This is a genomic window from Methylobacterium sp. D53M, assembly GCF_053345625.1.
In genome coordinates this window covers 48743-96640 of record NZ_JBKFAL010000018.1, presented here as the reverse complement: position 1 = coordinate 96640, position 47898 = coordinate 48743, and the positions used below count along the sequence as shown (strand labels likewise).

The window sequence follows — 47898 nt, the reverse complement described above, 5'->3', positions numbered from 1 at the left end:
CGGCACGACGACCAGCCAGCCCGCGGTGTCGATGACCGTGGTGGCCATGAATGGAGACCTCGTTCGGGCGGGATGGCAGGGTGGGGGCGGCGTGCGCCGGCTGTCCGCGGATCAGGCAGCTATGGCGGGGCGATCCCGAAGTTCGTCGAGCCGAGCGTTCAGGTCCGCGATCACGGCTGCGGTCGAAGCCGCAAGCTGCTCGCGCGCCTTCTCTGCGGCCTCGGCTTGGCCCTGCAGGGCCATGACCTGCGCGGCGCTGGCCGCCCGCTCATCGTCCAGCGTCTTCTGCAAGGCGGCTAACGCACCCTGCAGGTTCGCGACCTGCGCCAGCGCCTCGGTGTTGATGGCGGCGAGGATGACCGGTAGCGGGAAGCCCGCCGCCGCTGCCTGCTCCGGCGTCATCGGGTCGCTTACGACGGCCGGGATCGGCGCATTGAAGTCGTCGACACCACCGGTGGCCATCAACCGGATATGCCACGCTGCGGGCTGGTCGCTCCCGGCCGGGCGACCCCGCCACAGGAACTCCTCGATGTGGATCGCGCGCGCCATGGTGCCCTCAGGCCGAGACGGTGATGTTGGTGCCGATGATGCGCCACGCGGAGCCGCTGTCTTCGACGACGCAGCCCGTGCCGGAGCCGGAGGTCTCGACGGTGCCGCCCGACTTCAGCGCGCAGCCGTTGCTTGTTTTCGCGATGCGGCCCGATGTGCCGGGCGTCGGCAGCGTGGCGACCGTGTAGACCCCGACTTTCACCGGCCCGGTGAACGATCCCGCCCCGGCCACGGTGATGCCAGAGGCATCGGCCGTGAGGCGCTGCACGCTCGCCGTTGTCAGATAGACCGTGGTCGGCGCCTGGACCTGGAGGAAGCTCCCCGAGGTCGCCATGATCGTCCGGGAGCCGCCCGCGAGGGCGACGTCGCCGGCGATCGCCGCCCCATAGCCCGCGACCGGCGCCATGCCCACGCCGAGCCGCGCCGAGGCGTCGACTTGGATCCCGACTGCGCCGTTGACCGCCAGGCCGACGCCGCCATCGGCAGGGAACCACAGGCCCGAGCCCTGATGGGCGGCCGACGTGAACGCAGGCTGGCTGACGCTGTTGCTGCCGTCGACGTAGACGCGGCGGATGTTCCCGACCAACCCGGTCGAGGTGATGTACGGGCCGCCGATCGGCAGCGGCTCGCCATCGGAGACGGCGTATTCCGAGTAGACGTTGCCCTGCGTGCCCGGCACGCCGCCATCGCCGTGGATGAAGGCGCCCGAGAAGAAGTTGTCACAGGGGAAGATCGGGTTCGTCGTACACTGGACGTACCAGATCGACTTGCCGCCCGTGTTCGGGTTGGCGCCGTCATGACAGAAGACGTTGTGGAAGCGGTTGTTGTCCGCGAACTCCAGGACGATCGCGCCCCAATTCGGATCACCGCCGATCTCGAAGCGCCCGCCCCAGAAGTTGTTGCGAGAGCAGCCGACGTTGTTGGCCTCGCCGCCGCGCAGATGCACGGCGCACGCGCTGCTCAGCGTGTGTCCGATGGCCTCGAAGCCGTAGAAATTGTTGTCCATGCAGCCCTGCGTCAGGCCGCTGAACAGCGGGCCGTCGATGCAGCGCAGGAACGTGCTCTTGGACCGGCTCCGGATCGGCTTGTAGCCGTACCGGCAGTCGTAGGTGTGGATGATGTCGACGTTGACGTTGGCGAGGTCGTTGCCGTCGACGAGTACCCCCATGAGGATGTCGGAGGAGTGCAGCGGGCCGCGCACCGTGACGTGGTTCTGCCCCTGCGGACCGGTGTACAGCAGGCGGGTGCCGACCCGGGGCGTCCCGAACAGCCCTGCGCTGACCCCGCCGCGTCCGCCCTTGGACCGGATCGTGAAGCAGCTCTTGGTCGAGAGCGTGGTGTTGGTCCCGTCGCCGACCGTCCACCCCACGTTCGGGATGTCGCCCAGGGGCAGGATCAGGGTCCCGCCGATCGGCGTCAGCGAGAACGCGAGGTCCAGGGCATTCGAGTTGATCACACCCGGATGCACCGGGTTGTACGTGGACCGGTTGCCGGCCACGAACGCGCCGGGCCGCGCCGGATCGATCAGTGAGATCCCGTCCGTCGCGACGTTCGGGACGACGCCGCACCAACCGGCGTCGATCTCGCCGCTCGACAGGTCGAACTGAAACCAGTTCCCGGCCTTGTCCTGGACGGCTCCGGGTCCGGAGCCGTTGGCCGCGCGGATGAAGTGGGCGCCCGCCCCGTAATCCCCCGCGGTCTTGTAGCCGGCCACGCGGAAGGACGTGACGAAGATCGTGGTGTTCGGGATGTCGGCGCGGGTGATCCCGACGAGCGAGAGCACCGGTGCGATAGCGTCCGCCAGTTGCTTCGGAACTGCCGTTCCTGCCAGCAGGATGCTGAGCAGTGAGGCGTCGCCACCGTTCTTATCGAGCTTCCCCGAGACGTCCGGCGTGATGCCGTCTCGCCCCGGCGCGCCCGCGGCACCCGGCGTGCCGGGCTGCCCGACCGGACCGGGCGCCCCTGCGGGGTTGATCTGCGTGGGAGCCGCGACAGGAACGGCCGACTGCCCCAGAAACGCGAGGGACGTCATCATGGCAGCGAGATCCCAGGCAGCACGACGACGGAGGCAGGGCCACTGGCGGCCATCAGGTTGATCGGGCCGCCGTCGCTGGCCGTGGCAACGATGTCGGTGACGAAACTCGGCGCGGCGGAGAGCGGAAGCTTCGCGACCGCGTCTTGGCCGACGCTTCCGGATAGGACGCCGCTCGTGCCGCCATTGATCAAGCGACCGTTGGCGGTCGATGCCTCAAGCAGAACGTTGCCGGAGCCAGAACTGTCACGCGGGGCACGCAAGATCTGCATCAGGAAGGCGATGCCGGTGATGTCCAATGGCAGTGGCTGGAACGTCACGCCGACCAGCGCGCCCGACTGGGTCGCTGGCGCTGAAATCTGCACCGACGTCGACGATGGGATCCCAGAGATCGTCGCCCCGGCCGGCACGCCGTAGCCGGCCACGGGCTGGCCCGTGACGAGGCTCGCGACCGTCTGCGTGCTCAAGCCGGCCAAAATGGCGCTACCTGCCGTCATCGCGCAGGCGGCAACTAGCGGCACCTGCGGCCCCGCCGGATACGGGAACGCGATCCCAAATGTGAACACGCTGTTCTTCGTGATCGTGAACGACGTGCGCGACCCGTCGATCTGCGGGAGATTAAGGATCTGGGTCATCGCTCGTCCGAGGCGTGAAGAAGACGCTGTACCGGTTGGGCGATCAGCCGGAGATCACCGCGCTCAGGCGTTGGCCGGCCATGCGGCCGCGTCGATCTGCTCGGTGGACGTGACTGTCGGTGGGTCCGCCGTGATCGCAGCGTCGAGATCTTTCTCGGTCTCGAATGCCGCCTGGACATGCGCGCCGACGGCGAGAGCAAGCGCCTTCACTTGGTCGGCCGAGAGGGTGACCCAACCCGAGGACGCTTTGAACTGGACCGAAGCCGCGCCGGAGGCGGTCACGTAGGCGAAGGCGTTGCCGATCATCGCTTGGCTGTCGCGGTCGGTCGCGACCTTCGCGCCATTCGCGACGATGCCGCCGGTCTCGACCGCGAAGCGCTTGGCCGCCGCGTAGGCGACGAGGCCGGCGGTCGCGAGCGTGGTGACTTTGGCCGCATAGCCGGAGAGGTCGATGTCCGGGAGCGCGTCATAGGCGATGAGTGCGTCCGTTTCAGGATCGCGCACCTCGAAGAGCGATGTGGCGCCGAGTGCCTGAAGCGCGGCCACGTTGCCGTGTTGGGTCGCGTCGATGCGCTGCATCAGGTCGGCTCCACTTCGGCAAAGACCAGGGTCGCGACGGGCACCGATGCGTATCCGCTCTCATCCGTGTTGTTCGGGTTGAACACGGTAGTCCACGCGGTGGCATCGTTGCGATAGAAGTCGAGCGAGCAGTTGTACGTCGCCGCGGCGAGCGGCGATGCTTTCGTGCCGAGCGTGCGCACGATCGTGTTCTTGATCGCCGTGCCGGGGATCGCGTTCGAGGCCGTGATCTCGTAGGCGTTCGCGCCGAAGTTCAGGTGGAACAGCGTCGGGCCGTTTGAACTCGCGGTGCGGCACATGAACTCCGCCCAGACCAGTACGAGGCTGGTCGGGCTCTTCTTGGCGTACGAGAAACCTGTCCATCCGACCGCGACCGCGCCCACGCCGGACTGAGACAGCGGCACCCGGGTCGAGGTGTTGAACTGCTGAACGTTGAAGATGGCCTTGGCCGCCTGAGCGATCGGCGTCGCATTGCTGGTGGACGCGCCGTCGCTCAGCGCAGGTCCCGCCAGTCGATAGGCGGCCCCATCGAAGATGATCCGGAACCGATTTCCGGCCGCGATGTCGCCTGCCGCCGGGGCGCTACCGTCCCGCTTGAGGAGCGCGACCGTACCGAGACCGTCGTTGATCGTCGGCGAGGTCGTCGTCGAGGTGAACTTCGGCAGGACGGTGAGCTCCGTCCCCTCGGGGCGCGCAGCCAGCGCCGGCACGGGCGCGACCACCAGGGCGTTCGCGACGCCCGTGTCCTTCACGTAGGTGTAGCGGTTGGCCTGGACGCCGGCCGGGATGTTCTGGAGGGCATCCGCCACGAAGGGCGCGCCCGTCGCGACGGCGATGTTGCCCGAGATCGCGGTCTGGCCCTGGGTGAGGGTCACGACGAACAGCGGGGCGAAGCCGGGGTCCGCGGTCGGGGTCGTCTGCGAACCTGAGGTCGCCGGGATCCCGTACTTGGTCTGGATCTGGGCGACGCCCTTGATCACGGACGTCTGCGGCAGGTTGTTACCGCCGACGCCGGTCAGGGGAACGTCGGGGTTGGCGGCGTTGTAGTAGTTGAAGACCTGCTGCGTCGTGGACTTGTCGTCGGAATAGGCGACCTCGATCAGCACGTTGACCGCGGTCCCGACCGTAGTCGGCGCGACCAGCGTCAGCGGGGTGATCTCGCGCGACAGTCCCTGCTTGAGCACCTGATGGGTGTCGGCGTTGAGCGCCGAGATCGCCGCGCTCTCAAGAGCGGCCATCTGGTAGACCATGCCGGGCCCGACGTTGACCGTCATGGACGCGGGCGATGTCGGCGTGCAGGTGAAGCCGGCGACCACGGAGTTCTGGCCGAACACCGCCTCCGAGACCTTAGCGAGCCCCTCCATCGCGAAGCGCGCATTGAGGAGAAGGTCGAGGATGTCGGGATTGGCGTCGATGTAGGAGAGGCGGCGATCCATCTCGAGAGCCCGTGGTCGCGAGTAGAGAGAGCCGAGGCGCGCGGCGCGCGTCGGCGGAACCGCGCGCTGGGCAGGCGGCTCAGGCTGTTTCGGAGAAGCGGGGACGTGCGGATGGACGGGCGTGAGAGCCGCGTCAGAGCACCGTCACGGGTCGATGTGCGTCCACGCGATCGTGCCGGCGGCGACGGTCTGCGCGATGGTCGCGTAGATCTCGGCGTCGGTGACGCGTTCCTGGCCTGCGGAGTCGACGTAGAAGCCGCGGCCCGGCGACTTCCCTCCGGATGCGTTCGGGCTGCCGCCCCAGGTCATGCGACCCGTGTTGTAGGCTCCACACGGGCCGACGGTGACGACACCGCCCCCGCCACGTCGCACGCGCACCAAGATCTGGTTGCGCATGTCGAGGGAGCCCCAGTGACCGGCGCCCACCGATCCACCGGACGCCGCCCGCGGCGTCGCGTACGCGAAGGTCCCACGCCCGTAGCGCGAGCGCGCGGCATTGTAGCCGGAGACCCGCACCGCGGCCTGAGCCACGCCCGCGTAGGCCATGCGGCGGTTCCAGGCGCCGTTGTCGCCGGGGTTCCACGGCTCGCGCAGTTCCGGCGCGATACCCGTCAGGTCCGTCACCGCCTGGGTGATGGCGGCGCGCGTGTTGCGAGGGCGGAAGACCTCCTTGCGGACACGAAGCTGGAAGCTCGCGTCGGGTTCGTTCATGCGGCGCCGGAACTGAGCGCCGAACAGGTCGAAGGCGGCGAGATCCAGGAATGCCCCGGTCGCCGACATGACCCGCGTCTGCAGCTTCGCGAAGGCGATCAGCCCGAGCACGAACACGAGCAGCGCCGCGATGCCCGACAGCAGCCCGTCGAGGATCGGATCGTCGTCCGGAAACCACGGAGGCAGGAGCGCTCGGAGCCGCGCGAGCATGTCCGCCTGGGTCATGTCGCCGGGTCCACCACGAGGTTGCCGACCTTGATCGTCTGACCTGCGGTCGGGATCAGATCGCCCGTGCCGCCGTTGAGCAGCAGCCCGGTGACGTTCGTCACGCCAGGCGAGGCGTCGTAGGCGATCTGGTCGAGGCGCGAGTAGCGCAGCTTGTTCGCCTGTCCGAGCCCGTTTACCGCGAGCGAGACTGCGCTCTGAACCGCCGAGACCACCGCGTCCGGCGCGTAGCCGTCGCCGACCTCGACGATCATCTGGATGTTGGCCTGCAGGCGCTCGGCGGGCATCACGACCGTCTGCACCCCGCCCGCCCGCACCGCGTTGACGGCGGCGCGAGCGCCGGCGAGCACGTCGGCCGGCATCGCACCGGACCCATCATCGACGTAGACGGTAACGATGCCGGGCACCTCGGTGATCTGGCAGGTCAGGCCCTGCTGCAGGTTGATCACCGCGGACTGGATCGCGGTCGGGGTCGCCTTGGCGAAGGAGGCGATGTACGGCCGGAACCGCAGACGGAAGGCCGCATCGCTCTCGGCGTCGACGCCTGTAATGAAGGCGGCCGCGTTCGTGACCGTGTCTATACCGACCCCGTCGCTGCTGCGCGCCTGCGTGATCTGGCCGGCGACCACGTTCCACGCCGAGCCGTTGATCGCGCTGAGCGGCATCTGCGCCTGGACGGGGACGTCCACAGAGAGGGTTCCGGCCGGCATGACGTAGCCGCCGAGCGCTGCGCTGTAGGCCGGGTTCGTCGTGTCAGCGTAGACCGCGAAGACGAGGCTGGCGTCGCCGGTCTGGACCTGAAAGCCCACCGGGACGACGAGTTGGACGTTCGCCGAGAACCGCGTGCACGTGACGAGGCCCGTCGCGGCGCGCGCCGGAAGCCGAAGGAAGAACCAGTCGGCGAACCACGTGTCGAGATCGGCGCCGCGTGAGGTCGCCGCACGGGTCAGCGTCAGGACGTAGACGACGATGCTCTGGAGCCAGAGTGCGAGGTCGGCGGTCGCCTCCGCCACGGCGCGGAGCACGGCGCCGACCGAGAAGTCAACGAGTGCCTTGGCGCGGCCCTGCACGCCTGCGGCAAAGTTCTGTGTCAGGACCGCGAACGTCCGGACGGGGATCGCGGCCATGGTCAGGATGCCTCGAAGGAGAGGGTCTGCTGCTTCCCGGTCGCCGCGTCGGCGTAGACGATCCGGACGAAGACGCCGTTGAGGATGGGCGAGACCGTGATGATCGGGTCCGGATCCTTGGCGACCGCGGCCTCCAGGAAGATCTGCGAGCGGATCAGGGCCTCGATCGCGTCCGTGTCGAGATCGTCGCCGACCCGGGTCTGCACGCCCGCCCCGTACTCGGTGTGCTGGATATACGTGCCAGCCACCGTGAGGAGCCGCCGCAGCACGCGCTGCACGCCGCGTTGCGTCCCGTCCACGAGAGCGAGATCACCGGTCGGGGAGACCTTCAGTCCTGCCCCGTACATCAGGTCCAGGTCGGGCATGATCAGCTCTCAGTCGCAGGACCAGCGCTGGGCGCCAGAGATCAGGGTGGCGCCGCAGGCAGTCGTATCGCCATGGCGCGCAATGGGCTGACCCTCGCATTTCCAGCGGCCGGAACCCGCGTTGATGGCGTTGGGCCCGTGGATCGGACAGGCGTAGGTGTCACCCAGCCTAGCGATTGGAAGCCCCTCGCACTTCCAGCGTCCAGAGCCGCTGGTCACGGTTCCGCCGTGTGAGCCAGCATCGCCTTGCCGAACGACCAGGGACATCAGGCGAGGTTCCCGCCACCGGCCGCCGTGATCGTGAGCCCCTGCTCGATGTCGTGCTGGAGCGACTTTGCCTTGAGGTTAACCTTGCCGTCCTTGTCCCAAAATAGCGAGCCGCCGGTCGAGTGATTGAGCGTGATCTGCCCGTCTTTGTCGAACATCAGAGAACATTTCGACTTGTGAAAAATGCCGATCTCGCCGGACTTCACCTTTGGCGGCTTCTGATCATCGGAAAAGATGCGCCCCATCACCACGGGAGCGGAGTGGTCGCCTTCGATGAAGCCAAGTACGACTTGGTCACCCTCGGTCGCGCCGATGGCGAGGCCATGCCCGTCGCCGACGTGGAGAGAACCGAGCGGCATCCATCCGGTCTCTTGTCCCTCTGGCTGGATCTTGACCTTCACGGAATGGGTGTCAGGATCGTAGCTCGTCACTTCGGCGACGCGGATCGGCGCGCGCGCGTTGGCGGGCTGCGCAGCCTCGCGGCGCACCATGTTCCAGAGCCCGTCGTCAGACATCTCACTCGTCACTCATCGCGCGCCCCTTGGACGCGGCTTTGGCGGTCACGAGGCAGCGATAGCCCTCCTCGTTGTTGAGGCGGTGCTCCACGCTCTCGTTGTCGTAGTCCTGATCGAACGACGTGCCCGTGCCCGACAAGCGCGTGCGCATCCGCGCCCGGATCTTCGTGTCACCAGGCAGGTTGAGCGTGATCGCCCGTTCCTGCTTGGTCGCACGACGCAGCCGCTTCTCGGCGATCCGGGAGGCGCGGTCCTGCTTCAGCCCGGGCGCTTGGTACTCGTAGGTGATGCCGTTGCCGTTCTTGCCGACACCAGTCGCGGCCGCGAGGGTCTTCTTTCCCTCGACCTGCTTCTTGGTTCTGTGGTCGTGCGACTTGACCTTGACCGTCGTCTTGCCGGTCAGGTCGAGGTTCCGAACGCCGGCGAGCGTGATGCTCGTCCCGCTTGCGGCCTCGTCCTCTGTCGGTTCGGTGTACTCGACCTCAAGCACGGGCCCAGCGGTGTCGCCATCCTTGTCGAGGTAGAGCGTGTCGCCGTCCAGGACGGCGTCGAGCCCTTCGGCGTCGGCGATGTAGTTGAGCAGATCCCAGTCGGTCAGGTCGCGCGGGTGATGCACCGCATCGATATTGTAGCGTCGGCCGGACACCGCGGTATCGTCACCGCCCTCGACCGTGACGCCGTGCTTTTTGGCGACCTCGGAGGCGACGTCCTTGCCCTTCTTGTTCCTGAAAGTCTGGGAGAGCGCGCGGCTCTCCATCATCTTCTTCGACTTGTCGTGACAGTCTAGGTTGATCCGGCGCTGGAACCAGTCCGGCCGCACCGTTGTGACCGAACCGGTGAAGATCACCTCGGTCTCGTCCGGGTTCGCCCCGATCGCGAACGCGACCTCGATCTGCGGCGTGTCGCACCAGTAGGCGAGATCTCGCCCTTCCGGCAGGCCGGACATCGCCAGAACGGCGTGCGCCGAGTTCGACTTCGCCTCGCGCGTGAGATGGACCTCGATGGAGGTCGCCTCGACGATGGCGCCGCCGACCCTCAGGAAGCCGCGCGGGCTGCGATCCCGACCCGGCATCTCAGGCTCCGACCACGCCAGAGCGCTGCGCTCCAGGCTTCGGCTTGTCGGGGATCACGAGGTCCAGCGCGCCGACGATGAACGGGTCGAGCAGGCCGTTCGCCTGCGCGATCACGCTCCACAGCGTGTGGTCGCCGTATTCCTCGGCCGCGATGGCGAACAGGTTTCCGCCCGACACGGAACGGGTGCGGACCGTGCGACCGACCTGAATGGCCACGACCTAGACCCCGAGCGTATCGATGTTGGCAGAGATGCGGCCGGCGAGGCCGCGCGCCTGAAGCAGCGCGTCCTGCGCGGTCAGCGCATCCACGGCGCCGTCGAGCGCCAAGGCGAGCCCTGGACCAGCGAGAAAGGCTGGGTTCAGGACGTTGGCTGCATCGAGGCGCGCGTCCCCGACAGAGACGGCCGTGTCGATGGCATCGATCGCCGAAGTCGCGATGGTCTGGAGGCCCGAGATCGCGCCGAGCGGCGCCAGCGCGAGCGATCCGACCGCGTCAAGGCTGTCCGACAAGGCGCCAATGGCATCGGCCACGCCACCCAGCCCGATGCCGTCCGCGAGACCGGCCAGCGAGGACATGTCGCCGCCGATCAGCGCACCGGCGTCGCTGCCAAAATCCGGCGCGCCGCCCCCAGAGCCGTCGTCGACGGTGTAGCACTCGATCTCGTACGGGATGTCGTTCGATCGCCGGTAGTCGGGCTCGAACTTCTCGATGATGACCGTGAGCCGGATCCCGCCCCAAGACAGGGGGACCCGGGCGCCCCGCTGCGCGATCCGCTGGACTGCGATGGCCCGGGACTTGGCTTCTGCACCGCGGAAGCGCCCACGCCAGCGCGGGTTCGTCGGCTCCCAGCCCATCGCATCGGGGACGCGCTCGCCGCCGATGAGGACGTTCTTGGCGATGCGCATCCCGCCGCCGAACGGGATCTGCTCCGGGACCTCGTGGCCACGGAACGTGAAGCCGCCCAGCGTGACGGTGCTGCTCGGCATGACGGGATCCGGGAGGCGGGACGGCGCAGGATCGGCGCGCTCAGACGAGACGAGGCGGCGAAACGCAAAAACGGCCCCGGTTGTGCCGGAGCCGTGGAGAAATCGTCATCGTCCGGTATAGGGCAAGCGATAGCCGGAAGCTAGACGCAAAATCGCCCCGCCCGCGCGTTTCCGTGCGGGCGGGGCTAAGTCTCAGGCCGTGACGGGTTCCGAGAACCCGACCGGCGTCTTGGCGCTGGTGCTATCGAAGCGTCCAGTGCCGTTTCGGGTGTCGCCTTGCGCGACCTGATGTTTGGTCACCGCGCGTCCAATCGTCCGTCCGTCGAGCTGCACGGCCGTTGCGACCTGGATCGGCGCAGCGCCGCCGCGGTAGATCACCGAGGAGGTCTTGCCGGGAGCCGTGCCGCCCCCGCCGGCAGGAGCCGAGCCGCCACCCGCGCCCGGAGACGCCGCAGGCCCTCCCCCACCGCCGCCAGGCAGCGCAATGGACGGCATCGCGGAGATCTTGGCTGCGAGCGCCGACAGCGCCCCGCCTGCTGCGCCGGCTGCAGTAGCGACCGCGCTGGCTCCCGTCGCCGAAGAGTTGAACCCGGCGGCAGCACTGGCCGCCGCGTCGCCCGCCTTGGTGATCTCGGGCGCCGCCGTTGCGGCTTGGCTCCCGGCTTGGCCGATGGCCTGCCCCGCCTGCTGGATCGCGGCTCCTGCACCGCCCCCCGTGGCGCCACCCGCCTCTGCGCCGGACTTCCACGTCCCGCCATCTGGCAGGCCGGGCACGGTATCGAACATGGACGGCGCCGCCGGGGCACGCTTCACGCCACCACGGCCGTACGATCCGAACCGCTCCCAGAACGAGGGCGTCGGAGCCGTGGGCAGCGTCGGCATGACCTTGCCGCCAACCGCAGTAGCGTCCGCATCGCCGAGCACGCCGAAGCGGTTGCGGGAGAAGTCCCGCGAACCGATCACTTGGTTCAGAGCCGCCGTACGCCGCATGGAGTCGAGATGCGCGTCTCGACCCGCGCCTTTGCCCGGCTCGATGCCGAAGATCGACTGCTTGATCGCGTCCCACGGGAGCGTCAGCGCACCGATCGTCAGCGCCGCGACCGTGCCTACCGCCAGGGCAGGCAGCGAAAGCGTGCCAACAGCCGCGAGGGTCAGAGCCGCGACGCCGGCCGCGGCCGTGCCGCCGACGACAGCCGCGCCGGCGCTGAACGCCGTCCCGGCCGCGACGGGGTGGTTCGTGAGGGTGTCGGCGGCCTTGCCCAGCGCGGCAGCGATCGCGTTGGCCTGCTTGACGATGTCGTCGATCGCCGGTCCGGCCAAAGCGGCGCCGGCAGCGCCTGCCTGCGTCTTGACCGCCGCTCCGACGACGTAGGGATCCTTTTTCTGGTCGGAGAGCACGTCCGCCGTGCCCTTCGTACCGGCCCAGCGCTTCTTGAACTGCTCGATCTGATCCATGTCCTGGATCATCATTGAGAAGATGTTGGCGCCGCGGCGGTTCGAGAACAGCTTGGACAGGTACTTGCCGGACGAGGCGCGCTGCGAGTCGGTCAGATCCTGGCTGAAGTCGCCGTGTGCATAGCCTTCGGGCAGCATGCCCTTCTTGACCATACGTGGGACAGCTTCCTGCTTGGCCCACTCGTAGGGATCTCGATTGTACAGTTCTTCGCTGACAATGCCACCCTTGTCGTCAATGATCCGCTTGGTCTTCTGCTTGTTCCAGTGCCACTTCATGTCGTGGCGCAGGCCCTCGTCGTACTGCGCGAGGATCGACGCATCCGTGCCGCGACCCACAACGGTGTTCTGGTAGGCGGACGCGATGTCCGTACCGGATCGCGCGCCACCCTGCTGCGAGAACAGCGCAGGCGCGATCTGCGACCAGAACCCGACGCTCAGCGCCTTTCCGGGGGAAGCGGCGGACTTGGCGGCGTTGACGTAGTCGTTCGAGCGGATGGCCTCAGGGTCGAGCTGGCGGGCGCGGACGTAGCCGTCGATCAGCTTGTTCGTGTCGTCGACCGACATGGAGCGGCCGATGATGTCGATGTAGCGGGCGAACGCCTCCATGTCCTTGCCGCCCTCTTCCGGGCCGCCCAGGGTCTGGAGCGCGACTTGTCCCTTCATGTACTCCGGCAGCACCTTCATCGCGGTGTCGTAGTTGCCGACGTTCGGGATGAGCAGGCGGCCCTGTTCGCGCACCCCGAGAGGCGAGAGGCTCGGATAGAGCCGGCTCATCTCGTTGGCCTTGACGCGGAGTGCTGCGTTCTCCTCCGGCGTGAGGCCCGCGTTCTTCGCACGTAGATCCTCGCGGCGGGCGCCGGCACCCTGGTCAACGAGGTATTCGATCGTGTTCAGGCCGCCGTAGACGCCCATGGCGCCGGCGAGGTGCGAGCCCTCGTGCTGGCCGTACTGATGGCCGCCGTGCGAGCGGCGCTGAAGGGCGGTGCCGCCGTGGCCACTTCGCCTGCGGCTGCCTCCGCCGCCAACAGTCCCGCCGCCCACACCGTGCGGCATGCTCGGGAGGTGCACGTTGGCGGCGGCTCGCTGCATCCGCTGCATCGCGGAGGTGGCCTTGTTGATCCGACCGGCCCAGCTATCGAACGAACGCGAGACGCCGCGCGCGGCCGAGCTCACACCCTGGGTCGCGGTCCGCATGTTGCGCATCTCGGCGAGCGGCCGGCCGATGGCCGTCGCCCACTTCTGCATCTCCTTGTCGAGACCGGAGGCCGGCGCCTTCAGCCCCGAGAGGCCCTGACGCATCTTGGCGACTTCGCGGTCGACGGTGCCGAGACCCTTCCGGGCATTCGCCACCTCGCGGGCGAACTTGCCCATGGACGCCGCGGCGCGGTCGATCGGAGAGGCCCAGCGCGAGACTGCCTTCTCGACACCCTTCCCGTCCTTCTCGACCCGGTCCATGGCCTTAAGGATCTTTTGCAACTCAGGCGCTAAGTTCCCACCTAGGTTGATGACGGCCTGGATGCGATACACGTCGGCCATGGCCTATCCTTGGGTGTGCTGATGAGCCGTGCGCTTGGATCTGATGGGCTGAGGATCGACGGAGCGCTCAAGCCATGACCGCCCTGATCGTCCTCGCCGTCGTCTTCATCGGCATCCCGCTGGGGATCATCATCGGCGTCAGCACCCGGATCAGCACCGGCCGGGCCATGCGCAGGGAGGCCGCGAGGATCGCGTCCCTACCCGACATGCCGAAGCCTCGCGCCGGAGCTGCCTGGGAGATCGAGCGGGCGCGCCTGATCGACAACGTGATCGCGCCGAGTTGCGGGTCCATGGGCCCCAGGCTCGTTCGGCAGACGCACATCCGGCGCAGGCTGGCGCGGATCCTCGACGGCACCGAGAACGCCTAGTTCGACCCTGAGGCCACTCTTGACGCACTGTAGTCAAAAGACTACATGCGAGACATGCCGACGATCCGCCGCCTCCCCGGTTTCGACAAGTGGCTCAACGCGCTGCGCGATGACCGGGCGGCGGCGCGCATCACGGCGCGCATCCGTCGTCTCGGCCTCGGGAACCCCGGCGACTGCAAGCCGGTCGGTGGCGATGTGCACGAGATGCGGATCGACTACGGTCCGGGCTACCGGGCCTACTTCACCAACCGCGGAGACGAGTTGGTCGTCCTGCTCTGCGGAGGGGACAAGCGGACCCAGCCCGCCGACATCGCGGAAGCCTTGCGCCTGTCCGCCACGGTGCCGAAGGCGGCTCCGAAGGTCGCAACCAAGCCGGATGACGACACGGACGACACCTCACCGCAACCGGGACGCCACCGATGACCTACGAGCGCCTTGAAGACATTCCCGCCTTTGATGCGGCCGAGTACCTCACCAACCCAAGCCGCGTCGTGGCGTACCTTGAGGCTGTCCTTGAGAAAGACGACCCCGCACTCCTATCCGAGGCCCTCGGCGACATCGCTCGATCACATGGGATGGCGGCGATCGCGAAGGAAACAGGCCGCTCGCGGGAGCAACTCTATCGGACCCTGTCCGCTCGAGGGAACCCGCAACTAGACACGCTGATGGGCGTGCTGCGGGCGCTCGGCCTACGCCTCAGCGTTCAGCCCATCGCCGCGCAGACGGCCGAAGCGGGCTGATCTTCGCCTCAGCACAGGTAGGACCGTCTGAGTAGGTTCAACTCTCGGATCCCCGAACTGCGCTCACACCTCGACAATCGGTCCCGACGTTTCGCGAGCGAGACCAACAAAGCCGTCGGCGGTGAATTGCACCCCGGCGGCTTCGAATGCTTGGCGAAGCGCGAGCAGCGTGGACGTGTTCACGGGCAGATCCGCTTCGACGCGTGTCACCGTGTTGGGCGACACGTTGGCTGCTGCCGCGACATCCCGGACTGACAACCGTAGGGCTGCTCTCGCCATGCGAGCTTGCGACCCAGTCACATAATTCTGTGTCATTGTCCCAATATCGCTCTTGCGCTTCCGTCGCATCGTTGGTACGTCATACCAACATTAAGACGGAAGGCAAAGCCGATGTCTCTCCAGCGCCGCCTCCCCTGGAACTCCGCTCTCCGGAACGTCCGCGATGACCGCGCCGCGATCCCGGTCGGTCTCCTGGCCGCGAAGGCGTCGGTCAATCTGACGGTCCGCCTGAGCCGCCGACCGCTCGTTGCAGCCGGTAAGTTCGACCGCTCTGCCATCATGCAGGCCGCCGCCAAGGCCGCTCGCCTCCATCAGGAGCGCTACGGCTGCACGTGGTCCGAGGCCATGTCGGTGGCGCTCAAGGCCGCCTGGGGCGCCGCCAAGCTCGCCCGCCACATGGCCGCGCACTGAGGTGCGATCAGTGGTTCGTCCGGCCCGCCAGATGCGCAATGACCGCAGCTCCGATCCGACGTGCGGCCTCAGGTCCCTTCTTGATCCCCGCCGCTTGGAGGTTATTGCGCGGCGGGATGCCTCGAGACGTGCCGAGCTCCTGCCAGATCGCCTTGTCGTCGTTGGAGCCGGCGACGGCCTCCTTCGGTCCGACCACCTTGCTCTCGTAGCCCTGAGCCATCGCGCCTGTCTCGCGCAGTGGGCTGTCACCAGTCGCCTTCCGGGCGACGGTCGCGGGCTTGAGCTTGGGCCAGCCGGGCTGGTAGGTGCCTGGCTGCTCGCGCGCAGCGTCACGGATCAGTTCGATCCCGTCGCCGAGGGCGCGCTTCTCGGCTGCGGGCAGCGTTGCGAGGCGCCCGCGCATGTAGGCGGTGAACGCCCCGATACTGCTGAAGGAACGGCTCACCGGGTCAATCCTGCTTGCGCCATTCCCACGAGCCGAAGTCGAAGTCGCCGCCACGGTTCAGACCGTCGGCGATCAGCATCGCCTTGCGGAAGGTCGGATCCATCCCGAAGGCTACGTCGACATCATGGATCCCGAGCCGCAGGAGCGCCACGCACTCCTGCAGGTCGAGATCCTCGGCTAGTTTTTTACGGTGGCCTTGTCGAAGGGATCGGCTTCCTCGACCGAGAAGGCTTCCTTCATGAGTTCGGTCAGGTCGTCGAAATCGTCGCCGAGGCGCTGGATCGTGAACTCGATGGTGCCGTTCGAGGTCGGCATGCCCACCGGGACATCGTCGATGGCGATGACCGAGCAGGCGACCAGGGCGTAGTTTGCGTAGAGCGCGTTGGTCACGAGCTCGGATCCGATCGCCTTGGCGGCCATCATCCGCTGGAGAGCGGACAGGCGCTGCACCGTGACCTGCCGGCCGCTCGCGAGGCGGATTACCGCGGTCTTGCCGGCGCCGGAGCGCGACAGGATCTCGGACGGGCGCGCGGGCGCGTGCGCGACGGGTGCCGCAGCCGGGGCGGAGGCGGCTCCGGCGGAGGCGGCGGGAGCGGCCACGGCCGCGGCGCCAAGCTCGCCGTCGCCGGCCTGCAGGATCTTCACGCTCGACACTATCGACCTCGTGTTTCGTCGGGGGTTGCGGATGGCCTCGACCGCCGGCGTCCGATCACGGATCGTCGCCTCGTCATTTCGACGAGAGCGAGAACACCGATGCGTCGAGGAAAACTTCTGGCTGCGGCCGCGGCCCTAGGGTTCGGGGTGGTCGGCCTTCTCGGGGTCGCGCCTGCGGGGGCGACCCCGGGCATGCTCAACGCGCGTGGGTGTCACGGGCATCCGCGTCACTGCCACTCTCCGCGAGAGTGGAGCACCAACAGCAGCGGGAGGCACTATGTGGCGGGGCATTTCAGTCACGGCCATGGCCGTAAGCATCGTCGCGCTCGTCGTCACCGCTGAGGCGGCAGAGCCGATCACGGGCCGTGCCTCCGTCACGGACGGGGACACGGTCGTGATCCGCGATACGCGGATCCGGCTGCACGGCATCGACGCGCCCGAGAGCGCGCAGCTCTGCCAGGACGCGGATGGGAAGGACTATCGCTGCGGTCAGCGGGCAGCGCTCGCGCTCTCGGACCGGATCGGGGCGTCGCCGATCACCTGCGAGCCGCGAGACACGGACCGCTACGGGCGCACCGTCGCGATCTGCCGGAAGGGCACCGAGGATCTGAACGCCTGGATGGTGGAGCAGGGCCACGCCATCGCGTTCCGCCGCTACGCCAAGGACTACGTGGGTAAGGAGGATGGCGCACGGGAGGCCAAGCGCGGGATCTGGGGCGGCACCTTCCAAGATCCTGGGACGTGGCGGCGCGAACAGCGATCGCCCGTCCGCGAGGCCCCTGCGCGCGCAGACGCGCCATCCAAGGCGGCAGCACCCGGCGAGTGCGCGATCAAGGGCAACATCAACCGGAAGGGCGAGCGGATCTTCCACATGCCCGGCACGCGGGATTACGACCGCACGGCGATCAACACGGCCGAGGGCGAGCGCTGGTTCTGCTCGGAAGCGGAGGCCGAGGGCGCCGGCTGGCGACGCCCCCGTACCTGATCAGACCACCTTGATGCGGCGACCGGCGTTCCAGTCGAGGCGCATGCTCATGGTCTTGCCGCGCTCGGCCTTGCCGCCCTCGGACAGCTTGGCCGCGCAGCCGATGTAGCGCCACTGGGTGTAGCCGCCGCCGACCTCCTGGATCGTCTCCAGGATGGTGAACTGGCGCACGGTGCCGCCGCCGTAGAAGGTCGCCTCGCGCGACGCGACCCAGTTGTCGACGTTGCTGTTCGAGCGGTCGATGTCGAACGTGCCCTCCCAGCCGTCGGGATCCTCCTCGTAGATGGTGTGGCTGTTGAGCGGACGGGAGCGGACGCTCTCGGTCTTCTCCTTCTTGTCCCAGCCGGTCTTGATCGGGATGCTGATGGTCGCGCCGGTGGCCGGATCGACGATCTCGACCTGGACGTCGTGGCCGGTGTTGAACGTGCCGAAGCTGCTCATCTCGAGCCTCAGGGAGCGCCGAGACCGCGAGGGTCGGCGGGGATGTCAGGGAGGGGCGGCAGAGTGGGCTGGCCCGCGCGCGGATGGCGCGGGCTCAGGATCAGGCGGCAGCGGCCGTGGTGGTGAAGGCGTAGCCGGCCGGCGCGTTGGCGGACTTGGTGATCTGGACGGTCTGGCCGCCCTCGACGTCGATCAGGAAGTACTCGACCACCGCGAGGTAGACGACCTTGACCGCGGCCTTCAGGTAGCCGGCGGCGATCCGCTCCACCGGGTTGTTCGACAGGTCGCAGATGACCTGGAAGTCGTCGATCATCCGGATGTCGGGCGCGGCGAGCGTACCCAGGAAGGCGTTGAGCGTTGCGGCCGCGCGGTTGCGGGTCGTGTCGTCGGCGCGGCGGGACTGCAGCTCACCGACGTACAGGCCCATGCCCTGGTTCAGGGTTTGGGCGATGAAGTTCGTCAGGCGGGTGTAGGCGACCTGATGGATGCCGACGTTGGACGAGGTGTTGCGGCCGAAGCGGTTGCCGAACACGTTTCCGCGCGGGATCGGGTTGCAGATCACTGACAGCCCGGAGGTGCCGAGCACCTGCAGTTCCGCGTCCGAGTACTTGGCGCCGGTGGCGGAGCGCTGCGTGCCGATGATGCCCTGCATCGGCTTGTTCAGCGAGGTGCGCTCGGGCGAGAGGTTGACCAGCAGCCCGACCTCAAACGCCTGGGGCGAGACGTAGCGGTTGAGACCGTTGGCCTCGTCGGCGGTGTACACCCAGTCGCCGAGCATCCGCTCCAGGGCGTAGCTGTCGATGCCGCCGGTGGTCCGCGCAGTCGAAGCGCTGGAGATGGTCTCGCCGGCCGCGCCGGTCGCGACCATCAGCACGCCCTCGTTGAGGCCGAAGGCGATCTGCGAGGCGAGCGTGGTGTCGTCGTCGCAGTCGCACAGCGCGGCCACCGAGCAGCCGACGCCGCGCAGCGCGTACATGCCCTTGCGCGGAGTCGTGTCCACACCGAGCAGCACCGTGCCGGTGATCGTGGTCGCGCCGTCCGTGCCGCCGGAGAAGGTCGTCGAACCGAGAACCGGCGTGGTCGTGCCGGCGCCCGCGGCCGCCACCACGAACTGCGAGGCACCGCGCGAGACGCCCTGGCCCGAGTTGATCGCAGCAGCGACGTTCGCCCAGAACGCGGCGCCCGTACCCGTGATGTTGTCGAACACCTCGGACCCGGCGAACGGCAGGTAGACGATGGCGCGGAACGAGTTCGGTGCCGAGCCGGTGGCGATCAGGAACTGGAGCTGGTTGCCGCCCGAGCCGGTGTACTTGGCGGTGAGGCTCAGGCAGTTCGTCTGCACCGAGGCCGTGGCCGCCGCATCCGTGCCGTCGGTGACGCGCAGGCAGGCGTAGACGCCGGCGTTGCCCTGCTTCGCGCCGACCTGGACGAAGGTGCCCATGTCGTACTTGCGGTTGAGCACCGGGCCGAAGTTCGGCTGGTAGTCGGCCGGACCCGAAACGAGAACCGCCTTGCCGACCGGGCCCCAGGAGGCCGTGCCCACGAGGCCGCCGACGTTGGTCGGGACGCCGTTGAGCAGGAGAAGCGCGGGCGGGGTGATTGTAACGTAGAGCCCCGGGACTTGCAGGGCCGCGACGTTCAACTGACCACTGGCGTAGATCCCCATGATGAGGGTCCTTCAAAAGAAAAAGGCCCGCGCGGTGGCGGGCCTTGGGTTCGGTACGGGGCTGCGTGTCTCGGTCGGCCCCAGGCGGGCCGCGGGCCGTCGCTTGGAGCGTCAGGCGTCCTTGGCGGAGGGCTTCGTCGGGGCGGGAGCCTTGGCGACCTTCTGCACGTGGCTCTGGCGCTCGTCGGCGAGGATCGCCTTGATCAGGTCGGCGTCGGTGATGCGCTCGCCGATGCCGTAGCCGGCCACGGGGGAGATCGCGACGAGATCGAAGTCCATGGGTCAGTCCTCAGAGAAAGGTCGTGACGGTGGGGGCCAGAGGGATGCTTGGCGTCGTGCTGACCTCGGCCAGGATTACCTCGCTCGCCTCGGTCGTGACGTACTGGCCGAACTCGAACCAGTGACAGATGTCGCGGCGATACAGGCCCGCGCGCTGGTCCTGATCCCAGTCGTTCGTGTGGTCGTAGACGATCCAAGCCGCCGACCCGTCGCAGAGCGGAAGGAAGCGGTTGTGACAGCCGGGCAGGTCGGCCGTATCCGCCAGACGGGCGCGCACCACCTTGCCGGCGGCAGAGCGCAGCGTAGGGGTCGGCGCCCAGATCGTCGTCATGATCTGGCGCTGGGTCCGCTCGACCTCCTTGGCGAGAGTGCGGACAGAACCGACCCGGGCCGTGATCGCCCCCGTTCCGGGGAAGGTCACGACGTTGCCACTCGCCGTCGCGGCGAGCCCCCGCGCCTGAGCAGCGGAAGCGAGCCGCTGCGCGAGGCTTGCGAGTGTATCGGCGGCCTGAACCGTCGCGAGCACCGCGGTGTCGTTGACGATCAGCGCGAGGTTCTGCGGCACGGCGGGTGCGCCGGTGATCGTGACGGACTGGCCCGAGACGGCGAGCGCCAGCGGGTATGTCGGTGGCCCGACCTCAAGCCACGTGGGCAGCGCCCGGGTCGTGGAGCGCTCAAGGTTCGGCGGCGCGAACACCGAGACGTAGACGCCCCGGTCCATCAGCGAGATCACGTCCTTGACGCCGCCGACCTCCTTGTCGAGGTCGCCCGCGAGCGGCCAGCCCGGCTTGACCTTCACGGCCATGGTGCCGAGCACGCTCGTCGTGCCCTGCCCGCCTGGGTAGAACGCGGACCAGAGCAGCGCGGTCGTCGCATCGATCACGTCGGAGAGATCGGCCACCCTATCCCCTCCGGATCTCGACCTGCCCGTCCATCTGGACGCGCATCAGGCCGTCGGCGTCGAAGCGCCAGTCGCCGGCATCGTCGCGCAGATAGGCGATGATCATCCCGGCCTCGACGTCCGCGGTGATGACGCCCTCGACGGGCGCGCCGTCGAGCAGCACCTTGAACCGCTCGGGCGGGTACGCGAGCAGTCCAGGACGGAAGCCCAGATCGTCGCGGTCGATGGAGATCCGGTTCGGGAGATCGCCGGCCATCACGCCTCCAGCCGCTCGGCGCGGATCGTCCAGCCCATCGGATGGCTGTAGTCGCTCGCGATCTGATAGCGGTTGCCCAGATCGTCGGTGATGATGTCTCGGTTCTGGATCGTGCCCGGCGGAGGCGCGACGCGCCTGGGGATCAGGAACACCCACATCCCAGCCGAGACGGCGCCGGACGGCACGTTGGCCTCCGGAATGCCCGAGCTCGCCTTGTACTGGATGGAACACTGGAGGTTCTTCGGCAGCGGCACCGTGGTCTCGGTCGCCACGTCGAGACCGCCGTAGGCCAGCGGCCCGGAAGAGCCGTCGGTATCGCGATCGCTCGCGGGCCGAGTGATGCTGATCCGGCGGGGGAACAAGAAGCTGCTCAAGGCACTCGCCCTCGCGGCCGATCCGATGCGGCTGTGGATGATCGCCGACGCTGCGGTTGACCATCTCGGCGCGCGGAACAAAGATGGAACATCGAAGTGCGGAGGTCCGCGATGTCCGATGTTGACGAGAGCACCCCGCGCGGCCTGCGCGGCCACCCGCCCGCGACCGACTTCCTGATCGTCGGCCCCGAGCACCTCCTCGGGGATGAGGGCGAGCGCGAGCGACTGACCGAGGCGATGGCCGCGGCGTTCCCCGGTCGAGAGTTCGGCCTGTCGGAGGTCGCGTTCGGCGTGGAGCCGGAACTCGATCTCATTCCGATGTGCGGCTACGTCGGCTCAGGAACGAACGATCAGATGCGCGGCATGCGCAGCCCGTTGCCTCTCGCCGAGATGGACGCGATGCGCGAGGCGCTGCGCCGGTTCAGCCAGGGCGGCCGAGGCCTGAACTGACGCTCAGACCGGCACCACGTTCTTGTACTGCGACAGCACCGCGTAGACGGACGCAGGCATCGGCACCGTGTGGGTGCCGAGTTGGGTGACGGCGCCCGCGCTGGAGTAGCGCTCCTCGTGATCGCCCGCGCGTTGCGAGACGAGATCCGAGGGACGAGACTGTGACAGGTAGCCGGCCTTCATCCATTCCAGGCAGGCCAGTTCCAGATCGGCGGGCGGGGTCTCGTACCCAGCGCGATAGGAAATCGTCACGGCCTGCGCCGCGCGCGGGAAGCGGTCGCCGACTAGGCTGACCGTCCGCCGCCCGTCGTGGACGTAGCCGGCCCCGAGCGCGTTCACGCTCTCATGGATCTGAGAGCCGAAGACCGCCAGGGCCGAGATCGCGATCACAGGGTAGTTGCGCAGTACGATGTCGGGAGTGCCCATCCCGTTGTAGCGCTCGACGAAATCGGTCGCCTGGAACGTCCGCGAGCACCACGTGGCGATGCGCTGTGAGACCGCCGTGATCGCACGCTGGAGGCCCGTGTCGTCGCTCCCGGGTGCGATCCCGAGGTAGCCGTAGGCGGCCGCGAGCGTCGTCAGGTCGTTCGCGCCGACGGGCGGTGCGGTGGGGCCGGTCGGCATCGCGATGTCTCCCGTGTCTCAGTCCGTCGCGGGCTCGGTGGCCAGCGGCCGGAAGCCGTGCGCGAGAACCGCCGCGAGATGCTCGGCACGGACGAAGAAGCGTCCCGCCGCATCCGCAACATAGGTCGCACCCGAGACGACCACGGCCGCGCTCAGGTCCTCGTGCTCGACCTCGACGAAGCCTTCGGGCGCGGGCTCGCGTGCGTCGGAGGGCGGGGTGGCCGCCGTATCGTCCGGCGCGGGCGGCTCGGACGAGCGGGGCTCGGGTGCGGGCGCGTCGGCCGGCTTTAGGGGCTCCGCGGGCTCGGCCTCGTCGGAGGCGGGCTCTTCGGAGGGGGCGGCCTCGGGCGCGGATCCGACCGGAGCATCCGGTGCGGGTTCGGGCGCGGGGTCGATGACCTGGGCGTCGTCGGCGATCTCGGTCGGATCGGTGGTCTCGGCTTCCGACACGGGGGATGCTCCTGCTTGGGCTCGACGGTTACGACGGCTCATCTCGGCCTCATGGTGCGGAGCCGGGCGGCGACGTGCCGCCCGGCCCGGAGTTCATCCGTTCGGCGAGCCGGAGCTCGCCGTCGGGATCAGCTCTTGGCGATGTTGGAGATCGTGCCCAGCGCGAACGGCGCGTAGACCGCGAGCACCTCTTCGGCGTAGACGCCGACCTGGCGCTGGCGCGTGACGATCGGCCAGTCGATCTCGTAGTAGTCCTGGCGGACCTTCACCTCGGCGACGTTCGGAACCTCGCTCGACTGGTACTGCACCGGCAGGTCGTCGGCCCAGCCGAGGATCGTGCCCGGCGGGAGCGCGGGGTGGATCTTGACCGGGATCTTGGTGCCGCCGTCCTGGCGGTACGGGTTGAAGTAGAACTCGATCGTGCCACCCGCGGTCGCGGCGATGCCGCCAGCGGCCGGGTTCTGGATGTACTGCACCAGCGGACCGGACGAGCCGTTGAGACAGACGTTGGTCAGCGAGGTGAGTTCCTGGCTGTTGACGTAGAGGACCGACGGCGAGACCTGATAGGCGTCCCACATGCCCTGGAGCATGGCGTCGACCTCGTTGCACGAGCCGCGGCCGGAACCGGTCAGCTTCGTGCCGACGCCCGCCGTGCCGGTGCCGAGCACCTTGGCGTAGGCGTTGCCGCCGGCCGCCGCCTTGAAGGCGGTGGTCAGCAGGCCGTCGAAGGCCAGCGAGTTGGTCGAGAAGTCGCCGGTGACGGCGGAGGCGGGCTGGCTGTTGGTGACCAGCGCGTTGGACAGGGCCACCGAGTTGATCGAGGTGATCGCCTGCAGCGTCTCGGAGCCCGCCGGGCCGGCGAACCACGCGTAGCCCATCGCGCCCAGGATCGCCGGGACGGTGGCGGACAGGATGTTGCCGCCCGAGACCGCGATGGTGGCGTTGGTCGACTTGTTGGAGCAGCCGCCGTTCAGCGTGAAGGTCTTGCCGTCGGCGCCGGTGATGGTCTTGCTGGTCGGGACGCCGTTGGCGAGGGAGGCTCCGCGCATGCCCTCGAAGGTCAGGGCGACCACGATGACCGAGACGGTCGCCGGGGCGATGTTGCCGGTGGAGCCGGCCACCGACAGGACGGGCGCCTGGGGCGTGCCGAGCTGCATGGTGGCGTTGCCGCCGACGAGCGCGTTCTCCTCCTTGAGCATCGTCTTCTGGAGCATCCGCATGGTCATGCGGGCCTTGACGTCCTCGAAGCCGCGGCCGGCGTTGATCGCCTCGAAGGACGCGCCGTCCTCCTCGCCGATCGTGACGTAGCTGGCCGCCTTGTTGGAGGTGGCGTAGCTCATCTGACCGGAGCGCTGGCCTTCCGGCACCCAGCCCATGGCGTCCCAGCCCGAGCCGCGAATGGCGTCGATCTGCTTCCAGTTGGTCGCCACGCCGACGCCGCCGCCGACGCGCGGCAGCCGGTTCCGGATCGGGGTGAGGACCGGGTAGAGGTTCTTGGCCGGGGCCTGGAGGTCGTAGGCGACGAGACCGGTCTGGGTCGTGATCGACTTGGCGAGCTCGTCGGCCGGCATGCCGGCGGCCATCAGGATCGAGCGGGCGATGTCCTCGCTCGGGGCAGCGAAGGCGGACTTGATCAGGTCTTCGGGGGTCTGGGTCGTCATGTGCGTTCGGTCCTCAAACGACACGAAAAAGCCGCCTCGGTGGGCGGCTTCGCGCGGTCGGCCCGGCTCGGCCGGGATGCTTGGCGTTCGGGGCTGGGGAGGCGATCAGACCTGCGAGATCATGATCGGCCGGGCGTGCGCGGCCTTGGTGAGGAGCAGGAAGCGCTCCTCCTCCGGCATCGCGTCGAGGGCCTTCCTGACGTCGTCGTTCGTCAGGGCGGTCGCGGCCGCGGGGGCGGCCGTCGAGCCGGCGGCGTCCTGCTCCTTGGAGACAGGCGTCGCCTCGGCCGCCTTCGCGAACGTCCCGGCCGTCTTGGCCGGAGCGGGCTCGGCGGCGAGCTTGGCGAGACCCTTGGCCAGGGTCTCGACGCGGTCGGCGAGCGCGGCCGCAGCGGCGTCGCGCTCGGCAGCCTTGGCGAGCAGGTCGTCTCGCTCGGCCGAGACCTTGGCGAGGGTGTCGGCGTCGGCGGCCTTGGACAACGCCTCGGCGGCAGCGGCCTTCTGGGCCATCACCTCGGCGACGAGCTCATCGATCTCCTCGGAGGCCATCTCCTTGAACAGGGCGGCGCCGGAGACGAGCCACGCCCGCAGCTTGGCGGGCACGGGGGAATTGTCGCCCTCGTAATCGGCCTCGCAGGTGCAGGACGAGACGATGGAGGCGATGGAGGAGATCACGTCCGCGAAGCGCTGGACGGTGTACATCCCCTTGGCGAGATCGTCGGCACCAGCGGCCTTGGCGACGCTCGCCTCCAGGGCGGAGAGAGCGGCGGCGGCGCGGGCCAGCGGGTCGGCGACCTGCTCGGGCACCGCAGCCTCACCATCGGCCTTGGCGACGGGCTCCGTGACCTCGCCGGTGGAGGCTGCAGCCTCACCCTCGGCCGCCGGAGCCTCGGCCTGCGCCGGCTCCTCCGCCACCGCGGCGGTGGCTTCGGCAGCGACCGGCTCGCTTGCGGTCGGCGCGGGGGCCGGGGCCTCGACGGCAGGCACGACGGGCGTGACGTCCGCCGCAGCGGTCTCGGTGGCCGGCTCGGCCTGGGGCTCCGCGGCGGGGGTGGCTTCCGTCATAGGTTCGTCCTCTGCTCCGTCGGCCTTCCAGACGTCGAAGACCGCCTCCGGACAGGAGGGCCGATCGACGAGACTGATCTCGTTGAGCCGGATCTTGGTGATGAGCTTGCGGTTGGCGGCATCGCGCTCGAGGACCTTCCCCCCGATGCTGAAGCCCTTGTAGGTCCCACTGCGGATCTTCAGGATCGCAACGGGGTCGACGACGGTCGCGGAGATCGTCGTCATGGCCGTGGTCTCGTCGACTTCGGCCGTGTCGACGGTGCCGGCGGCGGAGAGCTGATGCATCTCGCGCAGGTTGCCGGAGCCGTGAGCGAAGAAGTCGGGCAGTGCCGCCTTGATCGCCGACGCCTTCACGACCTCGCCGGCCGCGTCGGTCGCCTCGGAGGAGGCGACGCCGGACACGGTCATCGTGCCGTCGTCGTTCTCATCCGCCTTGGAGAGGGCGCAGAAGAAGCGCATCAGTCCGCCTCGTCGATCACCCCATCAGCGGGGTCGTCCGCGTCATCGCCGCCGTCCGGCGGCGGATCGGTCTCGGCGCCCGGCGCCGGAGCCTTGGTCGCACGGTCCGCGACCTCTTGAGCCGCGGCCACGGCCGCATCGTTGGCCTCAAGGTCGATAGCGCCGGTCGTGAGGTAGATCCGCGGCGTGTCCCCGCCCGGCACCGGTGGCTGCCCGCGGCGCTCGCGCACCTCGTTGATCCGCTCGGAGCCGTTGCGCAGGTTCCTGTCGTCGATCTCGGCCTGGACCTTGGGGTCGACGTCGCGCGCGGTCTCCCAGGCGAACTCAAGGTCGGGGTGCCCGAGGTCGTCCTGGATGATCCCGTCGAACAGGCGCTTGGCCCAGAGCAGCAGCGGGGCGAGGCCCTGCTGCTCGCTCTGTTCCGCGTCGTTCTCGGACGTGGCGCGGTTCATCTGCTTGACGAACGGCGTCGGCGGCAGGGAGAACGCGAACATGACGATGCGGGCGAGCCACTCGTCGAACTCGTCCTTGATCGGCGCGTCCTTGAAGGCCGTATACTTGGTGTCCTTCGGGACCCAGAGCTGCTTGGAGCGCTCGCCGGTCTGACCGGTGAGCTTGGCATCCATCCAGCCCTGCCAGTCCTTGATCTGCTCCGGCGTCCAGCCCTCGGGCGCGCTGAGCAAGCCGGCCGGCGTGTTGCCCTCGGTGAAGTAGGCGAGCTGCGTGGCCTGCCGCCGCATCGCCGTGGTCAGCGTGACGACGACCTGCTCGACCGGGCCGTAGCCGTAGAGGTGGTTGGAGCGCGGGTTGCGCGGCGTGTAGATCAGGTCGTCCGTGGTCAGGTCGGCCCAGGGGATCCCCTTGATGACCTGCTGGTACGCCGGCAGCGGCGCCGTGGGGCGCCGTCCGCGCTCGTCGACCAGAACCTTGATCGTCCCGCCGTCGACCACCTCGTAGCCGATGACGCCGCCGCCACGGTTGCGCCGCCGCTCGATCGCCGGTGCGTCGAGGACCAGCAGATCCTCCAGAAGGATGCGCAGCCACGTCGCGAACGGCGTGACGCCGTCGGGGCGCCGCAGCAGCTTTTCCACCACGCGGATCCGCGTGTCGCGGTCATGCGGGCGGCCGCGCAGCGCGCCTTTCCGGGGGCGCACCGCCCAGTCGAGGCGCTCGACCTGATCCTTGCGGGTCTCGATCGCGAGACGAACGAGCTCGACGTTGGCGAAGGCCCGCAGTTGCGGGAAGCCGAACGGCTCGTAGCTCCGCGCCGCAGTCTGCGTGTTGACCGAGACCGGGAAGTCGAGCCCGCGGATAGGCTGCGCCGGCGCGATCGGCGCGAGAGGCACGCCCGGCGAATAGGCGGACCACGCGCCCGAGAACGCGCCCGTCATCGAACTGACGAGTGAGGAGCGTGTCCCTCCGTATGGGGGCATCGGGGCTTCCTGTTGCTCAGGCGCCGAGCGACGCCTTCATGGCTTCGAGGGAGCCGGGGGCGTGGACGGGGCCGGTCGCTTCCGGTGGTGGCTCTGGCTCGGGGACCGGCGCGGTGGCAGCCTGCTGACGTGCGAGATCGAAGAGCGCGCGGCCCGCCATGGGGCTCAGGAACGCGTTGAAGGCTCGGGCCGTGGAGTCGGCGTCGTCGTCGTGGACAGCCTCGGGGAAGGCTTCCAGGGCCGTGAACCACGTCTCGTTCCAGGGGCCCCGCAGCACCGAGACGTTGCCGGCCTGGGCCTGCGCCGAGAACGGTCCGAACCGGGTGATCTTCGGCCCGGTCTCGGGGGTCGCGCGCGCGTTGAAGCCGGACAGGAGCCGGATCAGCGCCTGGGCCTGCGACTTGCCGGCCTGACCCGGATCCTGCGGCAGCGCCACCTCGACCTGAGCCGTGTCCTCGCTCGCCGTGTTGGCGATGAACGCCTCGACCTGTGCGGGGGTGCCGCGGGTCTGTCGGTTGTCGAGCACCCAGTAGCGGCCGTCGGGCGAGCGGCCGATCTTCGTGCCCGAGGTCCAGTCCGGATCGTTGCCTTCGGTCTTCGGCGTCGCCGCCAAGTCCCAGCCGCGCACGATCTGCATGTCGCTCGGCACGGCATCCACGATCGGACACCAGCCGCGCTGAAAGTAGAGGCCGGCCGCGGGCCGGATCCGCCAGTTCCCGCCCAGCAGCCGCTCACGGTCCACCGTGGGCAGCGCGAGCAGGTTGGCCATGTAGCCGGGGTCCGCCGCCATGAGCGCGGCGTTGTCGGTCAGCTTGGCCGGGACGAACGTGACGGACTTGGCCGGGATATCCGGGTGGGTCTGCGCCAGTTCTTCTGGGCTGTCGCCCCAGATCAGCGCGTCGTTGACCCGGACGAACCAGCGAAGCACGCCGGCGCGCTCGGGGATCGGTAGACCGGACAGGTCGTCGATCCACCACGCGATGAACCGGGCGACCCAGCTATCGGCATCCGGGTTGCACGTGCCGCGCACGTACGGTCGGACGCCGCACATGGAGCGGTTGCGCGAGAGCAGATACCAGAACTGCTTCTCGCTGAAGTGCGTAAGCTCGTCGAAGCACAGGAGCGGGATCTGGGAGCCCTGGTAGCCGAGCGCCGTCTTGTCGTGCTCCAGGTGCGCGAAGGTGACCGACGCGCCGCTGGGGAAGCGCCACCAGAGATCGTGCTCCTTCGGCTCAGCGTTGAGCAGCGGGTAGAGCCGAGCGCTCTCGTCCCAGAGGCCGCCCTCGTTGCGGATCTGGACCGTGGTCCGCCGGAAGAACACCGCGCCGAAGGCCGGGTTGTGGACGTGCCGGAGCGGCTCCATCAGGAGCGCCCAGGTCTTCCCGCCGCCCGCGCCGCCGCCATAGATGGCGATATCCGCGGCCGACGAAAGGAACGACATCTGAGGACCGGCTTGGGGCCGGATGATGCCTCTACTTGTCTCGGCCATTGTCGGGCAGCGCGAAGATCGCGACCGTGGGCGTCACAGGAACGTCCTTGCCCTCGGTGTCGGTGAGCGCCTTGCGCTCGATGAACATGCCGAGGTGCTTGGCGATGTTGTCCCAGGCCTTGGCCCGGTCCTCCATCTGGATCTCGAAGCCGTCCTTGGACCGCTTCACTCCCCGATAGAGGAGCTTCTCAGGGCCGGTCAGCTTGCGCGTGTCGAGCGCGTGCATGCGCCCGACGCCCTCACCCTGGCACTCGGGACAGTCTGGGTTGGGGTCGCGCTTGTGGTTGAAGCCGGTGCCGCCCTGCGGGTCGAGCTCCTTGCCGACGCCGCCCGGTTCCTTGGCTAGCTCGCGCTGAGCGTTGCTGAACTCGACCGCCGTGAACTGGTAGAGGTGATCCTTGCCCCAGCAGTGCCGGCAGTTCACCTGACGCCACTGGACGAGCTTGTTCGGCTCGGCGCGACCGAGGTCGTACCAGTATCGGAGCACCTCATCCGCGGTGACCTTCGTCCGCTCGGACCGTGCGGCCTGCGCAGTCGCGATTGCCTCCGCGATCTCAGGTTTGCTCAGGTTCTCGTTACCGATGGAATACGCCGTCGCCTCGCTGTACCCGGCGCGGATCGCGGCCTGGGTGGCGTTCAGATCGACGAGGTACTCCTCGACAAACCTCTGCTGCTTGTCGGTCAGGGCCATGACGCGCTCGGGAGAAGACTAGCGGGGGAGTTTCGGTCTTCTGTCGGCCCCTTGCCACGCTTACAGAAGTCGTGCGTTATCCCGCCACTGGGGCAAATCACACGCTCGACTTCTGAGGTTCGGTCATGGATGCGACGGCTCGCGCCGGAGACTTCTGTTCGGGGGACGATGCTTGCGGCGATCAAGGCGAGCCAAGCTCGACGTGGTCACTAGAGCCGGAGGCTGTGACGCAAGCGGTACGTGGGCTGGCCGGCTCCGATCCGGCGGCGATCAAGCTCGCCGTCCAGATCTACACCCTTGGCTTCAGGGACGGGCAGTCACAGCCCAGCGCTCCGTCGGTGCCGTCACGTCCGCCCCGCGTGAAGAAGCAGGACATCGTCGCCGATCTGCTCCGCCGCCCTCAGGGGTGCATGACCTGGGAGATCCTGGAGGCGACCGGCTGGCCGACCGTGAACATCAAGCGGTTCGCGAGAGCGGCGGGCCTGGATGTCCGCAAGGAACGGGTGGCGGGCAACTGCTACCGGTTCTTCGGCATCCCGGCCGATCAGGCTGCGAGAGCGAGCGCGGCCTGAGCCGGCTGCGCCGGAAGGATGCGAGCTCGCGCCGTGCCGAAATGCTTTGCGTCCCGCTCGATACCGATGAAGCGTCGTCCGAGCCGCACGCACGAGACGCCCGCAGTACCTGACCCCATGGTCGGGTCCAAGATCAGGGCGCCGGGGTCCGTGTACGTGCGGAGCAGGTAATCCGTGAGGGCGGTCGGCTTTTGACTTGGGTGGACGCGCCCCTCCGTTCCGCGGCAGTCCGCCTTGATGGCGATCAGATCCTGCGGGTAGCGGAGGCCGTCGGAGCAGTCGGTCTCGATGGGTCGCGAGAGCTTGTAGACGTTGCCGCTACCGCCATGGCTGGAACGGTAGGGCTCGCCCTGGACCATCTGCGGGCGGTAGCGATGCGGGCCCGGCGAGAACACGAGGATGTCCTCGGTCACTCGCAGCGGCTGCCGCTTCGCGTTGAAGTGACCCGACATGCGGTTCACCTTGTTCCAGACCCAACGGTAGCGATACCAGTCGAGCTTGGAGACGGTAAGCAGCGCCGAGAACGCCCCCGAGGCTGTGAGCACCACGACGCCGTCGGGCTTCAGCACATGTTCGATGGCGGCCCAGAGCGGGTCGAACGGGATGATCACGTCCCAGGGGCACCGCGTGGACCCATAGGGCAGGTCCGCGATGACCGCGTCGACCGAGCTTGGCTCAAGCGTCGGCATCACCGCGAGGCAATCGCCGTGGATGAGGGTGGTGTCCTGCATCCAGGCCAATTAGGCTCGCGAGGAAAGGAATGCTGGCGCCCCCGCCCGTACATCTCGGGCCGATCGGCCCGGCGCGCATGACGGGAGCGCCCAAGGCCAGACACGAAAAAACCCCGGACGGAAACCGCCGGGGTCAAAACGCATCTGCGCACTTGGTCGTATACGTCAACCGATAGCCGGAAGCTAGAGGGCTGACCGTCGCGGCTCAGGATTTTTGGGCCGCTGGCTTGCCCGTCTCGGGGTCGATCTCGACCATCTGGCCGGTCCGAGGGTTCAGGATCTTCATGCGCGGTTCTCCGCAGATGCGTCGGCCGGGATGTGGCGCGTGACGGCGGAGCCGACCTTGCGTCCGTCGAGCAGGACGTTCGTGCGGACGACGCTGCCACCCGCAGGCTCCGAGATGAACAACGCGCCCGCGCCGTAGGAGAGCACGGCGACGATCACGGGGGCGAGGAAGTAGGCGAGCATCGCGCCGTCGGGCGTCTCGTGACGGAGGTATGCCTCGAGCGGGGCTGCGAGGAGCGGAGAGGCGAGACCGCCCGCGACCAGCGCGAGCAGGATGCGGACGTGGACCATGACGGGTTCCGGGTCAGGAGAGGCGGGGTGCGCGCGCCAGAAGTGCGCGGGCGACGCGGTAAAGCCAGGGCCGGAGCATCAGGCCACCGAGACCGAGACGATCGGCCAGGGGATCTGGTGGACCATCCGAGGCAGCGGGCTCTTGGGCGGCTCGGGTGTTTCCTCGACAACGAGATCCCAGCCGAGCGCCGTGACGAGCTCGACGTAGCGCGACACCGGCAGGTAGCCGGCCTCGCACAGCGCCTTGATCTGCGGGCGATCCACGGGGTCGAGACCGACCTCGGCTGGACGAAGATCGGAGAACTGGGCGGCGGTCATCGCGCCGCTCTCAGTGTCGCGGCGCGTGCGCGGTCAGCGCGGGGTAGAACTCCCCGCACCACTCACGGCCGGCGGTGATCGGCCAGAACGCCACGTCGCTGTCCTCGGCGATGCCGGGGGCGAAGCGTCGGCACGTGCCGGCCTGCGCGTTCTCCGCGCGATAGAACCGGCAGTCGGCGCAGGTCTCGGTGCAGCCGTCGGCGGCGACCAGGTCCTCCGGGCGGATCGGTGACACGGTGGACGGGCCGGACGGCATACCCATGCCGGCGGGGATCTCACCTTCGGCGTAGACGGCCCGCGGCTCGGGGGCGTCGTGCTCGGGCCAAGATTGGCGGACGGGCGCGAACGACGCCGTCGCCAGATGCGCCATCGTGACGGCGCCCTGGAGCCAGAGACCGACGAGGCTGTCGATGAAGTCGGGGCGCGGCGCGGGAGTGAAAGGCGGCTTGATCACGGGCGAGCGTCTCCCTCGGCGCTCACCACATGGCGGCGCGTGCAGATGGTCTTCCGGTAGGTGCCGGGCTGGATCGGGCCGAAGGCTTGAACGGCCATCAGCTCGGCGAAGTGGTTGCATTCGGTGCCGGCAGGGACGGCTTGCACCGCCACGTCGAGCGCATTCTCGCGTGTGCAGTCCGGGCCGGCGATGGATAGCGCGCAGACGAGCGCGACGGCGAGGAACTGGGTCATCGGCGTGGCCCCTGTTCGCCATGCACGGCATGACAGGCGAGAAAGACGAGGATCACGAGCGCGGCGAAGAGGAGCTTCGCTGTCGTGGGTGAGGCGCAGACGATCTCGACAGCCTGCGCCGATGCGCTTGGCTCAGCGATGAGCGCCGCGCCGGGGAGCTCAAACTCAGGCACTGGGCAGACCCTCGACGGGGCGACACCGCACCGAGACCGAGAACCGGCCCTTGGGCAGGCCGAGCGCGTCCGGCGGCATGTCGGCGGCACCGCGCTCCAGGTTCTCCGCCCGGACTTGGCAGGCGTAGCGGTTCCGCCAGAGCGCGGGCGATGGCGGGAACGCGGCGCATCGGGCGGGGCCTTGGCAGGCGCGAGCTTCGATCTGCCAGCCGATGATGTCCGCGCGCGCCGAGCGCATTGAGGCGTCGATCACCAGCGACAGCAGCGCCATGGCGAAGCCGAGCGGGAGCAGCCCGCGCAGCCAACGCGAGGCGAGGAGCGTCCGGAGCATGGGGGATCTCGTGAGAGGGAGGTGCGCCCGATGCCCCGGCGCGGGGGTGGTTCAGGCGGCGCGGCGTCCGCGGCCCGGCGTCCAGTGCTGACGGCGATCCGGACGGCGCTGGTCGGGCTGGCGCGCGTCGGTGCGTGGCGCGGTCTCTCGGTCGGCGGCGCGCGCAGCGGCGCGGTCCCGGCCGTAGTCGTAGCCGGCGAGGTAGGTGGTCCGGTCAATCTCCGGCGCGAGCGGCACGACGCGCGCGCGCTTGCGCTCCCCGCGCCAGAGGCCGAGGTTCCAGGCGTTCTCGATGTCCATGCGGGGACCTTCAGTGCAGAGGGCGGTAGGCGGGTCGCTTGCGGGGCTCGGGCTCAGGCGGGAGCACGAGGATCGCGGGCAGCGGCGGCTTGGGCGGGGAGCCGGAGGGCGGAGCGGCCGGCGCCGCGAGGACGACGGCGCCGACCAGCGCCATCGCGGCGTGCGGGATCTCGGCGAGCCTCATCGGTACGCGTATCCGATGATCGGACGATCCGCATCACCGACCCGCGCTGCGGCGTAGACGGAGAGCGGCTCATGGCCGGTCAGCGCGGTGCCCGGCTCGAACAGGTAGATCCCCGGCGGGATGCCGGCATCCGCGTCGGTCTGAGGATCGGGCTCGGAGGTAGCGCTCGGCACGGCGAGCCAGCCGAACCAGCGCTTGAGGAAGGCGAGCATCAGCGGCGTGTCCCGGAAGCTGCGAGAGGACGGGTCGGATCCGGCGCGGCCGGGCGGTTGCAGATGTTTCCAGCCGCGGTCGAGAGCTCAGCCCGTCGGGCGCGACGGTGGCGCAGGTACGCGCCCCATCCGATGTCGATGACCGTCTGGCCGGCGATCTCGTCGGCCTCTGCCGCGGTCTGCCGGTCGTGGTCGATGATCGCGCGGGCGAGAGCACCCTGCGTCGCGTACTGTGCCGGGGTCATCAGTGGAGGCTTCGCGTCACGAGGGCGATGAAGTCGATCAGGGCCAGACCGAGGAGGATGCCGAGCCCCATTCCCGCGCTGATCATCAGCGCGCGGTCCTTCGGGTGGCTCACAGGGCCGAGACCTGCAGGTCGATCAGACCGAGCATCCACGCGGACCAGAACGCCACGGCGAGCGCGGCGAGGTACGCGCTGACGCAGGGAAGCGCCGGGCCGTCCTTCGCGACGGCGACGAGGATCGCGCCGAGGGCGACCACGCCCGACAGGAGCAGGAGCGGGTAGAGGGCGAGATGCATCTCAGAGCCTCCATGCGCCACCGAGCGCGCGCAGGTACGTGCGCTGCGCGAGCGTGAAGGGGTCCCGGTAGACGGGCAGCGAGAGGCCGGTCAGGAACGGGGCCTCGTCGTGCTCGGCTGGGGCGACGATGAAGCGGGTCGCGTTGTGAACGCCGAGACCGCGCTTGCGCAGGACGAGATCCCGCAGGGGCGCGAGCACGGTTCGCGAGTGCACGAAGATGACGGCGCCGTCCTCGGGCAGTCCGAGCACCAGGGCGAGCGTGCGCTCGGCCAGCACCCTCTCCTCATCCGAGAGAGGGGCGGCTTCGATCCGGTCGATGTCCTGCATGGCGTCAGACCTTGATGCCAGCATCGCGCAGGGCATCGCGCAGGATGTCGAAGTGCTCGTCAGTGCCACCCATCACTCGGGCGCGCAGGCTGCCGACGCGGAGGATGAGGTCGGGAGTGAGGCTGGCCGTGCACGCTTCGACAGCGCGCAGCATGTCGAGCAGCGCGGCGCGCTGGGACTGGGTCATCGCGGTTCTCAGGAGGGAGGAAGCCGACGCGCGCCGTCGGTGGGCGGCCTGATCAGGCGGCGCGGAGGTCCGCAGCGAGTGCGCGGCGGCGCGCCCGGGAGAAGCCGTGCCCCGGCGCGCGCAGCACCGGCAGCTTGTTCGTGAGACGCGCGTGCGTCTCCAACTCCAGCGCTTTCGGCGCCGAGGCGACGATGAACCAGAAGCGGTCGGCTTCGGTCGGCCGAGCGGCCACGATCATGCCAGACAGGATCAGCCGCAGCGGATCGTCGGCGACGACGATGACGGCGCCGTTCCGCGGCAGGGAAGCGACGAAGACCGAGGCGGCCTGCTGATAGACGGATGGGGCGGATCCGGACATCAGGCGGCCTGGATCTCGACGCGCTGGCCGGGCATCGCCCGACGCTGCGTCCGCGCGACGCTTGGCAGGGCCGCTTCTGCGGCTACGCGGCTGACGTGCCGCTCCTGCCGGATCTCAGAGCTTCCGGTGTGGAGGACGATGCACCAGGGCTCCTGACCGGGTGCGGGGAGGTGTTCGATGGCGAGGCGCATCAGGGCAGATCCCCCGGGACGCCTTCGCTCGCCACTAGATCGGCCAGCTTGGTCGCAACGCGCCTCATGTCCGGCAGCGCCGCGCGCGCATCATCCAGGGACAGGAACTCGTTGCGGACCAGGGCTCCAGCGAGCGAGACCTTGACGACGATGGTTGTGCCGTCGTGGGTGATGGTGATTGCCGGACGAGGCTGTGTCGCCGCTGGAGCCGCGAGCGGATGGCGCTTGGCAGTCGAGGCTGGATGGATGAACATCACGCAGCTTCCTTCTCGGCAGAGCGCAATAGGATCGCCCGCACCTCGCGGACGAAGGCAGCGAGACCCGCGTCGGCGGCGTCCTGCGAGGGGAAGACCCGGTTCAGGCCGCCGCCGCAGTTGAGCGGCAGGGGCGCGTAGAGCCGGCATGGCCAGTGACGGTTCCACGGCTCGTAGAGGCTGTGGACCACGATTGTCAGGCCATCGCGCTGCTCAACCTCCGGCCGATGCCACGGTCCGCGGTCGTTCGCCGGAGCATCCGCCAGCGGCGCGAGCGTCACGGTGGCGAAGAGCGGAACGGCGGGGTCGGCAATCGGCGCCGTCTCCTCCCAGCACGGGTTCCTCGGAACCGAGCGGAGGACAGGCCTGGGCTCGGGTTCGGGCCGCGGCGCTGGCGGAGCGTCGGGGGTCGAAGCCGCTGGCCGCGTGCGCTTGCGCCACCCTTCTGCCGCTTGCGGGTTCCACCAGCCCCCTTGCGCGTTGAGCTCAAGCGCTCCCTGCCAGAAGCCGGGGCTGGACTTCGGCTCGTAGCCAGGCGTGAGGAACACGCGGCTGTGCAGGCGGCCGCCGGCGGCCACGAACTCGGACATCGTGTCCGTGCCGATCGACACCTTGGTCGCGTCCAGCACGGCCGTTCCGCGATGCTGGAGGATCAGGTCGCTGATCTCCGCACGCTCACGGGGCGAGCTCACGAGAACGACAGCTCCGCTCGGCGGCAGCGCCGCGACCAGCTTGATCAGGTCGGCGAGGCGGTTCAGATCGGGCTGCTCCGTCTCTCGCAGGAGGCCGAGATAGATGGTGCCGTGCATGGTGGATGGCTCGCTCGGGATCGGTCAGGCGAAGTGGGTGGGAAGCGCCTCGTGGTAGGCGACCGACACGAAGCCGAGCGCGAACGCGATCACGAGAAGGCTGAGGAGGAAGCGGGTGCAGGTCTGCGCCTGCGGGGTCTGGCACGGCATCGGGCAAGCCTCATCGGCCGCACGCGAGAGTTGCGCGCGGGGTAGCGCCGAGCGCCTCGGGCGAGACGCGCTGATCGTGGAAGGGTGGATCCAGCCGGGGCGCCCACGCCCGGATCTCTTCGCGCCGGGATTGCCGGGTCGCTACTCTCCCGCGCGCCCTGTGCCTCGCGGCTCGGCGTTCACGGGGTGACGGGAGGCCGTTCCGTCCTCTGGATCCAGGATCGTCGCCTGCCCCGCGCTCCGGATGAGTATGCCGCACGCGTGGCGGCCGAGACCGGGCATCTGTTCGGGGCTGGAGGAGACGATCCGTCTTATGCGGCTCAAGAGCGAGCCGAACTCAAAGCTGCTATGCTGATCCATCACTGATGGACGAGGGTTTTCGATGGACGACATCAAGGATTTGCTGGAGGCGTCGCGCGCGCTCTCAGAGACATTCCGAGCCCGTGGGCTCTCAGCACCGACGGTTCACATGTCCCAGGCAGAGTTCGGGATGCTCGCCCGTGCTGCCGAGCGACACATGACCCAGCACGCGACCAAACTGGACGGCATCGGCCCGCATCGAATGATGATCCACGGGGTGACGTACCGGTTCGATCCATCCGAGGGCTAGGACGCTACAGGAAGAGCTTCCCGACGGACGTGTTCAGGAGATCGCCCTCCTCCATGTAGCCCATCGTGGTCTCGAGCTTGGAGTGCCTCATCGCCTCCGCGGTCTTGCGCAGGTCGGCGCCCTCGTCGCCCGCCGTCGTCGCGAACCCGCGTCGCGGCGAGTGACCCGAGAACTCGGTCGGGTCGAGACCGGCGGCGGCGCACCGCGCCTTGAACATGCGCACGAAGCTCTCGGTGTCGATGCGCCGCTCGGTGACCCGATCGCCCTTGAGGATGGCTCGGAACAGGGGCCCCTCCCCGGTGATCCGATCCCCATCCATCAAGCCCGCGGCCTTCAGATAGGCGCGGACCGCCTCCGGGATCTTGAGCTTGCCGTCCGGGATGGCGAGCTTGGCGCCCTTCCCGGCCTGGTCGGTCTTGCTCTTGGCGAGGCTGATCATCAGCCCGCGCCGCTTGAACTCGATGTCGGCCAGATCCAGCGCCACGAGCTCCGACCGCCGCAGCGCCGCGCCGAAGCACACGAGGATCATCGCGCGATCGCGCGCCGACTTCACGTCGTCGCCGCGGATTTTCCGGACCACCTTGGCGGTCAGGTCGACGGTCAGCGCCTTCTTCTTCGCGGGCTTGGTGCCGAGCGTGTTGCGCACGCCGGCGAGCGTCGCCCGGACGATCTCACGGGAGCAGGGGTTGTCCTGTCCCGCCGCGCGGTAGTGGAACGCGATCGCCGCACACCGCCGCTCGATCGTCGAAGCCTTCAGCTTCGCCTGGACCAGCGCCGCGAGGTAGCGGGCGACGTGCCGTGGCTCGACCGGGTGGGCGAGGCCCTGTTCCGCGACCCAGGCCGTGAAGTGCGCGAAGTCGAACCGGTAGGCGCGGAGCGTGGCGGGTGATTTTGAGGCGCGCGCGAGTTCGAGCGCGGCCCGATCCAGCTCGTCATTTTGGCAGTGAACCGGGACCCCGTTTTGTACAGGGATAAGTGCGGTTTCGGGCATGCCCCGAAAATCCCCCGTTTGGGTGCGGGTAAGGGAAATTATCCGACCCTATCGTAGAGCGTGGCCGAGAGGCCGTCTGGCGGTTTTCGGAGAAGACCGAACGGCCCCCTCCCCCGCTGTGCGGGGCATGCGGACGGATCGGGGCGGTTCAGGCCGCCGGATAAGTGCCGAAACCGGGCTACGCAGCGACGCCGCGCGGGGCCTCAAAGCGCCCGCGCCCGTACCACCATTCGTGGAGAATGAGCCGCTGATCCGGCGTCACAGCCTGGAGCAGCCGGGCGATGTTCGCGCCGGCGTGATCACCGCGCTCCTTCGCCCATCCCAAGCAGAGGTCGACATCGGCGTCGTCCACGTTGCCATCGTCCAACACGATGTGCAGCGCGCCCCACGTGACATTGTCCACGTAATACGCGTGCAGTTCGGGCATCGCCGCGACGAGCCGAGGATCCATGTCGGCGGGGGTCGCCTCGGGCACCGAGAAGGGCAGCGCGGCTCGGCCGCGGCGGCTGGCAGCTTCCCGCAGGATGGCGTTCCCCGCAGGCGTGAGGCCGGTCAGCGTGACCGACATCGAACAGGGTGTGTCCCCAGGGCCGACGCTGACGCCGATGTCGCTCAGCGGCAGATGGCCCACGTCCTTCAGCCCTGAGAGGAAGCGATCGCAGGTGGCGCGGATCGAGATGTCCCCGACGGGCGCAAGGACGATGGGGTCGCCCTGGTCGTTGGGCCGGTCGAGCACGACCTGAAAATCCGCGATCCCGACCATTCTAGTCCTCCAAGTCGCGCAGCGCGTCGCCTAGCGCACCGATCAAAGCACGCACCCGCCCGGCCGTCATCTCGACACAGGTCTCGGCCGCACCGTCATCCGCCATGATCAGGACAGATCGAGCACTCGGGTCGCTCGCGACGCGGATCTCCGCGTCACCATGAGCGATGACGGCCTCGGCGCTCATGCCGCGGCCTTGAGCCCGAGCTTGCCGGCGATGCGGCGCGTCGGGTTCCTGATCTCGACGCGACCGATCGCGTGCTCGCCGCCAGCCTTGAAGATGCTGGCCGGATCGATGCGGCCGCGATCCATCGGATCGGGGCGCTTCATCACGTCGGCGCAGCGGCGGTTCATGCGTGCGGCGAGAGCCGACGCGTCGTTCCCCTGGAGGGTCGATACCTCAGCCGCGAACGCGCGCAGTTCGGCGACGAAGTCGAAGCGCTGCTTAAGGGCGCACATGGGCTAGGCTTCCGGGTTGCCGCATAGGTCAGGGTTCCACGTGTTCAGGTATGGCGCGAGCCGGACCCAAGGTCGGCCAGGGACAGGACGGCGGGAGGCGATGCACCGTCCGTGATCCGTCGTCGGCGCAGCCGGCGGCTCGCCCCGGGCCTGGAGGCTCGGCGGGGGTACGGCGCACGGGGCATTCCGATGAGTGCTCGAGGGTTTTACGAGCGTCCGCGCCAGCTCGGTTGCCCGTTCGGGCGAAGCTGGGTGAGGTCAGATTGTCGAGGGGGGAGAAACGACAACGGCCCCACGCCGGAAGCGCCGAGGCCGTGTTTCAATTCCGCAAGAGAGAAGATGGCACAAGCGATAACCGGAAGGAAGTGGGTCGGCGAAGAAATCTTCGCTCGCCGTCCGATGCCCGCTCTCAACCCTCAAGGGCGTCCATCAGGATCAGAAACAGCGTAGGCCAGAGAGACATCCACGGATCCACCGCGACCATGACGGTGAGGATCGCGTAGCAGGCGCAACGGGTCTGCCGGCCGCTCATCCCGAACATGGGTCCTGCCCCTCTGCCTGTTAGGCCGCGTCCCAGACCCACCACCGGGCGCGCTCACGCCCTCGAACGTCAGTCTGGTAGGCAAAGCGTCCCCACTCGAAACGCCAGTGCCGCCAACGCCATCGCCGCTCCGGGCGGCCTTTCCAATCAGCGTCCATCTGCTGCCTCTCTGCCCTATTCGCTCGCCCCTGTTCGCGCCGTGGCTGCGGCGGCGAGCGCGGCCTTGGCGTCCAAGATGTAGTCGTCGCGGTAGGACGGCGGCATCGCGGAAACACGCGTGCCTTCAGGGTGATGAGGCTCGGCGTAGCGTGGTTTGAGCCGGGCGACGTAGCGGTCGAAAAGGGCCTGCGCGGCGGCCTCAACCTCCGGCGTCTCGGGCTCGTGCATGGTCGTTCGCATCGGGTTCGGCTCCTTTCCCCTCTGCGCTGTTCAGCGCACGATGGCGACCATGCCGAACCCGCCGACGCCCTTGCAGGCCGGGCAGTCCGGCGGCACCGTGGGCTGATCGCAACAGCAGGCGCAGTCGCGGATCTGCACCGTCCTCGTGGTCAGGGACACGACTGCGGGTGCCGCAGCGTGCGGGGCCGGATTGACCCAAGACAGCCCTGGAACGCCCTGCGGCAGCATCCCTCTCAGGCGCGCATTCTCCTCGGCCAGCTTGTTCGCCCGGTCCCATTCGTATTCCGCAATCGCCTTGCCGTTGTCGTCGCTTTCTACGATCTGCCGCAGTCGATCGTTCTCGGCCTCAAGCTCTGCAATGCGTGTCTGCGCAGGCATGAGGGTCATGCGTGCGGCCAATCCTTGATTGCTCATCGATCGACATCCCTAATTCGACGCCTTACTGGACTGGACGGCCCAAGAGGGTATCCACAGCCTGCGCCTCCCGGCGGCGATCCATACCGACGGCGATGCGTGCGTACAGTTTGTCGATCGTCGCCGGATGAGCGACCATCACGCCCTCGGCAGGCAAATGGATGATGTCGGCCTTCGGGACCTCCAGGTAGCGGATGCGCTGCCGATGGCCCTGACGCCGGCGCCGAGCCGCCCGGGAAGGCGAGCGCACTCTCGACCAATCCTCGACGACGTCGACCATGTGAGGGTCAGCGACGAGGCGGATGCCGGCATAGGTTCCGATGCGCCCGAGCGAGAGCCCGACCATCACGCGGCCTCGCTGGGTGTAAGCTGCGACAGGGGAACGGTCGGCTCGTCCGGCATCTCGATAACGCAGTGCGCGGACCGAATGTCGTGCAAGCCCTTCTTCACCCAGACACCGCGGATCATCGCAACGCTCTCGCCGCGCTCTGTCGAGTAGGCGGGGCTGAAGCCGCCCGTCGCCCAGCCGCCGTTGACGGCGAAGTGATCGTAGACGAGGCCATCGGCGCCGAAGGTCGACCGGACGAGTTCCACGTTCGGGCCACACCAAGGCTCATCGTCGAGTTGCTCAGATCTGCGCGGGCCCTCATGTCGCCACGCGAGTTGCAGGACCTTGAGCCGTTCGCGCTCGTCAGATGTGGGCGGACGCGGCGGATGCTTCACCCTCCACTGCGCCTCGCGCGATGCGCGGCGCTTCTGGTCCCGATCGATGCACAGCGTTCGGTAAGCCGTGTCCGCCGCCTCATTCTCGGCGAGCGTCATGCCGGTGAGCGCGATAGATCGCGCCTCCTGGCACATGCGCAGGCTCTCGAACCCGCGGGCGTGATGGACTGCGCCACCATAGGTCACGGTGATCAGAGTGTACGTCGGCATCGTCGCCTCAAGCGAAGCACATGTTGAGCGAGGCGAGAGCGTCCTCGACGCCCTCTAGCTCGAGCTCGATCTCCTCCCGCTCTTCAGGATCCCCGCAGGTGATCCAGTCGGAGACGAGACGGGCGATCTCGCGGGAGAGGTGGCCGCGGAGACGGGCGACGGGGTCAGGTCGCATGGTCAACGGCTCGCGCGGTAGGCGGCGATGTGCTCGGCGACATGGCCGGGCACGAACGGTCCGAAGCCGACGGCTAGGATGCCGAGGCCGACGTAGGTGAGCACCTCGCCGAGCGGCGCGGTGGCGAGATAGAGGTCGATAGCCTCGCGCATCGGTACGGCTCCGAGATCAGAGGTTGGGGAAGCGGCGACGCAGGACGCGGCAGTGGTTCAGCGCCCAGTCGTGCTGGGAGCGGAGGCCGCGCTCTCCGCGGGACATGCGGTGCCGGTGGTAGGCGGCGATCCGCATGCACTTGGCGTGATCCTCTCGGGCGTGGCGCAAGCGCACGGCTTCCGAGCGGATGAGTGCGGGTTCGATGGCGCGGAAGCCCGAATGCGGGACGGCGTCGAGGAGCGAGCGGTACATCCCGGCCTCCTCAGTTCGCGGCCAGGAGATCGCGGACGATGGCATCGCGCCCGCGGCACTCGGCCGGATCCATCGACAGGATGTGAAGCTCGGTCGCACCCTTGCCGCGGGTGTAGGAGCGGAAGGACGCGAAGGTGGTCGAGGTGGAGATGAAGGGCTCGACCGCGACCAACTTGAGCGCGCCCTCCTCCCGGCGAACCGCCAGGGCGACACCGCAGGTCGGAACCTCGGCGTCGAGGCCGTGGACGGTGACGACGTAGCGACGATCCGAGCGGCCGTGCCAGCAGGCGCGCTTCACCTTGGCGGCTGCCTCGGTCTGGCCCGGAGCATCGGACCGGGCCTGGACGCGGCCGGCGTTCAGGCGGGCGTACTGCGAGGACTGTGAGCCCTGCCCGGCCGGCCGAGCGGCGCGGCGGTCAGCGAGGGCGGCACCTCGGAAAATCTGGCGATGGTTGGACATCGGTGACCCTCCCGACGGTGACGCGCTCTCGCGTCCGCCGATGACCACCAACGTACAGATTTATTGGACAATGTCCAGCGAAGAAGACGGGCGCGTCTCATTTTTCGTCGCACCGAGTGTCCGGATCTCCGAACCTTCGGCGCCTCGACGCCGCTATGCCTCGTCCTCCGTCAGGTAGTCCCGCCACACCGCCTTCTCGCCGAGCGATGCCACGAAGGCGGCGTGACGCGCGATCTCGGCCTCGGTTATGCGGGAGCGCATCGTGCGCTGGACCGTCGGCGCTGCGTCTTCGACCGCCGCGGCCGGCTCAGCGACGATGCCCAGGTCGAGGCCCGATTGCTTCCCGCCGAGAAGCTCGAGGTAGACCTCGGCGAGCAACTGCGCGTCGAGGAGCGCTCCGTGCTTCGTCCGCTTGCCGCGGTCGATCCGGTAGCGGTCGCAGAGTGCGTCCAGGGTGTTGCTGGCACCGACGTGCTTGCGCCGGGCGATCTGGAGCGTGTCGATCACGTCCGCTTCGGTGAGCAGCTTCGGACTCGGCTCGGCCAAGCGCCGGAACTCCATGTTGAGGAAGCCGGCGTCGAAGGACGCGTTGTGGATGACCAGCGGCGCGCCGTCGATGAAAGCGAGGAGATCGCCGACGATCTCGGCGAACAGAGGCTTGTCCGCCAGGAACCCCGTGTTCAGGCCGTGGACCGCCGCAGCTTCGGCTGGCACCTCCCGCTCGGGGTTCACGTAGCGGTGGAAGGTGCGGCCGGTCTGGACATGGTTCAGCAGTTCGACACAAGCGACCTCGACGATGCGGTCGCCGGACTTGTGATCCACGCCGGTTGTCTCGGTGTCGAGGCAGATCTCCCGGCTCATCCTTGCCAGCCCTTCGCCCTCGCCGCGTTGCGCAGCAGATCCGCGATCCCGGCGTACTTCCGCTCTAGGCGCTCGCGGGTCACGGCCGGAAGCACCGCCAGCCTCTCCGGGTCCGAGTTGTCCTCGACATCGGCGAGCTTCACGAGGATCTCGATTAGCGGTGAGGTGGCCGCCAGTCCCTCGACCCACTCCGCATAGCCGAGGGGGCGCTGCGGCTTCGACAGGGCGAATACGCCAGCGATCACGGGGGATCCGAAACCCTCCGCGCGCAGCCCCTCAAGCGAGGCTTTTCCGTCCTCGACCACGTCGCGCAGCCACGCGATCTGGACAGCGTCGTCGCGTTCATCGTCGGACCAGAACGGGCAGTGCTGGGCGAGGTAGCAGACGCGCTTAGCCACGCGAGCAAGGTGCTCGACATAGGGCTTGCCGGCCTTATCGAACTGCCCCTCGTGGACGATGCCAGCGAACGTGGCTGCGTCGAAAGCGCTGCGACGAAGCGGGGGTAGGACCAAGCGGTCAGGCATCGGCGCTCTCCGTGGCCGGGTGAATGTCCAGGGCCGGCCCGAGGTAGACCGGTGGCAGGGGCGTAGCCCTCGCCTCATTGAACTGATCTGCCGTCGGGTCCAGAACGCGGCCGTCCGCTAGTCGCAGCCACACATGGTTGATCTCGCCGAGATCGCCTTCGACCAATTCAGCGTCCACGCCGTAGATTGCACGCAGCATCCCGCCGAGCGGGGCGCAGATCATGAAGCACCAGAGGGTAGACGGATTGTCGCCGAGCATACCCTTCCGAAACTCGGAGGCGATGCGGACGAGTTGCTTGTCGGTGATCTTGCGTCGGGACATGATCCGCATCTCCAACGTAGTTGGCCTATTGCGCCGACGCTTTTGATGCGCACGCAAGGACGAAGGGCCGCAGATCCTTCGACCAGTTGACCGGCATGTCAGCCGCGTCCTCAAGGCATTTCGTCAGCATGGACAACCGCAGCGTCGGGTACTTCGTGCTCAGCGCCTCAGCCATACCAATGAGGATGTCCCGCTTCTTGGTTGGGTTGTCGACCATGATGGATCCAAGCGTTCTCGGCTTCTCGGCCGTTTGGGCGCCGGCGGGCGCCACAGCCAGCGTCAACAACGCACCCGCTATTGTCGCGACACGCATCATGCAGCCTTCCTTCTCGGATCGGCTTCCTGCGCCTTCCATGCCATGCGCAGCCGATCATCAATGTTCTTGAGCATCTGCTCATGGTCGTGAGCAGCGATCTCACCGCGGTAGATGCGCTCCAGCTTCTGGACCTGCTCTTTCGTGAGAAACTTGCCGCCGTAGCGCTTCGGGATAGTTTCGTGCCGCTCAAGGATCTCCCCGACGACTTGGTTCCAAGGACGGAAGACCCCGTCCTCGTCGTTCAGTCCCTTGCTGGCAGGCTTCGGTTTCGGCGGCCGCCAAGCGAACCCGAACGGCGGCCCGTCGAACATCGGAGCATGGTCATACGAGGGTTTGGTCAGCTCCGCGGCGAGATCGTGGAAGTCGAGGCCTGCTGCGTTGAGGACCCGCTGAATGGCATGGACCGTGGCGACCTTCTCACCATCCTGATCCGTTGCCAGTCGCGGGATCAGTTTCGATAACTTTTCGGCTAGATCAGCTTTCATGGGCAATCTCCCGTCGCTGATATTCTACCGAATTTGGAGCGATAGGTTGCTAATTTCCTGAGAGATATCCACTGGGCAAACCAATCCGCGCGCGAAAACTCACCCCAGCGCTGAAAGAACAAGGAACAGCACGCCCCACACCGGGTAGCCGATGACGAAGAAGATGCCGGCGGCGAGGAGGCAGCGCATGTCAGAACGGGTCCGAACTCTCGCGACACCCGTCCTCCGCCAGGGGGGTGTGCCGCGCTAGAGCCACGCGTCCTGTCCGCCGCGCCTCCGCCTCATCCGCCATCCGCGGATCGTAGAACTCCAATCCGCTGTCTGGCGTGATGCCGAGAGGTCGGCGGGTCGCATCGTGGAAGGCGATGAGCAGGCGGGCGAAGCGGGCCTCCACCTCAAGCTCGCCGCCGACGTGCGGGCAAAGCATCGCGTCGTCGCCGCGGGCGCAACCAGGGAAGCCGCTCGCACAGCGCGACCACTCCTCCTTCGGCAGATTGCAGTAGGGACAAGGGCCGTCGCTGTTCGCGAGGCTGGCGCGAAGGTGATCGTTCTCCTTTCGAAGCCGCTCCATCTCCACCGCGTCGGCCGTGCGCGCGTCCATGGCGCCAGCGTATTCGCTGCCCAAGCGGTCGGACTCGGCCGCGGAGGCGATGAGGTTCGCCAGCGGCCCGGCGATCAGCTCGTCGGCGATCTCGCGGGGCTCGGCCACGATCCACCAGTGGTCTCCCGACAGCCCCCGCTGCACAGCCTCGGTCAGGGCCTCGCGCACATCGTCCGGGGCTACGACCTGCCCGCGGCTCTTGGCCTCAACGTGCGCCCAGATTGCCCGCACCTCCGGCGTCAGGCTGTCCCACGGCTCCACGTCGCGCGGGCGGGCGTGGGCGAAGCGGGCCTCGTAGGCGGCCCGGCCGGGGTCGACGGCGGCCATCATGCGGCACCTCCAAGCGTACCGGCCTTCCAGAGCACCGGCTGAGCTTGATCAGGGATGCGCGAGCGGCCCCGCGCCATCGGATGGATCGGCGAGCCGTCGGCGGTCAGGCCGAAGCAGTGGACGTCGGGCCACGGCTCCTCGCCGGTGGTGACCTCCTCGAGCACGTGGTCGACGAACTCGGGATCCCACGCGCTGGCGCCCCAGCAGGCGACGACGAGGGCGGCCGCCTTCGCCTCGCGCACGAGGACCGGCAGGTTGTCGAAGTGGATGCGATCCCGCGCGTGCCAGTCCGGGCCGTTGTCCATGAACCGGGCCCAGGCACGGCACTCGGCCGGCAACGAGGTGCGCAGCGGGTAGAGGTTGACCGCGGTGAACCCGCCGTAGCCCCAGGACCGGGCGAAGTGGATCCAGCGGCGCACGGTCGGATCGTCCTGTCGGTGGTCGGCCGTGCTCGGGTTGAGCCCGATGAAGCAGACGTGTCCGCCCTCGCTCGACCAAGTGCGGGTCAGCGTGAAGCGGTAGGCGCCGCAGCGGGACAGGTTGGCCGAACGGGTGATCGTGTCGGCGAACGGCACGCCGAACAGGTCGGCGGAGGCGAGGGCGAGGCTGGTGCTCATGCCGCACCTGCCTGAGCAGCCGACGCCACCTTCACGCTCGTGATGTAGTCCCAGTTCTCGGAGATGATCTCTTTGAGGTCGGCCGGCAGCGAGTCGACGAAGGTGTCTGCTGCCGGCCGATCATCCGAGGCGAACGCGATGGCGCTGGCCAGGGCGTCGCACATGGCGCCGATCACGTCCTCGACCGGATGGCCGGCGGCGACCATCATCAGGTCCTGCATCAGCTTGGTGCGTCCGGTGCTCATCGTGCGCTCCATTGCCAGGTGAAGACGGTGGCGCCCTCGGGGATCTCGCTCGGCGAGGTGCGCCGGCAGCGCAGGCGGCCTACGGCCTTCGAGCCCGGCCGGCAGGGGCGGAACTCGACGACCTCGTAGGCGGTGCGGCCGCGCTCGGTGCGCAGCCACGTGCCGGGCGTCGGGAGCGGCCCGGACCAGCTGTTCGCGGTGAGGGTGACGAGGCTCATCGGACGCCCCACAGCACCACGCCGTTGATCAGGATGTGCAGGACGTTGTCGGCAATGATGAGCAGCCAGACGGCCAGCCACGCGGGCACGTCGTCCGGGTAGCCGGTGGCCGTCACCGGTCCGCGCGCGCCGTTCTTCGCCCAGACGACGAAGCGGGCGAGGCGCCAGCGGTCGATCAGGAAGTGCGTCCCGCCGATGAGGGCGAGCGCGAGCACGCCCGGCCAGCCGCCCGGGATGAGCAACAGGAACGGCAGGCTGTAGGCCATGGCGTGCGCGAACGCCGCGAGGCTGTCCTGACCCTTGCGGGTCGCCATCCAGTGCGACTGCAGGAGGTAATCGCCGACGAGGTGCGCGACGATCTGGTCGGCCGTGAAGATCGCGCTCATGCCGCCACCTCGGCGATCGGCGCGAGCTGGTCGATGTTGCGCGCGTGGACGGAGAAGGTGACGGCGTTCATCGGGCACCTCCGCGCGACATGACCGGCGTCGAGAGCGCCCGCTCGATCGGCCAGCCGTACCGGCGGACGCGGTTCTTCACGATGTCTGCGGGGAGGCCGCGCTCGGCCGCCAGGTCACCGATCAAGACGTAGCGGCCCGCGTACTGGATCGGCCGGTTCCGGCTGTAGTTCCGGTTCTGCTCGCGGTAGGTCGCCCAACGGCAATTCCCGGGCTCGTAATGTCCGTCGTTGTTCTCGCGGTCGATGGTGAGGTGCGGC

General features: G+C 68.5%; 81 protein-coding genes (2 of these 81 only partly in view). 8 read left to right on the top strand and 73 right to left on the bottom strand.

The features are described from left to right. The 15 genes from ACLBYG_RS22515 to ACLBYG_RS22445 form a co-directional block, all read right to left on the bottom strand. Window positions 1-48: the 5' end (the start) of a hypothetical protein gene (locus tag ACLBYG_RS22515; protein ID WP_447682964.1), read on the bottom strand. The gene continues 1239 nt to the left of window position 1, outside the view; only the first 48 of its 1287 coding nucleotides appear in the window; the start codon lies at window positions 46-48; its stop codon lies beyond the left edge, outside the window. A gap of 63 nt (window positions 49-111) precedes the next feature. Continuing rightward, window positions 112-549, bottom strand: coding sequence for a hypothetical protein (locus tag ACLBYG_RS22510; RefSeq protein ID WP_447682963.1), 438 nt, complete (start codon window positions 547-549; stop codon window positions 112-114). 7 nt (window positions 550-556) lie between these two features. Beyond that, window positions 557-2332 (bottom strand): hypothetical protein, encoded by a 1776-nt coding sequence (locus ACLBYG_RS22505; RefSeq protein ID WP_447682962.1) that lies wholly within the window; start codon window positions 2330-2332, stop codon window positions 557-559. A gap of 248 nt (window positions 2333-2580) precedes the next feature. Continuing rightward, window positions 2581-3216 (bottom strand): hypothetical protein, encoded by a 636-nt coding sequence (locus ACLBYG_RS22500; protein WP_447682961.1) that lies wholly within the window; start codon window positions 3214-3216, stop codon window positions 2581-2583. A gap of 63 nt (window positions 3217-3279) precedes the next feature. Further along, window positions 3280-3795 (bottom strand): DUF4376 domain-containing protein, encoded by a 516-nt coding sequence (locus tag ACLBYG_RS22495; protein WP_447682960.1) that lies wholly within the window; start codon window positions 3793-3795, stop codon window positions 3280-3282. Next, window positions 3795-5231, bottom strand: a complete 1437-nt coding sequence (locus ACLBYG_RS22490) for a hypothetical protein (protein WP_447682959.1) — start codon at window positions 5229-5231, stop codon at window positions 3795-3797. The genes ACLBYG_RS22495 and ACLBYG_RS22490 overlap by 1 nt, the downstream gene beginning before the upstream one ends. A 144-nt stretch (window positions 5232-5375) precedes the next feature. Beyond that, complete coding sequence (locus ACLBYG_RS22485; protein ID WP_447682958.1) at window positions 5376-6167, bottom strand: hypothetical protein; 792 nt, start codon at window positions 6165-6167, stop codon at window positions 5376-5378. After that, on the bottom strand, window positions 6164-7294 hold the full coding sequence (locus ACLBYG_RS22480; RefSeq protein WP_447682957.1) for a baseplate J/gp47 family protein: 1131 nt from the start codon (window positions 7292-7294) through the stop codon (window positions 6164-6166). Before ACLBYG_RS22480 ends, ACLBYG_RS22485 begins: the two co-directional genes overlap by 4 nt. Window positions 7295-7296: 2 nt before the next feature. Then, window positions 7297-7659, bottom strand: a complete 363-nt coding sequence (locus ACLBYG_RS22475) for a hypothetical protein (protein ID WP_447682956.1) — start codon at window positions 7657-7659, stop codon at window positions 7297-7299. 9 nt (window positions 7660-7668) lie between these two features. Beyond that, a complete protein-coding gene (locus ACLBYG_RS22470) occupies window positions 7669-7926 on the bottom strand; it encodes a PAAR domain-containing protein (protein ID WP_447682955.1) in 258 nt (85 codons plus the stop codon). After that, on the bottom strand, window positions 7926-8441 hold the full coding sequence (locus tag ACLBYG_RS22465) for a phage baseplate assembly protein V (protein ID WP_447682954.1): 516 nt from the start codon (window positions 8439-8441) through the stop codon (window positions 7926-7928). Before ACLBYG_RS22465 ends, ACLBYG_RS22470 begins: the two co-directional genes overlap by 1 nt. Window position 8442: 1 nt before the next feature. Beyond that, complete coding sequence (locus tag ACLBYG_RS22460; protein ID WP_447682953.1) at window positions 8443-9513, bottom strand: phage late control D family protein; 1071 nt, start codon at window positions 9511-9513, stop codon at window positions 8443-8445. A 1-nt stretch (window position 9514) separates the two neighbouring features. Beyond that, the gene (locus ACLBYG_RS22455) at window positions 9515-9730 is read right to left on the bottom strand and encodes a hypothetical protein (RefSeq protein ID WP_447682952.1); all 216 of its coding nucleotides are present in this window, start codon (window positions 9728-9730) and stop codon (window positions 9515-9517) included. A gap of 3 nt (window positions 9731-9733) precedes the next feature. Next, entirely contained in the window at window positions 9734-10501 is a 768-nt protein-coding gene (locus ACLBYG_RS22450) for a hypothetical protein (protein WP_447682951.1), read from the bottom strand. A gap of 192 nt (window positions 10502-10693) precedes the next feature. Then, window positions 10694-13492, bottom strand: coding sequence for a hypothetical protein (locus ACLBYG_RS22445; RefSeq protein ID WP_447682950.1), 2799 nt, complete (start codon window positions 13490-13492; stop codon window positions 10694-10696). 74 nt (window positions 13493-13566) lie between these two features. Here ACLBYG_RS22445 and ACLBYG_RS22440 point away from each other — a divergent pair, with 74 nt between their 5' ends. The 3 genes from ACLBYG_RS22440 to ACLBYG_RS22430 are packed head-to-tail and all read left to right on the top strand — an operon-like array spanning window position 13567 to window position 14600. Further along, window positions 13567-13860 carry a hypothetical protein gene (locus tag ACLBYG_RS22440; RefSeq protein ID WP_447682949.1) on the top strand — a complete coding sequence of 98 codons (294 nt, stop codon included), beginning with the start codon at window positions 13567-13569 and terminating at the stop codon, window positions 13858-13860. A 54-nt stretch (window positions 13861-13914) separates the two neighbouring features. After that, window positions 13915-14283, top strand: coding sequence for a type II toxin-antitoxin system RelE/ParE family toxin (locus ACLBYG_RS22435; RefSeq protein ID WP_447682948.1), 369 nt, complete (start codon window positions 13915-13917; stop codon window positions 14281-14283). Beyond that, the gene (locus tag ACLBYG_RS22430; protein WP_447682947.1) at window positions 14280-14600 is read left to right on the top strand and encodes an addiction module antidote protein; all 321 of its coding nucleotides are present in this window, start codon (window positions 14280-14282) and stop codon (window positions 14598-14600) included. Before ACLBYG_RS22435 ends, ACLBYG_RS22430 begins: the two co-directional genes overlap by 4 nt. Window positions 14601-14663: 63 nt before the next feature. Here the strand turns inward: ACLBYG_RS22430 and ACLBYG_RS22425 are convergent, their stop codons facing one another. After that, window positions 14664-14915 (bottom strand): helix-turn-helix domain-containing protein, encoded by a 252-nt coding sequence (locus ACLBYG_RS22425; RefSeq protein ID WP_447682946.1) that lies wholly within the window; start codon window positions 14913-14915, stop codon window positions 14664-14666. A gap of 75 nt (window positions 14916-14990) precedes the next feature. Between ACLBYG_RS22425 and ACLBYG_RS22420 the strand changes: the two genes are divergently transcribed. After that, on the top strand, window positions 14991-15290 hold the full coding sequence (locus ACLBYG_RS22420; RefSeq protein ID WP_447682945.1) for a hypothetical protein: 300 nt from the start codon (window positions 14991-14993) through the stop codon (window positions 15288-15290). 7 nt (window positions 15291-15297) lie between these two features. Here ACLBYG_RS22420 and ACLBYG_RS22415 read toward each other — a convergent pair whose 3' ends face one another. The 3 genes from ACLBYG_RS22415 to ACLBYG_RS22405 are packed head-to-tail and all read right to left on the bottom strand — an operon-like array spanning window position 15298 to window position 16389. Continuing rightward, entirely contained in the window at window positions 15298-15735 is a 438-nt protein-coding gene (locus ACLBYG_RS22415) for a hypothetical protein (RefSeq protein ID WP_447682944.1), read from the bottom strand. A 4-nt stretch (window positions 15736-15739) separates the two neighbouring features. After that, complete coding sequence (locus tag ACLBYG_RS22410) at window positions 15740-15886, bottom strand: hypothetical protein (protein WP_447682943.1); 147 nt, start codon at window positions 15884-15886, stop codon at window positions 15740-15742. 26 nt (window positions 15887-15912) lie between these two features. After that, a complete protein-coding gene (locus ACLBYG_RS22405; protein WP_447682942.1) occupies window positions 15913-16389 on the bottom strand; it encodes a hypothetical protein in 477 nt (158 codons plus the stop codon). 304 nt (window positions 16390-16693) lie between these two features. On the opposite strand from ACLBYG_RS22405, the gene ACLBYG_RS22400 reads away from it, so the two are divergent. After that, window positions 16694-17374 (top strand): thermonuclease family protein, encoded by a 681-nt coding sequence (locus ACLBYG_RS22400; RefSeq protein ID WP_447682941.1) that lies wholly within the window; start codon window positions 16694-16696, stop codon window positions 17372-17374. On the opposite strand, the gene ACLBYG_RS22395 is transcribed toward ACLBYG_RS22400, so the two are convergent. The 6 genes from ACLBYG_RS22395 to ACLBYG_RS22370 form a co-directional block, all read right to left on the bottom strand. Further along, the gene (locus ACLBYG_RS22395) at window positions 17375-17815 is read right to left on the bottom strand and encodes a hypothetical protein (RefSeq protein WP_447682940.1); all 441 of its coding nucleotides are present in this window, start codon (window positions 17813-17815) and stop codon (window positions 17375-17377) included. It abuts the gene before it with no gap. A gap of 100 nt (window positions 17816-17915) precedes the next feature. Further along, window positions 17916-19481, bottom strand: a complete 1566-nt coding sequence (locus ACLBYG_RS22390) for a hypothetical protein (RefSeq protein WP_447682939.1) — start codon at window positions 19479-19481, stop codon at window positions 17916-17918. A 111-nt stretch (window positions 19482-19592) separates the two neighbouring features. Next, window positions 19593-19760 (bottom strand): hypothetical protein, encoded by a 168-nt coding sequence (locus ACLBYG_RS22385; protein WP_447682938.1) that lies wholly within the window; start codon window positions 19758-19760, stop codon window positions 19593-19595. A gap of 10 nt (window positions 19761-19770) precedes the next feature. Beyond that, window positions 19771-20661, bottom strand: coding sequence for a hypothetical protein (locus ACLBYG_RS22380; protein ID WP_447682937.1), 891 nt, complete (start codon window positions 20659-20661; stop codon window positions 19771-19773). Window position 20662: 1 nt separating this feature from the next. After that, the gene (locus ACLBYG_RS22375) at window positions 20663-20917 is read right to left on the bottom strand and encodes a hypothetical protein (protein WP_447682936.1); all 255 of its coding nucleotides are present in this window, start codon (window positions 20915-20917) and stop codon (window positions 20663-20665) included. After that, a complete protein-coding gene (locus ACLBYG_RS22370; protein WP_447682935.1) occupies window positions 20917-21291 on the bottom strand; it encodes a hypothetical protein in 375 nt (124 codons plus the stop codon). The genes ACLBYG_RS22375 and ACLBYG_RS22370 overlap by 1 nt, the downstream gene beginning before the upstream one ends. 111 nt (window positions 21292-21402) lie before the next feature. Between ACLBYG_RS22370 and ACLBYG_RS22365 the strand changes: the two genes are divergently transcribed. Beyond that, window positions 21403-21741 carry a hypothetical protein gene (locus ACLBYG_RS22365; protein ID WP_447682934.1) on the top strand — a complete coding sequence of 113 codons (339 nt, stop codon included), beginning with the start codon at window positions 21403-21405 and terminating at the stop codon, window positions 21739-21741. A 3-nt stretch (window positions 21742-21744) separates the two neighbouring features. On the opposite strand, the gene ACLBYG_RS22360 is transcribed toward ACLBYG_RS22365, so the two are convergent. From ACLBYG_RS22360 to ACLBYG_RS22330, 7 genes are all read right to left on the bottom strand, one after another. After that, window positions 21745-22365, bottom strand: a complete 621-nt coding sequence (locus ACLBYG_RS22360; RefSeq protein ID WP_447682933.1) for a hypothetical protein — start codon at window positions 22363-22365, stop codon at window positions 21745-21747. Window positions 22366-22383: 18 nt separating this feature from the next. Further along, window positions 22384-22815: a hypothetical protein gene (locus ACLBYG_RS22355; RefSeq protein WP_447682932.1), complete on the bottom strand. Its 432-nt coding sequence runs from the start codon at window positions 22813-22815 to the stop codon at window positions 22384-22386. 128 nt (window positions 22816-22943) lie between these two features. Further along, window positions 22944-24476 (bottom strand): hypothetical protein, encoded by a 1533-nt coding sequence (locus ACLBYG_RS22350; RefSeq protein WP_447682931.1) that lies wholly within the window; start codon window positions 24474-24476, stop codon window positions 22944-22946. Window positions 24477-24581: 105 nt separating this feature from the next. Continuing rightward, window positions 24582-26000, bottom strand: a complete 1419-nt coding sequence (locus tag ACLBYG_RS22345; protein WP_447682930.1) for a hypothetical protein — start codon at window positions 25998-26000, stop codon at window positions 24582-24584. Next, window positions 26000-27391 carry a phage portal protein gene (locus ACLBYG_RS22340; protein ID WP_447682929.1) on the bottom strand — a complete coding sequence of 464 codons (1392 nt, stop codon included), beginning with the start codon at window positions 27389-27391 and terminating at the stop codon, window positions 26000-26002. The genes ACLBYG_RS22345 and ACLBYG_RS22340 overlap by 1 nt, the downstream gene beginning before the upstream one ends. Before the next feature lie 58 nt (window positions 27392-27449). After that, window positions 27450-28874 carry a phage terminase large subunit gene (terL, locus tag ACLBYG_RS22335; protein ID WP_447682928.1) on the bottom strand — a complete coding sequence of 475 codons (1425 nt, stop codon included), beginning with the start codon at window positions 28872-28874 and terminating at the stop codon, window positions 27450-27452. A 31-nt stretch (window positions 28875-28905) separates the two neighbouring features. After that, window positions 28906-29613: a terminase small subunit gene (locus ACLBYG_RS22330; protein ID WP_447682927.1), complete on the bottom strand. Its 708-nt coding sequence runs from the start codon at window positions 29611-29613 to the stop codon at window positions 28906-28908. Between the two features lie 125 nt (window positions 29614-29738). On the opposite strand from ACLBYG_RS22330, the gene ACLBYG_RS22325 reads away from it, so the two are divergent. Beyond that, window positions 29739-30185: a hypothetical protein gene (locus tag ACLBYG_RS22325; RefSeq protein ID WP_447682926.1), complete on the top strand. Its 447-nt coding sequence runs from the start codon at window positions 29739-29741 to the stop codon at window positions 30183-30185. On the opposite strand, the gene ACLBYG_RS22320 is transcribed toward ACLBYG_RS22325, so the two are convergent. From ACLBYG_RS22320 to ACLBYG_RS22235, 18 genes are all read right to left on the bottom strand, one after another. Next, window positions 30158-30916, bottom strand: a complete 759-nt coding sequence (locus tag ACLBYG_RS22320) for a DNA-methyltransferase (protein WP_447682925.1) — start codon at window positions 30914-30916, stop codon at window positions 30158-30160. The two genes, ACLBYG_RS22325 and ACLBYG_RS22320, sit on opposite strands and share 28 nt — an antisense overlap. A gap of 282 nt (window positions 30917-31198) precedes the next feature. Further along, complete coding sequence (locus ACLBYG_RS22315) at window positions 31199-31492, bottom strand: hypothetical protein (protein ID WP_447682924.1); 294 nt, start codon at window positions 31490-31492, stop codon at window positions 31199-31201. 78 nt (window positions 31493-31570) lie between these two features. Continuing rightward, window positions 31571-31810 (bottom strand): hypothetical protein, encoded by a 240-nt coding sequence (locus ACLBYG_RS22310; RefSeq protein ID WP_447682923.1) that lies wholly within the window; start codon window positions 31808-31810, stop codon window positions 31571-31573. Window positions 31811-31820: 10 nt separating this feature from the next. Further along, window positions 31821-32264 carry a hypothetical protein gene (locus ACLBYG_RS22305; protein ID WP_447682922.1) on the bottom strand — a complete coding sequence of 148 codons (444 nt, stop codon included), beginning with the start codon at window positions 32262-32264 and terminating at the stop codon, window positions 31821-31823. Further along, complete coding sequence (locus tag ACLBYG_RS22300) at window positions 32261-32497, bottom strand: hypothetical protein (RefSeq protein ID WP_447682921.1); 237 nt, start codon at window positions 32495-32497, stop codon at window positions 32261-32263. The genes ACLBYG_RS22305 and ACLBYG_RS22300 overlap by 4 nt, the downstream gene beginning before the upstream one ends. Window positions 32498-32662: 165 nt before the next feature. Further along, window positions 32663-33001, bottom strand: a complete 339-nt coding sequence (locus ACLBYG_RS22295; RefSeq protein WP_447682920.1) for a hypothetical protein — start codon at window positions 32999-33001, stop codon at window positions 32663-32665. A 51-nt stretch (window positions 33002-33052) separates the two neighbouring features. Beyond that, window positions 33053-33301, bottom strand: coding sequence for a hypothetical protein (locus tag ACLBYG_RS22290; RefSeq protein WP_447682919.1), 249 nt, complete (start codon window positions 33299-33301; stop codon window positions 33053-33055). A gap of 10 nt (window positions 33302-33311) precedes the next feature. Continuing rightward, window positions 33312-33485, bottom strand: a complete 174-nt coding sequence (locus ACLBYG_RS22285) for a hypothetical protein (RefSeq protein ID WP_447682918.1) — start codon at window positions 33483-33485, stop codon at window positions 33312-33314. After that, window positions 33482-33697, bottom strand: coding sequence for a hypothetical protein (locus ACLBYG_RS22280; RefSeq protein WP_447682917.1), 216 nt, complete (start codon window positions 33695-33697; stop codon window positions 33482-33484). The genes ACLBYG_RS22285 and ACLBYG_RS22280 overlap by 4 nt, the downstream gene beginning before the upstream one ends. After that, window positions 33697-33942, bottom strand: a complete 246-nt coding sequence (locus ACLBYG_RS22275) for a hypothetical protein (protein ID WP_447682916.1) — start codon at window positions 33940-33942, stop codon at window positions 33697-33699. The genes ACLBYG_RS22280 and ACLBYG_RS22275 overlap by 1 nt, the downstream gene beginning before the upstream one ends. Before the next feature lie 109 nt (window positions 33943-34051). Beyond that, window positions 34052-34237: a hypothetical protein gene (locus ACLBYG_RS22270; RefSeq protein WP_447682915.1), complete on the bottom strand. Its 186-nt coding sequence runs from the start codon at window positions 34235-34237 to the stop codon at window positions 34052-34054. 1 nt (window position 34238) lies between these two features. Continuing rightward, on the bottom strand, window positions 34239-34565 hold the full coding sequence (locus ACLBYG_RS22265; protein WP_447682914.1) for a hypothetical protein: 327 nt from the start codon (window positions 34563-34565) through the stop codon (window positions 34239-34241). A gap of 4 nt (window positions 34566-34569) precedes the next feature. After that, a complete protein-coding gene (locus ACLBYG_RS22260; RefSeq protein ID WP_447682913.1) occupies window positions 34570-34752 on the bottom strand; it encodes a hypothetical protein in 183 nt (60 codons plus the stop codon). A 52-nt stretch (window positions 34753-34804) separates the two neighbouring features. Beyond that, on the bottom strand, window positions 34805-35110 hold the full coding sequence (locus ACLBYG_RS22255) for a hypothetical protein (protein WP_447682912.1): 306 nt from the start codon (window positions 35108-35110) through the stop codon (window positions 34805-34807). After that, complete coding sequence (locus tag ACLBYG_RS22250; protein WP_447682911.1) at window positions 35110-35301, bottom strand: hypothetical protein; 192 nt, start codon at window positions 35299-35301, stop codon at window positions 35110-35112. Before ACLBYG_RS22250 ends, ACLBYG_RS22255 begins: the two co-directional genes overlap by 1 nt. Further along, window positions 35301-35555 carry a hypothetical protein gene (locus tag ACLBYG_RS22245; protein WP_447682910.1) on the bottom strand — a complete coding sequence of 85 codons (255 nt, stop codon included), beginning with the start codon at window positions 35553-35555 and terminating at the stop codon, window positions 35301-35303. The genes ACLBYG_RS22250 and ACLBYG_RS22245 overlap by 1 nt, the downstream gene beginning before the upstream one ends. Next, a complete protein-coding gene (locus tag ACLBYG_RS22240; RefSeq protein WP_447682909.1) occupies window positions 35555-36364 on the bottom strand; it encodes a hypothetical protein in 810 nt (269 codons plus the stop codon). The genes ACLBYG_RS22245 and ACLBYG_RS22240 overlap by 1 nt, the downstream gene beginning before the upstream one ends. A gap of 24 nt (window positions 36365-36388) precedes the next feature. Then, a complete protein-coding gene (locus tag ACLBYG_RS22235) occupies window positions 36389-36514 on the bottom strand; it encodes a hypothetical protein (protein WP_447682908.1) in 126 nt (41 codons plus the stop codon). Window positions 36515-36896: 382 nt separating this feature from the next. On the opposite strand from ACLBYG_RS22235, the gene ACLBYG_RS22230 reads away from it, so the two are divergent. After that, window positions 36897-37124 (top strand): hypothetical protein, encoded by a 228-nt coding sequence (locus ACLBYG_RS22230; protein WP_447682907.1) that lies wholly within the window; start codon window positions 36897-36899, stop codon window positions 37122-37124. Window positions 37125-37128: 4 nt separating this feature from the next. Here ACLBYG_RS22230 and ACLBYG_RS22225 read toward each other — a convergent pair whose 3' ends face one another. From ACLBYG_RS22225 to ACLBYG_RS22115, 23 genes are all read right to left on the bottom strand, one after another. Next, window positions 37129-38115: a site-specific integrase gene (locus ACLBYG_RS22225; protein WP_447682906.1), complete on the bottom strand. Its 987-nt coding sequence runs from the start codon at window positions 38113-38115 to the stop codon at window positions 37129-37131. 178 nt (window positions 38116-38293) lie between these two features. Continuing rightward, on the bottom strand, window positions 38294-38878 hold the full coding sequence (locus ACLBYG_RS22220) for a hypothetical protein (RefSeq protein ID WP_447682905.1): 585 nt from the start codon (window positions 38876-38878) through the stop codon (window positions 38294-38296). A gap of 1 nt (window position 38879) precedes the next feature. Then, window positions 38880-39065 carry a hypothetical protein gene (locus ACLBYG_RS22215; RefSeq protein WP_447682904.1) on the bottom strand — a complete coding sequence of 62 codons (186 nt, stop codon included), beginning with the start codon at window positions 39063-39065 and terminating at the stop codon, window positions 38880-38882. Then, the gene (locus ACLBYG_RS22210; RefSeq protein WP_447682903.1) at window positions 39062-39337 is read right to left on the bottom strand and encodes a hypothetical protein; all 276 of its coding nucleotides are present in this window, start codon (window positions 39335-39337) and stop codon (window positions 39062-39064) included. The genes ACLBYG_RS22215 and ACLBYG_RS22210 overlap by 4 nt, the downstream gene beginning before the upstream one ends. A gap of 715 nt (window positions 39338-40052) precedes the next feature. After that, entirely contained in the window at window positions 40053-40277 is a 225-nt protein-coding gene (locus ACLBYG_RS22205; RefSeq protein ID WP_447682902.1) for a hypothetical protein, read from the bottom strand. Window positions 40278-40307: 30 nt separating this feature from the next. Further along, window positions 40308-40691, bottom strand: coding sequence for a hypothetical protein (locus tag ACLBYG_RS22200; RefSeq protein ID WP_447682901.1), 384 nt, complete (start codon window positions 40689-40691; stop codon window positions 40308-40310). 25 nt (window positions 40692-40716) lie between these two features. Continuing rightward, the gene (locus ACLBYG_RS22195) at window positions 40717-41037 is read right to left on the bottom strand and encodes a hypothetical protein (protein WP_447682900.1); all 321 of its coding nucleotides are present in this window, start codon (window positions 41035-41037) and stop codon (window positions 40717-40719) included. After that, the gene (locus tag ACLBYG_RS22190) at window positions 41037-41624 is read right to left on the bottom strand and encodes a hypothetical protein (protein ID WP_447682899.1); all 588 of its coding nucleotides are present in this window, start codon (window positions 41622-41624) and stop codon (window positions 41037-41039) included. The genes ACLBYG_RS22195 and ACLBYG_RS22190 overlap by 1 nt, the downstream gene beginning before the upstream one ends. A 7-nt stretch (window positions 41625-41631) precedes the next feature. Beyond that, window positions 41632-41799: a hypothetical protein gene (locus ACLBYG_RS22185; protein WP_447682898.1), complete on the bottom strand. Its 168-nt coding sequence runs from the start codon at window positions 41797-41799 to the stop codon at window positions 41632-41634. Between the two features lie 2 nt (window positions 41800-41801). Next, complete coding sequence (locus ACLBYG_RS22180) at window positions 41802-41951, bottom strand: hypothetical protein (protein ID WP_447682897.1); 150 nt, start codon at window positions 41949-41951, stop codon at window positions 41802-41804. Between the two features lie 16 nt (window positions 41952-41967). Continuing rightward, window positions 41968-42204 carry a hypothetical protein gene (locus tag ACLBYG_RS22175; RefSeq protein WP_447682896.1) on the bottom strand — a complete coding sequence of 79 codons (237 nt, stop codon included), beginning with the start codon at window positions 42202-42204 and terminating at the stop codon, window positions 41968-41970. Window positions 42205-42214: 10 nt separating this feature from the next. Beyond that, window positions 42215-42664, bottom strand: a complete 450-nt coding sequence (locus ACLBYG_RS22170) for a hypothetical protein (RefSeq protein WP_447682895.1) — start codon at window positions 42662-42664, stop codon at window positions 42215-42217. A 153-nt stretch (window positions 42665-42817) separates the two neighbouring features. After that, the gene (dnaQ, locus tag ACLBYG_RS22165) at window positions 42818-43525 is read right to left on the bottom strand and encodes a DNA polymerase III subunit epsilon (RefSeq protein WP_447682894.1); all 708 of its coding nucleotides are present in this window, start codon (window positions 43523-43525) and stop codon (window positions 42818-42820) included. Then, complete coding sequence (locus ACLBYG_RS22160) at window positions 43522-44049, bottom strand: metal-dependent phosphohydrolase (RefSeq protein ID WP_447682893.1); 528 nt, start codon at window positions 44047-44049, stop codon at window positions 43522-43524. The genes dnaQ and ACLBYG_RS22160 overlap by 4 nt, the downstream gene beginning before the upstream one ends. Further along, complete coding sequence (locus ACLBYG_RS22155; protein ID WP_447682892.1) at window positions 44042-44371, bottom strand: hypothetical protein; 330 nt, start codon at window positions 44369-44371, stop codon at window positions 44042-44044. The genes ACLBYG_RS22160 and ACLBYG_RS22155 overlap by 8 nt, the downstream gene beginning before the upstream one ends. A gap of 25 nt (window positions 44372-44396) precedes the next feature. After that, window positions 44397-44687, bottom strand: a complete 291-nt coding sequence (locus ACLBYG_RS22150) for a hypothetical protein (protein ID WP_447682891.1) — start codon at window positions 44685-44687, stop codon at window positions 44397-44399. Continuing rightward, window positions 44684-45172 (bottom strand): hypothetical protein, encoded by a 489-nt coding sequence (locus tag ACLBYG_RS22145; RefSeq protein WP_447682890.1) that lies wholly within the window; start codon window positions 45170-45172, stop codon window positions 44684-44686. Before ACLBYG_RS22145 ends, ACLBYG_RS22150 begins: the two co-directional genes overlap by 4 nt. 190 nt (window positions 45173-45362) lie before the next feature. Then, a complete protein-coding gene (locus tag ACLBYG_RS22140; protein WP_447682889.1) occupies window positions 45363-46103 on the bottom strand; it encodes a hypothetical protein in 741 nt (246 codons plus the stop codon). After that, window positions 46100-46720 carry a DUF1643 domain-containing protein gene (locus ACLBYG_RS22135; RefSeq protein ID WP_447682888.1) on the bottom strand — a complete coding sequence of 207 codons (621 nt, stop codon included), beginning with the start codon at window positions 46718-46720 and terminating at the stop codon, window positions 46100-46102. The genes ACLBYG_RS22140 and ACLBYG_RS22135 overlap by 4 nt, the downstream gene beginning before the upstream one ends. Then, window positions 46717-46965 (bottom strand): hypothetical protein, encoded by a 249-nt coding sequence (locus ACLBYG_RS22130; protein ID WP_447682887.1) that lies wholly within the window; start codon window positions 46963-46965, stop codon window positions 46717-46719. Before ACLBYG_RS22130 ends, ACLBYG_RS22135 begins: the two co-directional genes overlap by 4 nt. Continuing rightward, window positions 46962-47183 (bottom strand): hypothetical protein, encoded by a 222-nt coding sequence (locus ACLBYG_RS22125; RefSeq protein ID WP_447682886.1) that lies wholly within the window; start codon window positions 47181-47183, stop codon window positions 46962-46964. The genes ACLBYG_RS22130 and ACLBYG_RS22125 overlap by 4 nt, the downstream gene beginning before the upstream one ends. Further along, window positions 47180-47569: a DUF3307 domain-containing protein gene (locus tag ACLBYG_RS22120; protein ID WP_447682885.1), complete on the bottom strand. Its 390-nt coding sequence runs from the start codon at window positions 47567-47569 to the stop codon at window positions 47180-47182. The genes ACLBYG_RS22125 and ACLBYG_RS22120 overlap by 4 nt, the downstream gene beginning before the upstream one ends. Before the next feature lie 67 nt (window positions 47570-47636). After that, window positions 47637-47898, bottom strand: partial view of a hypothetical protein gene (locus ACLBYG_RS22115; RefSeq protein WP_447682884.1) — the 3' portion only. Its footprint extends 131 nt past the window's final position; the window shows 262 of its 393 coding nt (coding positions 132-393); the start codon falls outside the window, past its right edge — the gene reads right to left on this strand; it ends in the stop codon at window positions 47637-47639.

Coding starts and splice junctions, on each gene's coding strand:
- ACLBYG_RS22510 (WP_447682963.1), bottom strand. CDS start 549: ATGGCGCGCGCGATCCACATCGAGGAGTTCCTGTGGCGGGGTCGCCCG.
- ACLBYG_RS22500 (WP_447682961.1), bottom strand. CDS start 3,216: ATGACCCAGATCCTTAATCTCCCGCAGATCGACGGGTCGCGCACGTCG.
- ACLBYG_RS22495 (WP_447682960.1), bottom strand. CDS start 3,795: ATGCAGCGCATCGACGCGACCCAACACGGCAACGTGGCCGCGCTTCAG.
- ACLBYG_RS22490 (WP_447682959.1), bottom strand. CDS start 5,231: ATGGATCGCCGCCTCTCCTACATCGACGCCAATCCCGACATCCTCGAC.
- ACLBYG_RS22485 (WP_447682958.1), bottom strand. CDS start 6,167: ATGACCCAGGCGGACATGCTCGCGCGGCTCCGAGCGCTCCTGCCTCCG.
- ACLBYG_RS22480 (WP_447682957.1), bottom strand. CDS start 7,294: ATGGCCGCGATCCCCGTCCGGACGTTCGCGGTCCTGACACAGAACTTT.
- ACLBYG_RS22475 (WP_447682956.1), bottom strand. CDS start 7,659: ATGCCCGACCTGGACCTGATGTACGGGGCAGGACTGAAGGTCTCCCCG.
- ACLBYG_RS22470 (WP_447682955.1), bottom strand. CDS start 7,926: ATGTCCCTGGTCGTTCGGCAAGGCGATGCTGGCTCACACGGCGGAACC.
- ACLBYG_RS22465 (WP_447682954.1), bottom strand. CDS start 8,441: ATGTCTGACGACGGGCTCTGGAACATGGTGCGCCGCGAGGCTGCGCAG.
- ACLBYG_RS22460 (WP_447682953.1), bottom strand. CDS start 9,513: ATGCCGGGTCGGGATCGCAGCCCGCGCGGCTTCCTGAGGGTCGGCGGC.
- ACLBYG_RS22450 (WP_447682951.1), bottom strand. CDS start 10,501: ATGCCGAGCAGCACCGTCACGCTGGGCGGCTTCACGTTCCGTGGCCAC.
- ACLBYG_RS22445 (WP_447682950.1), bottom strand. CDS start 13,492: ATGGCCGACGTGTATCGCATCCAGGCCGTCATCAACCTAGGTGGGAAC.
- ACLBYG_RS22440 (WP_447682949.1), top strand. CDS start 13,567: ATGACCGCCCTGATCGTCCTCGCCGTCGTCTTCATCGGCATCCCGCTG.
- ACLBYG_RS22435 (WP_447682948.1), top strand. CDS start 13,915: ATGCCGACGATCCGCCGCCTCCCCGGTTTCGACAAGTGGCTCAACGCG.
- ACLBYG_RS22430 (WP_447682947.1), top strand. CDS start 14,280: ATGACCTACGAGCGCCTTGAAGACATTCCCGCCTTTGATGCGGCCGAG.
- ACLBYG_RS22425 (WP_447682946.1), bottom strand. CDS start 14,915: ATGACACAGAATTATGTGACTGGGTCGCAAGCTCGCATGGCGAGAGCA.
- ACLBYG_RS22420 (WP_447682945.1), top strand. CDS start 14,991: ATGTCTCTCCAGCGCCGCCTCCCCTGGAACTCCGCTCTCCGGAACGTC.
- ACLBYG_RS22400 (WP_447682941.1), top strand. CDS start 16,694: ATGGCCGTAAGCATCGTCGCGCTCGTCGTCACCGCTGAGGCGGCAGAG.
- ACLBYG_RS22395 (WP_447682940.1), bottom strand. CDS start 17,815: ATGAGCAGCTTCGGCACGTTCAACACCGGCCACGACGTCCAGGTCGAG.
- ACLBYG_RS22390 (WP_447682939.1), bottom strand. CDS start 19,481: ATGGGGATCTACGCCAGTGGTCAGTTGAACGTCGCGGCCCTGCAAGTC.
- ACLBYG_RS22385 (WP_447682938.1), bottom strand. CDS start 19,760: ATGGACTTCGATCTCGTCGCGATCTCCCCCGTGGCCGGCTACGGCATC.
- ACLBYG_RS22375 (WP_447682936.1), bottom strand. CDS start 20,917: ATGGCCGGCGATCTCCCGAACCGGATCTCCATCGACCGCGACGATCTG.
- ACLBYG_RS22365 (WP_447682934.1), top strand. CDS start 21,403: ATGTCCGATGTTGACGAGAGCACCCCGCGCGGCCTGCGCGGCCACCCG.
- ACLBYG_RS22360 (WP_447682933.1), bottom strand. CDS start 22,365: ATGCCGACCGGCCCCACCGCACCGCCCGTCGGCGCGAACGACCTGACG.
- ACLBYG_RS22350 (WP_447682931.1), bottom strand. CDS start 24,476: ATGACGACCCAGACCCCCGAAGACCTGATCAAGTCCGCCTTCGCTGCC.
- ACLBYG_RS22345 (WP_447682930.1), bottom strand. CDS start 26,000: ATGCGCTTCTTCTGCGCCCTCTCCAAGGCGGATGAGAACGACGACGGC.
- ACLBYG_RS22340 (WP_447682929.1), bottom strand. CDS start 27,391: ATGACGGGCGCGTTCTCGGGCGCGTGGTCCGCCTATTCGCCGGGCGTG.
- terL (WP_447682928.1), bottom strand. CDS start 28,874: ATGTCGTTCCTTTCGTCGGCCGCGGATATCGCCATCTATGGCGGCGGC.
- ACLBYG_RS22330 (WP_447682927.1), bottom strand. CDS start 29,613: ATGGCCCTGACCGACAAGCAGCAGAGGTTTGTCGAGGAGTACCTCGTC.
- ACLBYG_RS22325 (WP_447682926.1), top strand. CDS start 29,739: ATGGATGCGACGGCTCGCGCCGGAGACTTCTGTTCGGGGGACGATGCT.
- ACLBYG_RS22320 (WP_447682925.1), bottom strand. CDS start 30,916: ATGCAGGACACCACCCTCATCCACGGCGATTGCCTCGCGGTGATGCCG.
- ACLBYG_RS22315 (WP_447682924.1), bottom strand. CDS start 31,492: ATGGTCCACGTCCGCATCCTGCTCGCGCTGGTCGCGGGCGGTCTCGCC.
- ACLBYG_RS22310 (WP_447682923.1), bottom strand. CDS start 31,810: ATGACCGCCGCCCAGTTCTCCGATCTTCGTCCAGCCGAGGTCGGTCTC.
- ACLBYG_RS22300 (WP_447682921.1), bottom strand. CDS start 32,497: ATGACCCAGTTCCTCGCCGTCGCGCTCGTCTGCGCGCTATCCATCGCC.
- ACLBYG_RS22295 (WP_447682920.1), bottom strand. CDS start 33,001: ATGCTCCGGACGCTCCTCGCCTCGCGTTGGCTGCGCGGGCTGCTCCCG.
- ACLBYG_RS22290 (WP_447682919.1), bottom strand. CDS start 33,301: ATGGACATCGAGAACGCCTGGAACCTCGGCCTCTGGCGCGGGGAGCGC.
- ACLBYG_RS22285 (WP_447682918.1), bottom strand. CDS start 33,485: ATGAGGCTCGCCGAGATCCCGCACGCCGCGATGGCGCTGGTCGGCGCC.
- ACLBYG_RS22280 (WP_447682917.1), bottom strand. CDS start 33,697: ATGCTCGCCTTCCTCAAGCGCTGGTTCGGCTGGCTCGCCGTGCCGAGC.
- ACLBYG_RS22275 (WP_447682916.1), bottom strand. CDS start 33,942: ATGACCCCGGCACAGTACGCGACGCAGGGTGCTCTCGCCCGCGCGATC.
- ACLBYG_RS22270 (WP_447682915.1), bottom strand. CDS start 34,237: ATGCATCTCGCCCTCTACCCGCTCCTGCTCCTGTCGGGCGTGGTCGCC.
- ACLBYG_RS22265 (WP_447682914.1), bottom strand. CDS start 34,565: ATGCAGGACATCGACCGGATCGAAGCCGCCCCTCTCTCGGATGAGGAG.
- ACLBYG_RS22260 (WP_447682913.1), bottom strand. CDS start 34,752: ATGACCCAGTCCCAGCGCGCCGCGCTGCTCGACATGCTGCGCGCTGTC.
- ACLBYG_RS22255 (WP_447682912.1), bottom strand. CDS start 35,110: ATGTCCGGATCCGCCCCATCCGTCTATCAGCAGGCCGCCTCGGTCTTC.
- ACLBYG_RS22250 (WP_447682911.1), bottom strand. CDS start 35,301: ATGCGCCTCGCCATCGAACACCTCCCCGCACCCGGTCAGGAGCCCTGG.
- ACLBYG_RS22245 (WP_447682910.1), bottom strand. CDS start 35,555: ATGTTCATCCATCCAGCCTCGACTGCCAAGCGCCATCCGCTCGCGGCT.
- ACLBYG_RS22240 (WP_447682909.1), bottom strand. CDS start 36,364: ATGCACGGCACCATCTATCTCGGCCTCCTGCGAGAGACGGAGCAGCCC.
- ACLBYG_RS22235 (WP_447682908.1), bottom strand. CDS start 36,514: ATGCCGTGCCAGACCCCGCAGGCGCAGACCTGCACCCGCTTCCTCCTC.
- ACLBYG_RS22230 (WP_447682907.1), top strand. CDS start 36,897: ATGGACGACATCAAGGATTTGCTGGAGGCGTCGCGCGCGCTCTCAGAG.
- ACLBYG_RS22225 (WP_447682906.1), bottom strand. CDS start 38,115: ATGCCCGAAACCGCACTTATCCCTGTACAAAACGGGGTCCCGGTTCAC.
- ACLBYG_RS22220 (WP_447682905.1), bottom strand. CDS start 38,878: ATGGTCGGGATCGCGGATTTTCAGGTCGTGCTCGACCGGCCCAACGAC.
- ACLBYG_RS22215 (WP_447682904.1), bottom strand. CDS start 39,065: ATGAGCGCCGAGGCCGTCATCGCTCATGGTGACGCGGAGATCCGCGTC.
- ACLBYG_RS22210 (WP_447682903.1), bottom strand. CDS start 39,337: ATGTGCGCCCTTAAGCAGCGCTTCGACTTCGTCGCCGAACTGCGCGCG.
- ACLBYG_RS22205 (WP_447682902.1), bottom strand. CDS start 40,277: ATGCGAACGACCATGCACGAGCCCGAGACGCCGGAGGTTGAGGCCGCC.
- ACLBYG_RS22200 (WP_447682901.1), bottom strand. CDS start 40,691: ATGAGCAATCAAGGATTGGCCGCACGCATGACCCTCATGCCTGCGCAG.
- ACLBYG_RS22195 (WP_447682900.1), bottom strand. CDS start 41,037: ATGGTCGGGCTCTCGCTCGGGCGCATCGGAACCTATGCCGGCATCCGC.
- ACLBYG_RS22190 (WP_447682899.1), bottom strand. CDS start 41,624: ATGCCGACGTACACTCTGATCACCGTGACCTATGGTGGCGCAGTCCAT.
- ACLBYG_RS22185 (WP_447682898.1), bottom strand. CDS start 41,799: ATGCGACCTGACCCCGTCGCCCGTCTCCGCGGCCACCTCTCCCGCGAG.
- ACLBYG_RS22180 (WP_447682897.1), bottom strand. CDS start 41,951: ATGCGCGAGGCTATCGACCTCTATCTCGCCACCGCGCCGCTCGGCGAG.
- ACLBYG_RS22175 (WP_447682896.1), bottom strand. CDS start 42,204: ATGTACCGCTCGCTCCTCGACGCCGTCCCGCATTCGGGCTTCCGCGCC.
- ACLBYG_RS22170 (WP_447682895.1), bottom strand. CDS start 42,664: ATGTCCAACCATCGCCAGATTTTCCGAGGTGCCGCCCTCGCTGACCGC.
- dnaQ (WP_447682894.1), bottom strand. CDS start 43,525: ATGAGCCGGGAGATCTGCCTCGACACCGAGACAACCGGCGTGGATCAC.
- ACLBYG_RS22160 (WP_447682893.1), bottom strand. CDS start 44,049: ATGCCTGACCGCTTGGTCCTACCCCCGCTTCGTCGCAGCGCTTTCGAC.
- ACLBYG_RS22155 (WP_447682892.1), bottom strand. CDS start 44,371: ATGTCCCGACGCAAGATCACCGACAAGCAACTCGTCCGCATCGCCTCC.
- ACLBYG_RS22150 (WP_447682891.1), bottom strand. CDS start 44,687: ATGATGCGTGTCGCGACAATAGCGGGTGCGTTGTTGACGCTGGCTGTG.
- ACLBYG_RS22145 (WP_447682890.1), bottom strand. CDS start 45,172: ATGAAAGCTGATCTAGCCGAAAAGTTATCGAAACTGATCCCGCGACTG.
- ACLBYG_RS22140 (WP_447682889.1), bottom strand. CDS start 46,103: ATGATGGCCGCCGTCGACCCCGGCCGGGCCGCCTACGAGGCCCGCTTC.
- ACLBYG_RS22135 (WP_447682888.1), bottom strand. CDS start 46,720: ATGAGCACCAGCCTCGCCCTCGCCTCCGCCGACCTGTTCGGCGTGCCG.
- ACLBYG_RS22130 (WP_447682887.1), bottom strand. CDS start 46,965: ATGAGCACCGGACGCACCAAGCTGATGCAGGACCTGATGATGGTCGCC.
- ACLBYG_RS22125 (WP_447682886.1), bottom strand. CDS start 47,183: ATGAGCCTCGTCACCCTCACCGCGAACAGCTGGTCCGGGCCGCTCCCG.
- ACLBYG_RS22120 (WP_447682885.1), bottom strand. CDS start 47,569: ATGAGCGCGATCTTCACGGCCGACCAGATCGTCGCGCACCTCGTCGGC.